Below are 57,671 nucleotides of genomic sequence, written 5' to 3'. Positions count from 1 at the left end.
CCGTATAGACGATTTATTGTTTAACTTAAGCAATAATATAAAAAGCATTACTCAAACTACCACTATCAATGATTTAAATAGCCATCAGCAAGATACCCTATTTCTACTAGATAACATCCAACCTAATTTCACCTATTTAGAGCAACAAGCGCTACCTTTTAATAATGCGTTTAATGCTAAAAATTTAACGGCTAAGTTTAATCAATTAAGAGAGTTACTTAACAACGATACAGGAATTTATGCCCAACAAAATAAAGTACTCAAAAGTGCTATTGCTGCGGCTCAAAATTTTGAACACTTTCAACAGCAATTTATAACAACAGAAGATCAGCTTATTGAACTTAATAAATTGGCTGATGAGCGCTTTAATTCCTTACAAACTAATGCAAAGGCCGCCATAAATACAGGGATTAGTTCTGTAGTAATTATTACGATTGTTTTAATTATATTGATTATCGCTATCTCTATTTTTACAACTCGCGCAATGCTAAAACCGCTTAAAAAAGTAAACCGCGATTTAGCCCGAATCGCCTCAGGTGATTTATCAAAGCGAAGCCACCCACGTAGTAAGGATGAATTTGGTACTTTGCTAAATAACATAAATAAACTCAGTGAAGACCTTACTAACCTAATTGGTGCGATTAGTAGTGACGCCCACGAGCTAGACCGCAGCGCTATTAAAACCAGTGAAAAAGGTCAGCAAATGACGGTTGTTGCACAACAGCAGTTAGAGCGAAGCGCGCAGGCAACATCGCTTGCACACAATATGCTAACCAACTCACAAGCGGTTTATGAGCAAGCAGATAAAACGTCAAGTGAAATAACAAACGCATCGCAATTTGCAAATGATGTAAACGAGATTGCTAATCAAAATAGTCTAAGTATAGAAACTTTATTGCAGCGTCTTGATAAAGCAGTAGGCAGCACAGAAGAGCTCGCACAGTACACTCAGCTTATTGAAGCCATTGTTGAAACAATTAGTAGCATTGCCGAGCAGACTAACTTACTTGCACTTAATGCTGCAATTGAAGCAGCGCGAGCGGGTGAAAACGGACGCGGGTTTGCTGTAGTTGCTGATGAGGTTCGATCATTAGCTGCACGTACACAAACCTCGACTAGCGAAATAAACACCATGATCCAAACATTGCAACAACACACTAAAACAACTCAAGAACACATTACTGATGGCCAACACCAAGCCAAGCAATGTGTTAAAAACAGCACTGAACTAAATAAAGCCGTAGAGCGTATTAAAAGCACATTGTTGTCTGTTAATCAGATGAGTGAGCAAATTGCTCATGCATCACATGAGCAATTGACTAACAGTGGCGACATTCAACAAATAATGGCAAAGGTGACAGAGCAAGCAACCTTGAATGCCCAAAACGCGACAACCCTAGCAAGCGAAAGTGAAGACGTAAACCAACTTGCACACTCTTTAACGAGTGCCGTAGAGCGCTTTAAGTTTTAAGTGCAAGTAATGACTTGCCTTGCATGAAATGGGTATAATACTTTAACTCTTTTGCTTAATAGCGGCCCACAATGAAATATAAAGATCTACGTGATTTTATCGATTTGCTTGAAAAAAAAGGCGAACTTAAACGTATCACCCAAGAAATCGACCCGTATCTTGAAATGACCGAAATATCTGATCGCACATTGCGTGCAAAAGGCCCTGCGTTATTATTTGAAAACCCAAAAGGCTACGATATGCCGGTACTTACCAACTTATTTGGTACACCAAAACGCGTAGCAATGGGCATGGGCCAAACAGATGTTAGCGAGCTTCGCGAAGTGGGTAAGCTACTCGCTTTTTTAAAAGAACCTGATCCACCAAAGGGTATTAAAGAAGCTCTAGGCGCTATACCTATTTTTAAGCAAGTGCTTAATATGCCTGCAAAAGAAGTAAAAAAAGCGCCTTGCCAACAAGTAGTTTTAGAAGGTGATGATGTAGATTTAACTAAATTACCTATTCAGCATTGCTGGCCAGGTGATGCAGCGCCATTAATCACATGGGGCCTTACCGTTACTAAAGGGCCTTATAAAAAGCGCCAAAATTTAGGTATTTATCGCCAGCAATTATTAGGCAAAAATAAAATAATTATGCGCTGGTTGTCACATCGTGGTGGCGCGCTTGATTTTCAAGAATGGTGCAAAGAAAACCCAGGGCAACCCTACCCTGTATCGGTAGCATTAGGTGCCGATCCTGCCACTATATTAGGTGCCGTAACGCCTGTACCTGACACTCTAAGCGAATATGCATTCGCTGGCTTATTACGTGGCAGCAGAACCGAAGTTGTAAAATCTATTTCAAATGACCTACAAGTCCCTGCCAGTGCAGAAATAGTACTTGAAGGTTACATAATGCCTGGTGAAATGGCGCCAGAAGGCCCTTATGGTGACCATACCGGTTACTATAATGAAGTCGATGACTTTCCAGTAATGACGGTCACTCATTTAACGCATCGTAAAGAACCTATTTATCACAGCACATTTACTGGCCGTCCGCCTGATGAGCCTGCTATTTTAGGTGTGGCACTTAATGAAGTGTTTGTGCCGATACTACAAAAGCAATTCCCTGAAATTGTCGACTTTTACCTTCCGCCTGAAGGGTGCTCATATCGTATGGCGATTGTAACAATGAAAAAACAATATCCAGGCCATGCAAAGCGCGTGATGATGGGAGTTTGGTCGTTCTTACGTCAGTTTATGTACACCAAATTTGTAATCGTCTGCGATGACGATGTTAACGCCCGCGATTGGGAAGATGTTATTTGGGCTATAACAACCCGAATGGATCCAGCGCGTGATACAACATTAATAGAAAACACACCTATTGATTATCTCGATTTTGCATCACCAGTCTCAGGTCTTGGTTCAAAAATGGGAATGGATGCTACCAATAAATGGCCTGGCGAAACCACCCGCGAATGGGGCGAGCCTATTGTTATGGATAAAGACACCAAAGACCGTGTAGATGATATTTGGGAAAGCCTTAATATTGTTTAAGTGTTTATATGTAAGTACATATCAGGCTATAAAATAACCCTGCAGATATGCTAGAATCGAGCTATTCGATTGCGTATCTGCTGTTACAAGCGCTGCTAAAAGGTAAAAAATGCAAACATTAAAAGCTGAAGTTGTAGCTATCAGCCCACTTACAGAATTTGTTCATAAAGTAATTTTAAAGCCACAACAACCTGTGACCTTTGAAGCTGGCCAATACATGCAACTCGTATTAGGCGAAAAAGACAAACGTGCTTTTTCTATAGCTAGTCGCCCTTCACAGTGCGATGCAATAGAACTGCATATTGGCGCCTCAGGTGCCGATTCGTATGCAATGCAATCGTTAGAGCATTTACGAAACGCCCATACCACAGGGCAGTTAGTAGACATTGAAGCTGGCTTGGGTATTTCACAGTTGCGCCTGCAATGTGAGCGCCCTATTATTTTACTCGCCGGTGGTACTGGTTTTTCATACGCAAAATCAATGGCTGATCATTTAGCTGAAATAAAATGCGACCGTCCTGTGTTGTTTTACTGGGGCGTAAAAGAAGAATCTGCTTTATACGCACACACAGAAATGCAAGCATGGGCAGATAGCCATGAGAACTTTAAGTTTATTCCTGTAGTAGAAAATCCATCTGCTAATTGGCAAGGACACACTGGCTACGTACACAAAGCAGTAATGCAAGATATTGTGTCACTAGAACCATACGATATTTATATGGCAGGTCGTTTTGACATGATAGGTATTGTCCGTGATGACTTTATTACTCATGGTGCAATTCGTGAAAACATGTACGCAGATGCATTCGCATTTATCAAATAATTGAAATTTACTTTCAGTTATAAATAAAGGCACCTAATCGGTGCCTTTATTTTTATAACAATAAATATTTAATAGTTAAAACCTATCAACTCCATCAATATAAACAATTTCCTAAATCCCTATCTATAAACCATACTTTGTATAGAACATCAGCGGGAGAGACCCAAATGCTAAATACAAAAGTAAAAGATTTTATGCAACGCAAGTTGCCAAATATCACACCAGATACAGAAATGACGACAGCCATAGCAGAACTACAAAAATTTAAACTACTTGGCGCACCAGTATTTGATAAAGATAAATGCTTAGTTGGATTTATATCAGAGCAAGAGCTGTTACAACCACTTACGCAAAGCAGTTATTTTTGTGATGGGATGGTTAAAGTATCGCAGCTTATGCAAACAGAGGTAGTGACCGTCAGCGGCGATACCAACATTATTGAGCTTGCACAGCAGATGCAGCCTGGTAAACCAAAAAACTACCCTGTTGTAGAGGGCATTAAAGTAATCGGTATGATCAGCCGAGCAGATGTACTTAAAGCACTTTACGATAATTACATAAGCTGCCAAACACACTAAATTGCAGATACAAAAATGCCGCTTATATAAAGCGGCATTTTTAATGCTCTTACATTAACGTGCGCTAACGAGTGCTAAAAGTTCTTTTTTATCGCCATCGCTTAAAAATGCTATTTCTAACGCATTTTTTTGGGCTTTTTCCATATCAGCTTGAGATAAGCCTGCTTTAGGTGCAGCAACGGTATATTCATACTCAATTTCAATACCTTCAACCGCAGGATCATCAGTATTAATACACGCTAAAATACCATGATCTAAAAACTGTTTAAGTGGGTGCTTAGTTAAATCGTTTACTGTACTGGTTTGAATATTACTTGTTAAGCATGACTCAATACCAATACGGTTATCGCGTAAATAATCCATTAGTTTTGGATCTTCAATTGCTTTAACGCCATGCCCTATTCTGCTCGCACCCAACTCATTAATTGCTTGCCAAATACTTGGAGCACCAAGTGCTTCTCCAGCATGAATAGTCGAAGCTAAATACGCATTTCGTACTTGTTTAAAGTGCTCTACAAACAACTCACCCGGGAAGCCAATTTCGTCACCGGCTAAATCAACAGCGACTAAATCATTTTTAAATGCGAGTAATGCATCAAGCTCTTTTTGACACGTTTTTACGCCATAAGTACGCGATAAAATACCAATCAAGTTAGCTTTTATATTTGCGCCCTTTGTTGCTGATTTAATACCATCAACAACTGCCTCTACAACGCCTTCTGGGTGTAAACCTTGGCTTTGTGCCATGTAGTAAGGGCTAAATCGAAGCTCCACATAATCAAGACCTTGTGCTTGTGCATCTTCAATGTTTTCAATTGCGATACGTCTACACGCATCGTAGTCGCCAAGCACAGTAACTCCCCAATCTAACTTTTGTAAAAAAGCCATGAGGTTTGGTTCAGGATCAATAACTTGAACATGAGGGATTAATGCTTCAACGTTATCTGCAGGTAGCTCTATATTAAACTGTCGACCAAGTTCTAATATGGTTTGCGCACGTACATTACCGTCTAAATGGCGGTGAATATCTAGCAAAGGTAATTTTCTATTGATCATAATAGCAACCCAGTTTAGTTAAATTTGCGCGCATGATACGCAGATACAGTTATTTTTCAAGTCTATATGATTTGCGGTAAGTTTTAGCGGTCATATGTCTGCTTTTTGTGCAAAAAAATGATATAGCCTATTTTCCTGATAAGTGATGCCAAAGAGTTTTAAAAAGCGTATTTGCATCAATAGGTTTGGTAATATAGCCATTCATTCCACAGGCTAGTGCCTTTTTAACGTCCTCGTCATGGGCGTTCGCCGATAGCCCTATTATGGGTAAATCAATTAACTCTAAATCACGACGAATTACTTTTGTTGCTTTGAGTCCATCCATTTTTGGCATTTGAATATCCATAAGAACAATGTCATAGCTATTTTCGGCTAGCTTTTCTATGGCTTCAAAACCATCGTTAGCAATGTCGGCAATACAGCCTTTCGTTTTTAAAATAGCATTAGCAACATGCTGATTAAGTGGATTATCTTCTACTAAAAGTAATTTATAGCCTGTAAATGATAATGTACTTACGTCTATTTCGTTGTATTGCTGCTGAATTTGCTCTGCCTTTGGTAAAGGCGATATTAGCGGCAAACTAAATGTAAATGTAGAGCCTTTACCTTCATAACTAACTAAATCAATTGCACCACCCATTAACTCAACCAGTTTTTTGCAAATACTTAACCCTAAGCCTGTACCACCATATTGGCGTGAGGTTGAGCTATCAGCTTGTGCAAACGGTTTAAACAATTGTTTTTGTGCTTCGCTACTAATACCAATACCCGTATCGTTAATACTAAAATAAGTCATTTTTTTCGATTGCCAAATTTTCAGAGTGATTTCACCTTCCCCTGTAAATTTAACCGCATTATTGAGCAGGTTCAGCAGCACTTGTTTTAAGCGGATTGGATCGGTATTAATGACCAAATTTGATGTTTTATCAAAATCGAGACTTAACTTTATTGATTTAATATCAGCCTCAAATTGAAGTAAATTAAGCATTTCATCAGCTAAACTCGCTACATTAATAGGCTCTTGCATTAAGTCTAGCTTGCCTGCTTCCATTTTTGAAAAGTCGAGCACATCGTTTAATACCCTCAGTAAAACACCAAGTGCCCCATCTGCTTGCTCTATGTAACTTCTAGCTTGTTGCCAATCGTTTTGCTGGAGCGCTAAATAATGCAGCCCTTTTATACCGTTAATAGGGGTGCGGACTTCGTGGCTCATGTTTGCTAAAAACTGCCCCTTTATATGACTCGCTTCATCTGCTTTTTGTTTTTCTTTGCGTAGTGTATGTGTTTGCTTGGCCACTTGTTCGCGAATTTGTATGTTTGTACCAGTAACTGAAATCAAAAATGTAATCAGTAACCACACAAACAACATACCTACTATTTGTGCAAGCCAATATACTAACCAAGACGTTCTAACTATTGGCTCATATAACTCAACCTGCCACATGCGTTTGCCAATCAACAATTGATATTCTTTAAATAGCGCTTGCGAATTAGCGGTATCTGCAATATAAATTGCCTGCTTTTTCCCTGATACCGTTGTATCAAAAAAACTAGCTGAAATTGAGTTGTTGTGATCAAATAATAGTGTTTGCGATAAGCGTTTCAGACTGACTATCGCTGCCACAAAGCCTTGAAAATCATCTTCGGTAGAGGACTCTCTAAAAACAGGATATAAAAAAAGCACACCGTGTTCGGCTGTATTTTGGACCAAGTTAATTGGCTCACTTAGTGCAAGTTCATTAAGCTCTTTCGCTTTGCTAAGCGCTGCACCTCTTACTTTACTAGAAGCTAAATCAAACCCTAAAACATCTTCATTACCTTTTAAGGGATATACGTACTTTACTGGAAAGTAATTACTACGCGTACCTGCTGGTTGCCAAGCTCCATCTAGTGACTTTTCTTTTATATATAGAGGTTTGCCTGTGGCTGGATTTTCATGTGTTTCAAAATCTGCGAGTTTATTTGCTGGTATATAAGGTATCCATTCAAAAGCCAGAATTTCTTGGCTGTAGCCCAACTGCTTTGAAGTAAATTGTTTAAACTCTTTAAAATCCACGTCACTACTACTAGCAAAATATGTAGCTAATAAGCCTAAATGAGCAGTAATACCATCGAGCTTTTGGCTTATAGCATTTTGCACAGAAAGTATTTTGGCTTCTTGCTTTTGAATATCTTTTTCTTTTTTAACACTAGCAGCGCCATAAAAACTAACGCTGATCAGTATGTAAATTAATAGCGAGGGTAAAATTACCAGCATACGGTGGCGTACTTGTGTGTAATTAAAAGCGGCGAGTACTAAAGGTGTAAATATAAGTACGCCAATACTGTCGCCAATCCACCATGCTATAAAGTTATCAAAAATAGCATTGGTCGGAATCACATTATTCAATGCTAATAAACTTGTTCCTACACCTGCAGCAATAACACAACATATTGGCCCCGCTACTATTAAGCTTTGAACACTGTGTTTTAAAGAAGATAAATCCAACGGCGCTTTTATAACATTCACTATAATTTGTCGGCCAATCCAAGCCTGTAAAACAGAGGCTAAAGTAATGCCTATAGCTTGTAAAAGCACAATAAAATGAAAAATATCTACGGTGCGTTCAAGGTGAATTAAGTTAGTACAAAAAGCCCCAATAATAAGGCCAATAAATGACTTACGTCCCCAAATTAAAAAGCTCGCTAAAGCAATTCCTGAGGGCGGCCAGGAGGCGACCGCATAGCCATCTACAGAAAGAAGTGAGTTGCTAAAGTATCCTGTAAAGAAGTAAGCACAAGCCAAGCTAAGGGTTAATATTAAAAACTTTCTCAAAGCTTGTGCTCCTGAACTACAAAAAATGCTAAGTAGTTATAGTGTAGTCATTTATTGATATAAAACGAGCGCCTTTTCTGCCTGTGCACTATTTTTATAACTCAACACAGCTTGTTCAGAGAACTGTTTTTTATTTTCACTATTCAGTGCTTTATCAAAAATTCTAGCTGCTAAGTCATAATCACCCTTAGCATTAGCAAGGCAAGCTAGCGCAAGTAATAGTGAATTATTTGAATCATCCTTCTTAAGCCGTTCTTGAATACTTATTTGCAACTTAGCTGCATCGGCTGCTGTTGCTTTACTTAATATATTGGCAAGCTCTAAGTGTTGCTCATTGTGCTTAACCATTTTAATTAAGTCACTTTCAATAACAGCCAATTGACCTGCTTGCGCCATTTGCATTAAATATGCGGTGTGGGCATGAGCTTGCAGCTTTTTAGGCAGCTGTTTATATTTTTCACTCAGCTTGTCTGCATCTAACGCACTAAAATAAGCACTAAATAACTGCGTCCACTGTGCATCAGTAAGTGCTTTTTTGCGCAGTAAACGCGGCAAAAAGTCTTCCAGCGCACTAAAGTGTTGTTGCTGTACTAATACTTCTGCATAAAGTTTTAACTCAAGTGCGGTGGCTTTTTTAGCTTCTGCGCTAATACGCATTTGTGATTCAATCGCGCTACTATCGCCACTTGCCAACCATAGCTTTGCTACTTTTAATTGATGCTCTGGGCTTATTTCAAATAAACGCTCAAGTGCTTTATCTGTTTGATTATTAGCAAGCGCTGCTTTTGCAAGTAATGCTAAGCGAATATCTTCAAACTTATCTGGTACGCTATTACCCGATAAAGCCTGTTCTACGTGCTCGTAATCATCATTAATAGCACTCCAAAGAGCCTGCTCAATAGCTGCTTGTTTGCGCTCTTGGCTACGTGCAAAAAAGCCATGCTTAGTATTATGATAAATCGATAATAAATAACGAATTAACTTATATGTTAAATATAAAACAACAGCGGTAATGACTGCCATTATACAAAACGATACTATCGTGCCTTCTATCGTCGTATTGTTAAATGAAATAAGTACATAACCTTTTTCATCTAGAACGAATGGAGTAACCGCTAGTACAACAACAATAGCTACAATTAAAATAATTAGCCCCATCATTGCGCCCACTCCTTAACCTTTTGTGTACTGTTTAAGGTTACTTTTGGATTAAAGTTAAGCTGCTCTTTTTCAAGTTTAGACAACGCTTTAAGTACCGTTTTAGTTGTATCATCGTCTTGCTTAAAGTACTCACCAACTAAACGTTTTGCTTCACTTAAGGCGCTAAAGAAAATACTCGCCTGCTTACTCATAAGTGCATCTTGTGCCTGAGTTATATTAAGCTTGATTCGTTGATTTATTAAATGGCGCTCTTGATCCGTCAGTAATGGCTCAATGGAAACACCCTCGTGCTGACGAATAGTAATAAAGCTATCCACAATTTTATTCCAGCTATTACTCAAGTTTTGCTGCCAATCACTCACGTCACCACTTAAAGCATTTTCATCTATTGTAGCCGCTTCTTCTGGTAAATTAACTGCATTAAAAACTAAGTCATCAATACTGCTTAGTACGCTGTTTAGCTGTAAATAAATAGCCTCTGTTGCAACAGGTTTAAGGCTATCAAGTGTTTGTATGTCTTGCATAATCGCTTGGCGAACTTCAACTGTTCCTGGATGCTCACTAAGTAATCCATCTAAGCGCTTTAAAACAGCACTAGTGCCTTGGTAGTCTTTTTCAGCCCATAGTTTAAACTCAGCCATACGCTGTAAGCTGGTTACTTCTTGCGGGTTTAACGATGAGCCTTGTTGCTGCGCCTTTTGCAAAGCCGCTTTTAGTTCTTGCTGATTTTGAACTGCACTTTCATTTAGGGCTGCGGCAACTTTTTCTTCACTATTAAACAGCGCTTGTTGCAAATTAGATTGCGCCGATTTAAGTGCTTGCAGCTCCTGGGTGAGTAACTTATTTTGCTCGCTTAACTCATTAACGGCTAGGTTTTGCGCCTTACCAGCATTTAATTTTTGATAAAACTCGTATCCAACACCAGAGGCCACAATTAACGAAATAAGAAGCGCAAGTACTGCAACCTTACTTATTTTTTGTTTACTTTTGTCTGCCGTATTTTTTGTAGCTGTAGGCTCTTGCTTAGTTGATTTAGCAGAGGTCGTGTTAGCTATTGTTGGTGTGGCTTTTTCTGCCGTTACTGGCTTTGACTGTTCGCTCATGTTGCTACCTTGCTGATTTATGCAGGTAAACATAGCATTATCGCTAGCCCCTGCTGCAATGTGTATATTAGCCGAACTTACCTGTTGCAGCTTTAAATAAGCGGCTATACGCTCGCTAGCAACATAAAATCGGCACTGTTGTAACCATTGTAGTTGGTGTGCAGTAAGGCTTTTAAATATAGCATCAACTGCTGCATTACTTGTTATGACTATACCGTGTACATTCTGGCTTTTCCAGTGGTCTGTCCAGTTAGGGGTGATACTCTCTGTCGGTTCACGTTTGTACACAACACAATTATTTAAAAAAGCACCGCGCTCTTTGAGCGTTTTAGCTAACTCAGGGCGGCCACCTTGGCCCTTAACTAATACTATATTACTGCCATCCACCTCGGCGAGTGATTTAAGGGCAAGTAACCCTTCTGAATCATACTGCTTTGGTACTGCTGCGCGCATACCAAATTGCTCATATATAACATCGGCTGTTTGTTGTCCAACCGCATAAAACTGCGCTTTGGTATTTATATCTGGTTTTAATTGCGAAAGTGCACTGACTGCATCTTGTGATATAAATATTATTTTATCTGCATTTAATAGCGGACTAAGCTCAGTGCTGGAGGGTGTTAAATGCGTTATTTTTAATACCGGAAATAAAGACGCCTGATAACCCGCTTGCTCAAGTTGCTGTGCAAGGGCTGCGCCTTTTCCTTCGGGCCGAGTTATCAGAATATGTGTCATTTATGCGTCTCTATAAACTTCAGCTAATATTTTGTCTGCACCTTGAGCTAGTAATTTTTTAGCAAGCTCAATACCTAGTTTTTCTGCGTCATTTACATGGCCTGTTACTTCGTCACGTAAAATTTCGCTGCCATCAACAGCACCAACTAAACCACGTAAATGCACTTGTTCGCCATCAACCAATGCATAAGCACCAATAGGAACTTGGCAACCACCTTCTAAATAGCGATTCATCGAACGCTCTGCATTTACGCGAATACGTGTTTGTGTATGCTCAAGTGGTGCAAGTAATGCTTTGGTTACTTCATCATCAATACGACATTCAATACCTACAGCGCCTTGACCATTTGCTGGTAATGACACTTCTGGCTCAATGTAGTCAGCAATACGCGACTCCATTTCTAAACGAATAAGCCCTGCAGCCGCTAAAATAATAGCATCATATTGGCCGTCATCTAATTTACCTAAACGCGTATTTACATTGCCGCGTAAATCACGAATATCTAAATCAGGGCGAAGTGCCTTAATTTGGCACTGGCGGCGTAGGCTCGAAGTACCAACAATAGCGCCTTGTGGTAGCTCACTTAAATTAGCAAAATTGTTTGATACAAACGCATCGCGTGGATCCTCACGCTCACAAATAGTATGCAGTGCTAGCCCTTGAGGAAACTCTACTGGCACATCTTTCATAGAATGTACGGCAATGTCAGCTCGGCCATCTAACATTGCTTGCTCTAGTTCTTTAACAAATAAGCCTTTACCGCCAATTTTAGCCAATGGCGTATCTAAAATTATATCCCCTTGCGTCGACATTGGGACTAATTCTACGCGCACATCTGCATGAAAACGCTCAAGCTCTGCTTTTACAAATTCGGCCTGCCAAAGTGCTAGAGCGCTTTTGCGCGTTGCGATGCGTACTAATTTTGTTTTTTCTGTCATAGGGGTATCCAATTAATTACTGCGTTTAGCCAGTTTTAGTCAGCTAAAATTCTAAATTCTTTTTGGGCAATTAAATTACCTTGCTCATCAACTACATCAACACGCCAATGACCTGTTTGTGTGTTCATTATATTTTTTGTTGAGTACGTTCTGTAACGAGGCGAAGTAACATTAAGTGTAATTTCAGCCATCGTTTCACCTTCAAACGACCAAACATGCTTAACTTGCTGGCCTTGAAGGTTTTTAATCTCGCTAAAAAACGATAACCCTTCCTCAAACTGGCTTAACCTAATATCAGCAGCAAACACATTAGTAGGCTCACGCTTACTTACTTTACGAGTAAGTACCGCACGACTAATTTTACCCGTGTCTATTTGCGCGCCCAATGCCACACTTGCCACATGTGCTGTAGAGGAAAAACCTTCAGTGCCACTCAATGCGCCATCATCACTTTCTAACTCTAAAAGTAAGTCACTTTGACTAGCAGGCTCAGTTACGTTTTGGGCTTCTGCGGTTTCTTCTTGCACATCATTATCAAGGTTTGAGTTTAACTCTGTATTAATACTTTCGCTTTGATCAGTAACAATATCGTTGTTAGCCAACAAAGCCGGGGGATTATTTACAAGGTCTACTTCGGCAGGTGTATTACTTGAAATGCTTAGTTGAGTCTCATTTTGCTCAGCTAACAAAGGTTCAATACTCGCTTGAGTTACCTCTGCAGACTCAGCTGGGGTATTGTTTACTGATGATTGAGGCTCAACATCCATTACCTCATAGCTTGTTTGGTTTTCAGCGTTACTGCTGAAACTTAAGAATTGCTCCTGCTCATTTGGGTGCTCACCTTGCTCTGCATTAACAGAGGTGGTTAAGCCATAAACAACTGCTGCAGAGGTCATTAATACCAACATAGCAATACTCACAATACGACGCCAATTCCACTCGTAGCTTACCGTTGGTACGCTCTGTTGTAATTCGCGTTTAACATTTGCTTTTATAACTATTTTTTGACTCATATTGACCTCAGCGGTTCCAAAATTAGCTTAAACGAGCAATTAACCATTGGCGAATAGCTTGCAATTCTTCTGCGCAAACTTGATGAGCCATTGGATATTCTTGCCAGCTTACATCCATGTTATGTGCTGTTAATACTTCAAACGCATTTCTACCCGCACTGTGCGGTACAACGTTATCTTGGCTACCATGAGCCATAAATACGTTTAAATCAGAATGCTTTGCTTCATCAGCAAATTTGTGTGGCACACACATATAAGTAGAAAGCGCCATAACACCCCCAAGCTTTTGCTCAAAGCGCGGCGCTAAATGCAAAGACACAACACCACCTTGAGAAAAACCAGCTAAAATTATTTTATTAGCAGGAATGCCATTAGCAATTTCTTTATTAATTAACTCTTCTACCTTTGCAGCAGAATCTCTTACGCCTTGTTCATCGGCACGCTTATCTAATTCTATAGACTTAATATCGTACCAAGAGCGCATTTCCATGCCACCATTTATGGTGACCGATTGCACTGGCGCATGCGGAAAAATAAACCGTATACCAAGCTCGCTTGGTAAATTTAGCTGTGGGGCTACTGGCGCAAAACCATCCCCAGAGTCACCTAAACCATGTAACCAAATAACCGTTGCTTTGTGTTCACTTTGGGCTGCATATTCTACAAATTCTAAACTCATAGTGATGATTGCCACTTAACTTCTTGGCCTGCTTGGCGAGTAGAGGCTTCATTTATAAACGCCCAAAATTCAGCGCCAGAGCGGTTATCAATCCATAACCCATCACGCATTTCAAAATGATGTCCGTTAAACTTAGTCGCAACCCATACTTGGTGAAGAGGTGCTTGCTTATTGATCACTATTTTACTTTTATCAGGAAAAATAATTTCTAAAATACCTTGTGCCGATTCATAATCTAAATCAGCTTCGCAATCATCAACCTGCTCTTCAATAGTGAACATAAGAGCTTCGGCTAATTGGTGATATTCGTGTTCAGTCATTGTTATTTCCTTTGCAGGCGAGCCGCCTAATATTGGGTACGTTTTAGCTTTAAATTAGCTTTAAAAATGTGCAGCTAGTGTAACAGGAATAAAATCATCCGCGAATAGCTGCATTTTTTAGATATTCTGTTACTCTGCGATTATAAAGCCAGCAACCGTATTAATCTAATGAAAGCGACACATACCTTACAATTAAAAAGACTATTAATAAGCACTGTACTGTTAAGCGCCTTAGCTGGCTGCGGACAAAGCGGTCCGTTATATTTACCAGAGCAACAAACAGAGCAAAACCAACCTCAAAATACAGCTAAACCAGCCACTACCGCTGAGCAAGCTAAAGCATCGCAAAGTCAGGAGCAATAAATGGATTATTTTAACTACAAAAACAACCAATTATTTGCCGAAGACGTCAGCGTAGCAAGCATAGCGCAGCAATACGGCACGCCGTGTTATGTATACTCGCGTGCTACATTTGAGCGCCATTACTTAGCATTTGCTAACGCCACTAAAAATCATAAAAGCTTGGTATGTTACGCTGTAAAAGCAAACTCAAATATTGCCGTACTTAATATATTAGCGCGCTTAGGATCGGGTTTCGATATTGTATCTAAAGGTGAACTAGCGCGTGTAATTAAAGCGGGAGGCGATGCTTCTAAAGTGGTTTTTTCAGGCGTGGCTAAAACGTCTGACGAAATAGCTTACGCATTAAAACTGGGCATTAAATGTTTTAATGTAGAGTCGGCGTCTGAGCTTGAGCGTATTTCTGAAGTGGCTTGCGAGCTTAACCTAGAAGCGCCTATTTCTATTCGCGTAAACCCAGACATAGATGCAAAGACACATCCGTATATTTCTACCGGTTTAAAAGAAAATAAATTTGGTATTGATATTCAAACAGCAGTGAGTGTTTATCAACAAGCAGCGGCTTTACCTGGTTTAAAAGTTATTGGTGTCGATTGCCATATTGGCTCTCAATTAACGCAAGTTAGACCTTTTTTAGAAGCCCTTGATAAATTAATGGCGCTTATTGATGAGCTAAAAACTAACGGTATTGAGCTAACTCATTTAGATATTGGCGGCGGTTTAGGTGTGCCATACGACAACGAGCAACCACCACACCCAAGTGAATATGCAGCGCAAGTTACCGAACGCTTAGCTAACTACAAACATCTTGAACTTATTTTTGAACCAGGGCGCGCTATTGCAGCTAACGCAGGTATTTTGGTTACTCAAGTTGAATTTATCAAACAAAACCAAGACAAGTTTTTTGCAATTGTAGATGCTGGTATGAACGATATGCTTCGCCCTGCGCTTTATCAAGCGTGGCAAAAAATTATTCCGGTATCCGTTCGCGACGACGAAACACCTACTCACAACTTTGATATTGTGGGTCCGGTGTGCGAAACCGGCGACTTCTTAGGAAAAGACCGCGAACTTGCACTCAAACAAGGCGATTTACTTGCACAACGAAGTGCGGGTGCATATGGCTTTACAATGAGCTCAAACTACAACTCGCGCCCGCGTGTTGCAGAAATAATGGTAGATAGTCAGCAGCATCACCTTATTCGCGAACGCGAAACTATTGAAAGCCTTTATCAAGGTGAGAAAGTTTTACCATAAACGTTTTTGTCTACTAGCTGCTCTGTGGCATGATTAGCACAGAGCAAAACCGAATTAGAGCGCTATGTTAGTTAATTTTTCCAAAATGCACGGCTTAGGTAACGACTTTGTTGTGATTGATAACATTACACAAAATGTTTTTTTGTCGCGAGACCAAATCAAAAAACTGGCAGATCGCCACTTTGGCATTGGCTTTGACCAATTGCTGATGGTTGAAGCACCATATTCACCTGATCTCGACTTTCATTATCGAATTTTTAATGCCGATGGTACCGAAGTAGAACAATGCGGTAACGGCGCACGCTGTTTTGCCCGATTTGTACGCATGAAAGGCCTTACTAACAAGCACAAAATTAGTGTATCGACTAAGTCGGGCAACTTAACGCTCTACATAGAAAAAGACGGTCAAGTAACTGTTAACATGGGCCATCCTAATTTTGAGCCAAGTAAAATTCCGTTAAAAGCCAGCAAACGCGAGCTTACTTATATTATTAGAACGCAAGAACACACTGTATTTAGTGGCGCGGTATCTATGGGTAACCCGCATTGCGTGCTAGAAGTTGACGACGTAACCACCGCGCAAGTTGATATATTGGGTCCATTACTTGAAAACCACGAACGCTTTCCGCAAAAAGCGAACATTGGCTTTATGCAGGTTGTATCGCAAGAACACATTAAGCTAAGAGTGTGGGAGCGTGGCGTTAACGAAACCCTAGCCTGTGGCACAGGTGCGTGTGCAGCAATGGTGATTGGTCATATGCAAAATAAATTATCAACAACCGTTCAAGTAGATTTGCCGGGCGGTACTTTGCAAGTGCGCTGGAGTGGTGAAGGTCACCCGGTACGCATGACTGGTCCCGCAGAGCATGTTTTCGACGGACAAGTAGCACTATGAGCGAGCTAAGTACAGAGCAGATTATTAATTACTTACAGCAACATCCTGACTTTTTAGTTCATCACCCCGAGCTACTCGCACAACTTGAGCTGCAACAGCAAGCTCAAGGTGCAACGTCACTAGTACATATTCAGCAACGTCAATTACGCGAGCACAACACGCTTTTAAAAAGCCAAATAGATGCTATGAGCAAGCATGCAACGCAAAACGAGCTCGTATATCGTTTGTTTAGCCAATGTCATCACCAGCTTTGGAATCATGACGATTTTGACACTCTTGCAAATAACCTACGCAATATAATCTGCTCAAGTGAAGATGTTAACGACTGCAAATTAGTAAAATACAATCCCGAGTACGACGAGCTTATTGCGCATCGCCTTACCCATTCTGGGCATTATTTAGGGCGAATTAATAAACAAGAGCGCGAACAATTATTTAGTGAAGATACACAATCCGTCGCTATTTATTTAATTGGCGACACCAAGCACCCTATCGCTATTTTGGCGTTTGGTAGCAATAACGTAAACCATTTTGAGCCCGCGCAAGATAACCTGTTTGTGCTCGACTTTATAAACGCATTACACCTGCGGTTACAAAAACTAGCATGAGTGACGATGCGCCTAATATTACCGCGCTAAGCGACCACTGGCGTTCACCCATAACGCTATTTAGCGATTATTTAAAGTTTGAAAAACAATATTCAGCGCACACAGTTAATCAATACGTAAGCCAACTTGGCTTTGCAGCCCTATATTTTAGCAAACTATGTGATGACTGGTTTGGCGTACAAGGCGAACATATTCGCCGCTACAGCATGGCACTGCGATCAAAGCAATTAAGTGGCCGTACAATTAGCTTAAAGCTCAGTTGTATTCGCAGCTTATATAAGTTTTTAAAAGCAAAAAATATTGCCGAGCAATCGCATTACCATAATCCGGCAATAGGTATAAAAGGCCCTAAGTTTGCAAAGCCCCTACCTAAGAATCTCGATGTAGATCAAATGGCACGCTTGCTCGAAATACCCGACGACGAACCTCTCGCAATTAGAGATAAAGCAATGATGGAGTTAATGTATTCATCAGGGCTGCGTATAAGCGAGTTAGTTGGCGCTAACATGCAAGATATTAGCGCTGCCAATGGTGAAATTTTAGTGCGTGGTAAAGGTAATAAAGAGCGATTAATTCCGGTGGGCAAAAAAGCGTTAGACGCATTAAAAAAATGGCTCACAATACGCCCTCAGTTTGCAAAGCCCGATGAAATAGCAGTATTTTTAAGTAGCCAAAAAAACCGTATTTCGATTCGCCAAGTGCGCCTACGCATGCAAGAGTGGGGAATAAAACAAGGTATTAGCTCGCAGGTTCATCCGCATAAGCTGCGCCACTCGTTTGCGTCACATATTTTAGAATCATCTGGTGATTTACGCGCTGTGCAAGAATTACTAGGGCACAGCAGTTTGTCGGCTACACAAGTGTATACGCATTTAGATTTTCAACATTTAGCCAAGGTGTACGACAACACTCACCCTCGTGCAAAAAAACGAACTGATTAGGTAAATAAATATGATCCGATTTAATCGTGCTATTAAGCCATTTTCTGTCATGAGCTTTGATTTAGACGACACTCTTTACAACAATCACACCATTATAAAAGCAGCGGTTAAAGCGCAGCAAGATTATTTAAACGCGCTCCCTAGCTACTTAGCCCAAGGCCAAAAATACTGGCAACAATGCCGCAATGAAGCCGTATTACAGTTACCTGAACTTGCTGATAACGTCACTAAATGGCGCCAACATACATTGCGCTTAGCCCTTGCTAAACTAGATTTGAACGAGCAAGAGGTAGAGTACCATGCCGATGCTGCCTACAACGCCTTTGCCGATGCGCGCAGTAAAATAGTGGTAACCGACGACGTACTAAAGCTGCTAGATAACTTAGCCCAGCACTTTACGCTGGTTGCTATAACTAATGGTAATGTTGAAATTGAACGCTTTAACTTACACAATAAATTTGAACTCGTGTTACAAGCCGGTATGCACGGTAAAGCAAAACCTCACAGCACCTTATTTGATAAAGCCGCCGAGCACTTAAACGTTGCTAAAAGTGAAATTTTACATATTGGCGATAGCCTAGATACCGACGTACAAGGCGCAAATAATGCCGGTTGCCAATCGGTATGGTTAAACGATCAAGGCGCCAATTATGCTTATAAAGGGCTGGCTGATATTGAAATAGCCAATATTCATGCCTTAACGCACTTTATTAAATAATACCAATTGCATTAAATAAGAGGTCACAATGAGCCACTATACCAAGCTAATTACCTTGCTATTAATTGGCTCACTTAGCCTTAACGCTTATTTATTGTGGCCGCAGCCCGCGCCAACCAAAGTACAAAAAACGCAAGGTGCTGAAAAAAGCATATCGCCTAAGCAACAAAATACGCTATTAAATACGGCAAAGCAGCAGTTTAAAAAACACCAATTTGAAGCCGCACTTAGTAGCTATCAACAACTCAAAAACAGCAATCCAGAAATCGCAAAAAACCTTTATTCATCGTGGCTAGTGCAGCTTAAAACATGGCTAAATAGCAATTTATTACTCAGCGAGACATTTCTCAATGCGCTATTAAATAACAGCCCTTATAACGTAGAGTTACTTAATTTACAGGTTGAGTATTTAATAAATAGCGAGCAAACACAAAATGCCATTATTGCTTTATTTGAGCTTAATTCATTACTGCCTGCTGATCAGCAAAGTAATGTAAATACACGTTTAAATACGCTCACTCAAAACGAATTACACACATTAACTGAGCAACAAAATTGGCAAGCTATTATTGAGCAAACACAAATTTGGCTTGATTATAAAAGCGATAACGCGCAGTTTTTATATCCGCTTGCGTATGCCTACTATCAGCAAGGCGATTTAATTAGCGCACAAGCAACCCTTGATCGAATGCCAAACCAGCACAATCTAAAAAGCCAAGTGCAAACACTGCAAGCGATGATCAATAAAGCACAATCGCAAGACGACTTTGTTGCTTTAACGCCTTACGGCGCGCATTACTTAATAAACACCGAAATAAATAACAATCTATCGACCGAACTAATGATTGATACAGGCGCAAGCGTAACCTCGCTACCTACAAGTATTATTAAGCAAATTTCGCCAAGACCTTTGTATTTAGGCGATGTAACGGTAAATACAGCGAATGGTCAAATTGTTGTAAAGCGTTATCAAATTGAATCGTTTAAAGTGGGCTCGCAAATTATTTATGGTTTTGAAGTGCTAAGCATTGAAAACACCCGTGGGCAAGGTTTGCTAGGAATGAACTTTTTATCGCGATTTAAATTCAATATAAATCAGCAAACAGATGAGCTAGAGTTGAGCGCTAAATAATTAAAAACCCAAAGGTAACACATGACACTAAATAACTATTTAAAAGCACTTGCTGAAAACCCAAAAAGCATTCAATTTACCGATACAATGGCCGTGATAGAAGCAAATTACGACTTTACTGCATGTGGCTTTAATAACCATGGATTACTTAGCGCTGCGAGTGAGAACAACGGCTCGTGTAAAATTTTTGCATTTGCTAAATTAAACGATTTAAGTAAACAAAATACGTTGGATTGTTTTGGTAAGTTTTACCGAGAAGACGTGCTGCAAAACCCTAAAGGGGATGATCATATGAACATTCGCACGTTTATGTTAGCACCAGAGGCAACACCTTTTTTAGGTATTACCTTTGAAGGCGAGCCACTAAAAGCAAAATAGCCAGCAAAAATTAAAGTGGTTTTTCCATAAAGTAACGCGTACCTGAGCGTGGGTAATTATTAAGTTGATACTTAACACTATAACCGCGCTTTTCATAAAAGGGTTTTGCTTGAAAATCAAGTGTATCAAGCTGAGCAGTTGTAGCACCTAGCTCAATAGCTGCTTGTTCAAGTGCCGTTAGCAGTTTATCTGCAAGCCCTTTACCTCGCGCACTATCGCTACACCAAAGCCAACTAATCATCAGCCAGTTTCCAAACACACACCCACTAATACCGGCAATAAGCTCGCCCTGCTCATCAGTAAATTTATAGCCTAATGGCACTCTTTGCGCATCAAAATGCTCGGCGTTAAATTCAACCATTTGTGCGCGAAGCGCTGAGTTTAACGCATCGGTATTATCTACTTTTAATTGATACATTTATCGCCCTTAAAAAGCAGATACTAGCAAATTAGCTCAATCAATAAAGATTATTTTTACCATAAGGTACTTCAAGCATATTGCTGCTGGTTTTATCCGGCTGGCCGCACATTTCGTCGTAAGCGCTTGTTTGCCTTAACATCATCTGTGCGTACGCTATTTTTTCAAAACGTTTTTGTACATGCAGTGGGCTGAGTGCTCTTAAAAACTCACCGCTGTCTTCTGTTACATAATATTCAACGTTATTAATCATCACTGATACTTGATAAAGCACCATATCTAACGAGTGAACAATAACTTTTTGTAGCGGTTCGTGCTTTTTTAACTGTGAAAATTTAATACCCATCATGTTTACCTTTTTATATTTAGCATTATCGATACGCAGCTTTGCTATAATCGCGATCAAATTTTTATTAGCCGCTGGCGTCACACGTTATGATCACAAAAATTCGACTCGCTAAATATATTGCCCATGCAGGTATTTGCTCTCGTAAACAGGCATCGCGTTTAATTGATGAAGGTGTTGTGACTGTAAATAATCGCCCAGCAAATCATATAGATCACGTTGACGAGCAAGATATTGTAATAGTGAACGAAAAAGAAATTAAAGGTGCTGCCGATTTAGTTTATTTTGCGTACCACAAACCAGTAGGTATTGACTGCAAATTAAATATTGATGACCCTGCCAGCCTTATTCACCATTTGCCTACACTTACCCGTGTTTACCCTATTGGTCGATTAGATAAAGACTCTCGTGGTTTGCTTATTTTAACCAACGATGGGGATTTTTGTAATCAACTAATACATCCTGACTTCCACCAGCCTAAACATTATTTAGTCACCGTAAATAAGCCTTTAGACGATGCTTTTTGTAAAAAAATGGCTGCAGGCGTACCCGTTGATAAACACATAACCCTGCCTTGTGAGGTAAATAAAATAGCCAGTAATCAGTTTAGTATTGTTTTAAAACAAGGGCTAAACAGACAAATACGTAAAATGGCACATTACTGCGGATACAAAGTAATTGACTTATTTAGAGTGCAATTTAGTGACCTCACCCTTTCAAAGCTAAACCTACCTGAAAACCAATATATACAAATTAATAAAAACGATATTTCAAAAATCTAATACCAAGTCACTTAACTATATCTCAAAAAGTTAAAAATAAACTTGCAAAAATAGATTACAGGTGTAGTCTTAAATTAAAGATTACACTTGTAGGCGATAAAATGATTGAATTATCAAAAGCAGAGTTTGACGTGCTCGACGCACTTTGGATTAACTACCCCGCCACCGCGAGCCAAATAATTGAGCGCTTAAGCGACGATAAGCAATGGCACGAAAAAACCATTAAAACCCTGCTAGGTCGACTAGTAAAAAAAGGCGCACTTACATTTGAAAAAGAAGGTCGCCAATATATTTATACTCCCTGTATGGAGCGCGCCGACTACACCCTAAAAGAAAGCCAAAACTTTATTGAGCGATTTTTTAGTGGGCGTATTGCGCCACTTGTGAGTGGCTTTGCTAAATCGGAGCAGCTTTCTCAACAAGATATAAACGAGCTTAAAAAAGTTATAGATGACTGGGAAAAAAACCAAAAGTAAGGGATTAACATGGTTATTCAAACTGGTTTTAATTGGTTAATTGAGCAGCAATTACTATTAAGCATTTTGTTTTGTGGTTTTATTTTACTCGAGCGATTTGCTTTAAAAGCCCTTGGCTCGCGGTTTGTATATAAATTAGCATGGCTATTACCTGCGGCATTGGTGATTGCTAATTTACCAAATGCGATTAAACCACTGCAAAACAGTAATATTAGTCACTACTTAATCACCCCCAACCAATCTTTTACAAACGAGGTAGGTATTAGCTGGGCGCTCATGTATGTACTTATTACCGCAGGGTTATTAATAGCTAGCTTTATTACGCACACCCGCTTTGTTAAAAGCCTGCAATTAACTGAGTTAACCCAATTTGAAAGCACTCTTACCGCTGATGTTAAAACTTATACCAGCCAACATGTAGCCACGCCAATGGTGGTCGGTATTTTAAACAGCAAGCTGGTGTTACCGAGTAACTACAATACCCAGTTTGATAAAGCCACATTAGCGCTTATTTTAGAGCACGAAAACGTACACATAAAACGCAAAGACAACCTAACAAACGCACTTATATTACTACCTACTATTTTACTTTGGTTTAACCCACTAGCTTGGTTTTGCTACGCAAGCATGCGCCGACTACAAGAGTTGACTTGTGATGAACGGGTACTTGCCAATAAAACCACACAACAACATATTTTATATAGCAAAGCCTTAATAAACTGCGCGGCAAATGCGCCCACAGGACTTATGGCTTATTCACACTACGGAGATAAAAAAACCATGTTACAACGACTAATTAATATAAAACACAGCGGGGAGCGTTCAAAGTTTGCTAAAGGTGGCTTATTACTTGTAGCCGCAAGCATGCTAAGCGGCTTAGCAATTGCAAAGCAACCAGAAGCAATGACTAAAGAGGATTACATTTCACCGACAATACGTATTGAACCTGCTTACCCAATACAAGCAGCTCAACAAGGGATCAGCGGCTCTGTTGTATTAAAATACGATATTGCAGCAAACGGTAAAACAAAAAACATTAGTGTTATTCAATCTAAACCTAAAGATATTTTTGATAAATCAGCGAAAGAGGCGCTAGCAAAATGGAAATATAAAGCATCAGATTCAGGTTTTGAAGATGTACTTGTGCAACTAGATTTTGCGATTAATAGTGAAGTGGCGCCTACCGATTTAATTGAGCGTATTAAAGTGTCGCATTAACGCCACGAGTTGTTCAAGACTACAAAGCAAGCGCCCTTTTAGGCTGCTTGCTTTGTGGTTTTAAAATATAAACCTACAAACTCACCACAATCATAGCAATGGCTGTACCCAAACCAATAAACCACACTAATGAACGAATTATATCTAGGTTCATATAGTAAAATACGCAATACAAAATACGCGACACAATATGCGTAACAGCTAGCATTTCGGTCACTGCACCTACGGAGTTAGTGCCCAGTACAACTGCAATAGCGACAGCAAAAACAGCAAGCGATTCAAAACAGTTTTGGTGAGCAGCGAGCGCCCGTGCACCAAAGCCGGTTAATTTTGTTTGTTGCGCCCTTGGGTGTTTATTGTCGTATCGACCTAATTTTGCCATTGCTATAGCAACCGGCACTTTTGCAAAGTAAGGCATTAATACCGCAAGTAATGCACATACAACTAATGTTGCCATAATTTATCCTTTTGATGTTTCGGATAATTTAGCATAAGCGTAATAAAAAAGCCGCCAGATACGTTTTATGACAAACTCTGGCGGCTAACAATAACATCAGACCTACTATAGCTAAATTTATCCTAAAACCCATGCGACATAATGTCGCAGATGATGAATATTCAACATCATAGTTAATGCATCGCTTTACTTCACAAAGCTTGTTAACTTTACTGCCTTACATTTTAACGATGACGACCATGACCTGGATATTTTTCACTTTTTTAGCCGCCTTCATGCAAGCATGGCGTAATGCCCTGCAAAGTAAATTAAGTAACGATGTGAGTGTGGCTGGCGTAACACTCTCTCGCTTTATTATCGCAGGCCCTATTGCTGGCGTGTATTTATATGGTTTGTATCAATATCAAGATACAGCCATGCCTGCGTTTAATAATGCCTTTTGGGGATTTATTGTAGGCGCAAGTGTGATGCAAATACTTGCCACTGGTTTAATGGTTAAGTTATTTAAAATGAATAATTACGCCGTAGGTGCTGGTCTTGCCAAAAGCGAGGCGTTAGTAGCAGCCATTTTAGGTGTATTATTTTTTGGCTCGGCACTTTCTTTGCTCGGTTGGCTTGGTGTGTTTTTTGGCGCTATTGCCGTATTGCTACTCAGTGGCATCACAAGCGTTAAACACTTTAATGCTAAAACAGCATTACTAGGACTGGCTTGTGGTACTTGCTTTGCACTTACATCGCTGTGGGTACGAGAAGCGAGCTTAAATTCAGGATTATTATTTCCTCACTCAGCAGCTTGGGTTTTGCTGTTTGTAATTAGCTTACAAACACTAATACTACTGGGCTATTTATTCTTAAAAGAGCCGCAAACACTTAGTAAACTGTGGCAATACAAAGGTACTACAGCCGCAATTAGTGTTTTTAGTTGTGTCGGTTCTATTGGCTGGTTTAGTGCAATGAGCTTACAGCACGTTGCTTACGTTAAAACACTTGGACAGGTTGAAGTGTTTTTTACCATGCTAATTGCCGTTCTTTGGTTAAAGCAGCCACTTAAGAAACAAGATACTGCTGGCTTAATACTCATAGCCATTGCCGCTGTTTTGGTTATGTTGCCGAATTAAGGGCATAAAAAAGCGCAGGCTTTTATACCTGCGCTGTTATAATTTTTATAGCTTTAAGAACTGGTTCTAAGAGCTGATTTTTAGTGTTATCACACCACTAATAATCATTAATACTCCCGCAATACGACCAAATGTAGCGGCATCGTTATAAAACAATATACCCACTAAAAACGTACCGGCGGCGCCAATACCTGTCCATACGGCGTATGAGGTACCCATTGATATTTGCCTTTGTGCAAGCCACAACATAAAACCACTAGCGACTAAAAATACCACCGCTATTGCTATACCTTGCCAGCGAGTATCAGCGTTTTGCGAAATTTTTAAGCCAATCGGCCAGCCAATTTCAAGTAACCCAGCAATAATTAAGTACACCCACGCCATTAAACGTCTCTCTTTTTAACAATCACTTCGTACAAATCTTCACGGCGATCTTTTAAGTTACGCACTGTGCCTTCGCTGTGAAGAATTTTAAGTTTATCCATATCAAGATCACTAAATAGCAGCATTTCGGTGTTTGGTGTGGCTTCGTTAAGTGTTGCATCGTGCGGGAACGAAAAGTCCGATGGCGTTAGTACAGCTGATTGCGAATACTGCACATCAAGGCTTTCTACCTCTGGTAAATTACCCACCGAACCTGCAATAACCACATAACATTCGTTTTCTATTGCACGCGCTTGTGCACAGTGGCGCACACGTAAATAACTGTTTTTAGTATCAGTCCAAAATGGCACAAACAGAATATCTAACCCTTGTTTGGCCAATATGCGTGAAAGCTCTGGAAACTCTACATCGTAACAAATTTGAATACCCACACGACCGGCATCGGTATCAAACACGGCAATTTTATCGCCGCCTTGAATAACCCAATCGTTTTGCTCATGCGGGGTTATGTGTATTTTACGTTGCTCGTCTATCTTACCGCTACGATGGCATAGGTAACTTACGTTATAAATTTTATCATCTTCGGCAAGTGGCATAGAGCCGGTAATAATATTAGCGTTGTATTCTATTGCCATACGCGACATCGCGTTTTTAAACGTTTCAGTGTATTCCGCTAAATAGCGAATCGCTTCTGTTTGATTACTTTGATTCCCTAGCCCCATTAGTGGCGCATTAAAAAACTCAGGGAATAGTATAAAGTCACTTTTGTAGTCAGATACGGTATCTACAAAGTATTCAACCTGCTTTAGCATTTCTTCAACCGATTCAACACAACGCATTTGCCATTGCACAGCACCTACTCGCACTATTGATTTAGTTGACTCAAGTACCGTGTCGGTTGGCTCATACATAATGTTATTCCACTCAAGCAGAGTGGCGTAACCAACGGACTCTTGATCTTCCGGTAAATACTTTTTAAGTAATCGTTTTACCTGAAAATCGTTAGATAACTGAAAACTTAAAATAGGATCGTATAATTCTTTTTGATCTACTTTTGCAATGTATTCCATTGGCGTCATTTCACTGCTGTGATTGTAATAACGCGGAATACGCCCACCTGCTAAAATAGCGCGTAAGTTATATTGGCGGCACAATTCTTTACGGGCATCATAAAGGCGACGACCTAAACGCATGCCTCTGTGACTTTCGCTAATAGCAACATCTAAGCCGTATAGCGCATCGCCGTCGGTATCGCTAAATACACGGTCGTGACCGTCTGCAATATCTTCGTATGTATGCGGGTTTGAAAAACGCGTGTAATCAACCTGCACGCTTAATGCTAAGCCCACCAGCACGCCGTCATCCACAATACCTATTTGCCCTTCAGGAAACTGGTCTATTAATCTAAAAATGGTATGACTTGGCCACGCACCGCCTAAGTCGGGATACGCTTGATCCATCAAGGTTTTAATTTGCGGATATTGCTCTCTGGTTAAGTTACAAATTTCAAGATGGGTTTTTTCTGCCGACATACACAACTCCTTTGGGCATAAGAAAATAAAAGCCGAATGTACGTTAAAGTACACTCAGCTTTGTATCATGTTTTTTACGTTACGCGTACTACTTTAAGCTACGATAAAAAAGTGTGGTTACTTTCTCTTTTGGTAACCAGCCTGCGTATTCAAGATTCAGCTCAGCCAATGGATCGGCTTTAAGTACTTGCTCTAAGCTTGCATTATTTTGCATTGCTTTTAGCATTACGTCTTTCGCGTTTTGAACTAGCTTACCATACGCTATCAGTCCTGAACGGTCACTTACCTTGCCGTGTCCTGGTATTACTTTAGTGTTGTCGTCAATTTGATTAACTACATCGTTTACTGCCGCTAAAATACCATCAACGCTGCCGCCGCTATCTACATCAACAAACGGTAAGCTGCCAAAATTAAAGTAAATGTCGCCCATGTGCACTATGTTGTCGTTACTAAAAAAGATAACCGAATCGCCATCGGTGTGTGCATGTTCGTAATGCACTACATGGGCGTGTTCGTTATTAAAATGTAGTTTTAAGTCATGACCAAAACTAATGCGCGGTAAAAAGTCTGACCCCTCCCCGTGCTGCTCTTCTAAACGTTTGTGTACATTGTCGTGCGCTATAACATGCGCACCCGCTTTAGCAAAGTTCTCGTTGCCACCGGTATGATCGCCATGATGGTGAGTATTAATGACAAACTCTGCACTGCCTGGTTTTAAATCGCTAATGGTTTTTTTAATATCATCTGAGAGCTTGGCAAACTGATCATCAATAATATAAATGCCATCATCACCTACACTTGCTGCAATATTACCGCCTTGCCCAAATAGTACATATACATGCTCACTTAGCTTTTGTGCTGTTACTGGGCCATCATCTGCTTGCGCTGTAGTGCTTAGTAATAAACCTGTTATTAATGCGGGTAGTATTTTTTTCATTTTAGTTCTCTGTTGTTTTATTGGTAATTATATAGAACGTGTTTAGCTATACTTTAGTTCATCGTGTCGGCTTTATTACTATTTGATGTATTAATTCTTGAGGCAATAAAGGTGTATGCTTACCTTCAACGTAATCACTAAACCCCGCTCTGTAAAATTCAGAAAGAGGGTGCCCCGATTGCCCACCCGGAATAGCCATAATTGCATGTTCTAAATGCCCAGGTTGAGCAATAAAACGCTGCGATGCGCCAAAACTACGCCCTTGTACGGCGGGCATATAACTATCACCAAAACCCGCTGCTGTGGGCATATTTAATAACTTAGCAAGTAACGGCATTTGCTTTGCAAACGGATGCTCTATCACTAACTCATTTACCTTGCCCCACTGCCAGTTTTGTACGTTATTACCAAATTGTTCTGTAAGCTTAGTAATAGTTTGGCTAAATGCTCCTTGTAACTGCTCATCCCAGCTTTTAAATTGTGGGTTTATCCATGTGTCGGGCCTGTTGTTTATAAGCTGCCAAACAGCGGGCTCTAAATCTCGTTTTACGTATTTAAGTGTGCCTTGTTGTTTATTTAATTCATCTTCCATACTGCTAAATAAAATATTAATCACTTCATCGCGGTAGCGCTTAACTAAGGTATACCCTATGGAGGTTGAACACGCACATTGCTGCCAGTTTTCAAGCGCTGTTATATATTGCTGATTTTTAGTTGTATCGGCTTTTAATTGCTTTAATAGCAGAGCATGCCAAGGCATTAAAAAGCGAGCTTGGTTATCAAGTTGTAATGCGTAAAAGTCGCTCTCAGCAAATGCTTGTTTTTCAAATAATCTATCGCGAATTTGACTCGAACGTGCGCCGAGTGCATAGCCACCATTACCAAAACGCGCGTCATCCTCAGCCGATACCACGCGAGAATTACCAGTCCATAATCGACCGTTTTGCGGGTTTTTAATAAAAGGGCGTTGTAATTCATTTTGCTGCCAAAGCGCTGAGTAGTCATCGGCATTTACGCCAAGCTCACTTGGCGCTTTACGAGCCGGTATACCGCCCATGTTTTTCCACGCTGCGCTACCTTGGCTGTCTACCACCATAAGATTTTGTACCGGAATACCTACATCGCTTGCTACAGCAAGTGCATCATCTACCGTTTTGGCTTGCTCTAATTTTAATAACTCCATATTAACGGCATAAGGCTGATGGGCAGCCCAGCTCAACGCATAAGGTTTTTCGTTAATATATTTTACAGGGCCGTATTCACTGAGTATTAATGAATAGTTTTCAACCTCCCCATCGGGTAATGCAATAGGTTCATCTACTTGCCATGTTTTACTATCATCGTTTAATACAACCCAATCGGCTGTATCTAAATAACCGTTAGTAAATCCCCATGCAACATTGTTGTTAGTGCCAACAACAATGGCAGGTGCGCCGGGCAGCGATACACCGGTTACCTGAGTCTGCTCACCACTGTGCATGTAATTTAATTGTGCCCTGTACCAAATTACAGGTACTGCCATCGATAAATGCATATCATCCGACACCATACCAGCCCCTGTTTTAGTCAGCGCTCCTGTAACAGCCCCTGTTTTAGTCAGCGCTCCTGTAACAGCCCAGTTATTACTGCCGCGCTCTTGGTTGGCTTCAATGCTTTTAACTATATGCTCTGTTTGATTGGGAAAAGTAGGTATGCCGCCGCTATAAAGCGCTAATTTACTGCCATCAAGCGCGGCTTGGTACTTACTTGGTTGCGTTAAAAAATCAACCATTTGCTTTGTGTACGCTTGCTCAATTTGAATAAGTGCTTGGTCACGCTCAAATGTGGCGCTTTGTAAATCAAGGTACATGCTAAATATCACAAGTAGGCTGTCTTCACTTTGCCATGGCTTTTGCGCTGCACCGGTTAGTAAATATTCAAAGCTTGAATACCCTACTTGCGCTAAACCTTCGTTTACACCTTGAGCGTAACTTTTAAGTAATTGCTTATCTGCTTCAGGCAGGGTTTGTAAAATAATTTGGCTGCGTTTACGTAATTGATGAAAACGCATTTTTTTATCGAGCCCCAACGCTGCTTGGCCAAATAATTCACTTAACTCACCTGCGGCATTACGCCTTAGTAAATCCATTTGAAAAAATCGGTCTTGCCCATGCGCATAACCTAAACCATAGGCAGCGTCGTTTCGGCTATTGGCGTTTATTACTGCTTGCCCTAGTGCATCGCGCGAAATTTTTACAGGCTCTACTACCGCGTTACTGCGTCCGTTTCCATCAAGAGCGGGTAAACTTAAACTAAGTACCCCATAAACAACAGCGGTACTTGCCAGCCCTAATATCACAATTAATAACAACAAGCGTTTGATTACTTTAAACATCACCGTTTCCTTTGCACGTTTTGACCAAGCGTTAAGCACATATAATAACCACAGTTTTATTAAATAATAATGTTCTTGCTCGCAAAGGGTGAAATAAACATCAAAATCCACGATAATGTCAGCTCCACACATCGTGCAGAACTAGTTGAGATCAATATGACTGAAAAAACATTTATCAAAGGTAAAGACCGCGACCTAGAATCGTCAATCTCTACCATGCAAAACAAGCTTAAAGCCCTAAACATTAATGTTGAAGAAGCGCTTTGGCTTAACCCTGTAGCTAACTGTTATTCGGTTCATATAAAAGACAGCGACTGCGGTGTTATGTTTACCAATGGTAAAGGCGCAACCGACAAAGCCTCTATTGCCTCAGCACTCGGTGAATACTTTGAACGTTTAAGCTGTAACTACTTTTTTGCAGACTTTTATCTAGGTGAAGAATTTGCTAATGGCGAGTTTACTCATTACCCAAGCGAAAAATGGTTTAAAGTTGAAGGCGATGAAGTGCCAGAGGGCATTATGGATGAAAGCTTATGGGATTACTTTGACCCAGAGCGCGAACTAAACGCATCACACCTTTTTGATTTTAACTCAGGCAATATCGATCGTGGTATTTGTACCCTGCCATACACACGCCAACGCGATAACCAAGACGTATACATTCCGGTAAACGTTATCGGTAATATTTTTGTATCTAACGGTATGAGCGCAGGTAACACCAAGTTTGAAGCTCGCGTACAAGGTTTATCAGAAGTATTTGAACGTGCTATTAAAAACCGTATCATCGCCGAAGGTATTTGTTTACCAATCGTGCCTGAAGATGTTGTTAAGCAATACCCTAAAATTCACGAAGCGTGTGAAGAGCTTCGCAGCCATGGCTTTCATTTACGTATTGCCGATGCGTCACTTGGGGGTAAATACCCTGTAATGAGCGTAACGCTTATTAACCCAACAGATGGTTCTGTATTTGCTTCTTTTGGTGCTCACCCATCATTTGAAGTTGCGCTTGAACGTACCGTGACTGAGTTACTACAAGGTCGTCGTCTTGATCAGCTAGATGTATTCCAACCTGCTACCTTTGATAACGACGAAGTAGCAACACCAGAGAACATTGAACTGCACTTTATTGATTCAAGCGGTTTGATTTCGCATGATTTTTTCCGTGCAAAACCTGATTTTGAATTTGTACACTGGGACTTTAGCGGAACAACTGAAGAAGAATATAACTTCTGTACTGACCTAATTCATAGCATGGATCATGATATCTACATCATGGATTACACGCACCTAAACGTATACGCGTGTCGTATTTTAGTACCTGGCATGTCTGACATTTACCCTGTTGATGAGCTTATTTGGCGTAACAACAACGAAGGCGCAAAATTTCGCGAAACATTCCTATCGCTTGATCAGTACGATGCAGAGCAATGGATGGAAATTTACGACAGCCTAGAAGAAGCAGGCCACAGCGATATTATCCGCGCCGCAGAATTTATTGGCCTTGCAACCGATGCCGACACACCATGGCACACACTGCGTATAGGTGAGCTTAAAGCACACCTATGTTTAGCTGCAGGCAGCGAAGAAGCCATTGATTGGGTTGACTGGATACTTCATACAGGCCAAGTAAACGAAGAGGCAATGCGCCACTTCCGCTGTTTAAAAGCAGTTCTTGAAATTAAATACGATGACGAGCGCGAATACGCAGATTACCAAGATGCACTAGGCTTAATGTTTGGTGCTAATAATGTAGCGCTGGCTATAGAAATTGCCGAAGGTAAAAAGCAGTTTAACGGTTTAACTTTCCCTGGTTTATCGCTTGAAGGCTTTAAAAAGCATGCGGCGCTACTTGATGGTTACCGCAAGCTACATGTAGCAAAGCAAAATCACTGGGCGCGTGAAGTTAGCGACTCGTAACTCGCTAAACTACTAATTATAAAAAATAAACGGCGCATTTGTTAATGCGCCGTTTTCATTTGTGTAATAAATTAGCTATAGTTAATTTGCCTAAATTAACGCCACGATGTAGCAAATGCCACCATCTACTAACAATAAAAAAACGAACGTTCATAACTTTAAGTTGACCTTTTGGTTATCGCTTACGCTAACTGTACTAGTTGGTATCGTACTTGATCGTATTAACTACAATCGTGTTAAAGATGCCCATCGCCTACAAATTCTTTCTGAAGTAAGTACATATCGAGCTCAATTAGAATCTATTTTAGTTTCTAATATCCAACTAGTTCGAGGCTTAGGTGTTGCCGTAGCAGCGCAGCCTGATTTACAGCAAACACAGTTTGAACAAATTGCCCAACCACTATTTAAAACCTCAAATGAGCTTCGCAATATTGGTGGCGCACCCGATATGGTAATTCGTATGACTTACCCCTTAAAAGGTAATGAAAAAGCACTCGGTTTAAACTTTTTAGAAGAAAAAAACCAACGCGCTGATGCTATTAGAGCTCGTGATACAAATACCATTGTAATGGCTGGCCCATTAAAATTAATCCAAGGTGACATAGCACTTATAGCCCGCGTTCCTGTTTACATACCGCCAGAAAATCGCTTTTGGGGATTACTTTCAGTTGTTCTCAACATTGACAAAGTCTATGAAAATTCAGGTATTTATGAGCTAGAAAAAGAATACAACGTCGCTTTACAAGGCAGGCATGGACTTGGCAGCAAAGGGGAGTTTTTTTACGGTAATCAAAACATAATAGAGCAAGACCCCCTTGAGTTTACGTTAAGCTTTCAAGGTGGCAATTGGCAACTTTACGTAGCACCTAAAATAGGTTGGAGCCCACCAAATTCAGCTGTATGGCCACTTAGGCTATCAATTATTATTATTTGCGGATTATTAATTTGGGCCTTTTTATTCTTTTTGAAAATGCTTAATCGCCAGCAACAAAACGAAAAAATGCTTGAAGCAATGAGTGATCTAGCCCAAATAGGCGCATGGTCATTTAACTTAGAAACGAAACAAGTATATTGGTCTGATATGACCAAAAAACTATTTAAATACCCATTAAATAACCAACCAGAATGGCCTACAGATTTAAATTACTTTAAACAAGGCACTAGCAGAGAAACAATTAAACCTTTAATTGAACGAGCCATAAAATATGGTGAAAGCTACGAAGTTGAATTAGAAGTAATGGATGAAGAAGGTGAATCTGTTTGGGTACTTGTACATGGTGAAGCAGAACGAAAAAATGGACGATGCACACGTATCTTTGGCTCATTACAGAATATTGATACCCGTAAAAAAATTGAATTAGAAAATAATAAAACCGCATTACACAACGAAATTTTAGCCTCCCTGACCGTTAATAAATTAATATTAAATGGGCAACTTAGCCAATCAAAAGACATTATTACTAAAGCAATCTGCCAAGCATTTGATATTAAACGTGCCAGTATTTGGTTTTTTAATGAAGACAAATCCCAACTAAGCCCTTTTGCCATACATAGTAAACATTCGTCTAGTGATAAAATTGACTCTATTTGGCTAAGAAAAAATCTTCCCGGCTTTTTTAATGCAATAGATCACCAGCCTGTATTTAATGTGCCTGACGCCCAAGAACACCCAATACTCGAGCCAATTAAAGAACAGTATTTAATGACTCTCGAGATTAAATCAATGCTGTGCGTAATAATCCCTGCAGGAAGTGGCGCTATAGGAGTCGTCTGCGCAGAGCAATGTCAATCAAAACGCCACTGGTCTAAAAACGAAGAAAGCTTTTTAATTGCCGTTGCAGCGTTAATAGGCAGCTTGCACTCAAGCCAACAGCGAATTGAAACCGAACAAAAACTAGTTTCTGCCAAAGAAACCGCCGAACAAGCTGTTAAAGCTAAAAGTGAATTTTTAGCGAGTATGAGCCACGAAATTCGCACCCCAATGAACGGTGTTTTAGGTATGCTTAACATAATTAAGCAAACTCAATTGGACCTACAGCAAAAACATCATATTGAACTTGCTCAATCATCAGCTCAATCTTTGCTTAATATAATTAATGACATATTAGACTTTTCTAAAATTGAAGCCGGTAAGCTCGATATTGAAAACGTGCAATTTAATTTACCTCGGTTATTAGGCGAAGTGGTGGAATCCTTTGCTTTAAAGGTAGAACAAAACAATACAAAACTTATTCTAGATGCTACTCAAATAACTGTTAGCGAGATAATTAGTGACCCTAACCGCTTGCGCCAAATTTTAAATAACTTAATTGGCAACGCGGTTAAATTTACTATTGATGGCGAAGTAGTCATTACTGCCAGAATAGATGAAACAACGGATGGCTCGTTCCTTCAATGTTCGATTATTGATACTGGTATTGGTATTGACCCTAAAAAACAAGCGTCGTTATTTGACTCATTCACACAAGCCGATGCTTCAACAACACGCCAATTTGGGGGCACAGGGCTTGGCCTTGCCATAGTAAAACAATTGTGCGAACTGATGAACGGTGAAGTGAGTGTAAACAGTATGCAAGGTGAAGGAAGTACATTTTCTTTCACAGTACAAATACAACCGCGCTTAAGTAAAGAACAAGATTTACCGAGTCATTTAATTAAAAACAAACATATTTTAATTATTGATGAGTGCTCGTTAAATGCTAACACCGCTAATAAGCAGCTCACTGTTTGGGGTGCAAAAGTTAATTGTATACATAACTATCTTGAGGTTGATGATTACTTAAGTAATATAACCACCCACCCTGGTGCTATTTTAGTTGATTACTACTTTTTTGAAAAAGCCCCACAAACGCATATCACCGCGCTTAAAAACTTTATAAATATGCATAGTTGCAAGTTAGTTATTATGGCGCCAATGAGTTATTCGTCTGAGGAGTCTAAAGTAGGTATGGAAGTCGACTGTATGATTTTCAAACCTCTCACACCGTCTGATTTGTTTGACTCACTCACAAACGATAAATACATTGAACAACAGCAGCAACAAGCACAGCTTCAAAACAAGCTAACTAAAGCGCCAGTACTGGATTCATCAGAACCACAACTATTGCTTGTTGAAGACAATAAAATAAACCAAGTGGTTGCCTCTGCGCTATTAAAGCAGGCGGGTGTTACTTTTGATATTGCCGAAAATGGCCTTGAGGCAATTGTAAAGCTCAATGCAAAACAAGGTAAACCATATAAGCTAGTTTTAATGGATTGCCAAATGCCCGAAATGGATGGCTACCAAGCCACTAAAGCCATTAGAGAAGGTGATGCAGGTAAAGATAATGAAAATATTACTATTATTGCGCTAACAGCCAATGCCATGCAGGGCGATAAAGAAAAATGTCTAGCCGCAGGCATGAACGACTATTTAAGTAAGCCTCTCGATTTAGCTGCATTACAACCAAAGCTTCAACAATGGCTTGGCATTCAATAAAGGTGTAAGCTAATAAAATACGCTTACTAATTTGAGATTATTTATGCAGTTATCAACAAATCAACAACGTATTCTTGGTTGCCTATTAGAAAAACAAAGCACGACGCCAGAGCATTATCCGCTATCGTTAAACGCTCTCGTGAACGCAAGTAACCAAAAGTCTAATCGCGATCCTGTGTTAAGTCTTACAGTTGAAGACGTGCAAAACGCACTTGATGAACTAATAGAAATGCGTTTGGTTACAATAGATGAAGGTCTTTCGGGTCGCGTAAATAAATACGATCACCGCTTTTGCAACACTGAATTTAGTAATCTGCAATTTTCTGCTCAGCAGCGTGCCATTGTTTGTTTATTACTTTTGCGTGGTGCTCAAACCCCTGGTGAATTAAGAACCCGCAGTGCTAGACTTGCTGATTTTAATAACGTAAATGAAGTAGAGACAGCGCTCAATAAACTGATTGAAAGCGAGTACGTCACAAAGCTAGAGCGTGAAGCTGGAAAACGTGACAGCCGATATATTCATTTATTTGGCGAACAACAAAATAATCCCGCCGATGCCTTTGTTGCTCTACCAAGCGAAGTAATTAAAGACAAAGAATTAAGCGATTTACTTGAAGAAGTAGAAAAATTAAAAGCAGAGCTTCGCCAAATAAAAGCTCATTTAAAACTTTAATTAACTAAAACTAAATCACATAATAAGTTTATTGCGTATCACATATTAAATTTTATAAGGAGCTGGCAATGCGCGCCGAAATTATGGCTGAAATGAAGGTTCAGCCAACGATTGATGTAAATGCTGAGATAACTCGCCGAGTTAATTTTATTAAAACACGTTTGGTAGCAGCTCATTCACGCTCGTTAGTACTGGGTATTAGCGGTGGTGTTGACTCATCAACCTGCGGCCGCTTATGTCAACTTGCTGTAAACGAGCTAAATAAAGAACACGATACTGACAAGTATCAGTTTATTGCAGTGCGCCTACCTTATGGTGTACAAGCTGACGAAGATGAAGCACAAATGGCGGTTGATTTTATTCAGCCAAGTAAACGTATGACCGTAAACGTACAACCTGCGGCTGATGCATTGCATGAGCAAGCGATAGCTGCCGTAGTTGGCTGTGGTGAAGCACTGCCTGAGCAAGCTCAAATAGATTTTATTAAAGGTAATGTTAAAGCGCGTCAACGTATGGTTGCTCAGTACGAAATTGCAGGTTTTTGCCAAGGCTTAGTAGTGGGTACCGATCATAGTGCTGAAAACATTACTGGTTTTTATACTAAATTTGGTGACGGCGCGTGCGATTTAGCCCCTCTGTTTGGTTTATCAAAACGCCAAGTTCGTGCACTTGCTACTGCACTAGGTGCGCCAGCTTTATTGGTAGATAAAGCACCTACAGCTGATTTAGAAAGTGACCGCCCAGGTTTAACAGACGAAGAAGCACTTGGTTTGAGCTATGAGCAAATTGATGACTTTTTAGAAGGTAAACCTGTGTCTAATGATGTTGAACAAAAGCTTGTAAGCATTTACACGCGTACACAACATAAGCGTCAACCAATTCCGACAATTTACGATTAAGGTTTAGTAGCTAAAATAAAGCAATTAATGCCTTTGAGGATTAATTGCTTTTTTGATCGACAGATTAAGAAGCTGCGTATATTTTAATAAATTAACGCTTTGAATTTTATAATACCAATTGCATTAAATTAGTGAGCTATTATAGCCCTATGAAATAGCGATAAAATGATGATATTTTTAATTATATTGGTATAACTACCCGCCAAAGAGAACACTGCCTTATATGACATCGCCCATTTTAATTACCGGCGCAGGCCAACGTATTGGTTTAGCACTCGCTCAGCATTATATAGCCCAAGGGCAGAGTATTATTATCACGTATCGTACTCGTCACGCCGCTGTTGATAAATTAGAGCAACAAGGCGCTGTATGTATTTATGCCGATTTTAGTACCGATGAAGGTATTAGTACATTTATAAATACGCTTAAAGAGCATACAACATCGCTGCGCGCTATTGTTCATAACGCATCAAGCTGGGACTGCGAAGCTAACAACCCTGACTTTGCAGCACTGTTTGATAATATGATGCGAGTACATGCCAAAACACCGTATTTAATTAATTTAATGTGCGCAGAGCTGCTTTTAAACTATCAGCAAAATGAAAAAGTACCTGCCGATATAATACATCTTACTGATTATGTAGTTGAAACAGGCAGCCCTAAACACTTAGCTTATGCAGCAAGTAAAGCAGCACTCGACAACCTAACCAAATCGTTTAGCGCTAAATATGCGCCAAATATAAAAGTGAACTCGGTTGCTCCATCGCTCATTATTTTTAATGAACATGACGATGAACAATATCGAGCTAAGACCCTTAAAAAATCATTAATGGGCATTGAACCCGGATGCCAAGAAATTATCAATAGCATTGATTTACTATTACAAAGCCACTACATCACAGGGCGCTCTTTGCCTATTGATGGCGGTCGTCATTTAAAGTAAATATAAATAAACTGAGATATTTATGCACAATGAATTAAAAGAAAGTTATGAAAAAATCATCACCGCTGTAGGTGAAGATGCTAACCGCGAAGGCTTACTTGATACGCCAAAACGTGCTGCAAAAGCAATGGAATATTTAACGCAAGGGTATCGTCAAACGCTTGATGAAATAACTAATAAAGCAGTATTTACATCTGACGCTGACGACATGGTGTTAGTACAAGACATAGAGCTCTACTCTATGTGTGAGCATCATTTACTGCCTTTTATTGGCCGTTGCCATATTGCTTATATACCAAACGGTAAAGTATTAGGCTTATCTAAATTTGCACGTATTGTTGATATGTTTTCACGCCGTTTTCAAATTCAAGAACAGTTAACGCATCAAATCGCTAAAGCAGTTGAAGAAGTTACTGGCGCTAAGGGCGTAGGCGTTATTGTTGAGGCAAAACACATGTGTATGATGATGCGTGGTGTAGAAAAGCAAAATTCAAGCATGCGTACATCAGTAATGTTAGGTAACTTTAGAAGCGATCCTAAAACACGTAACGAATTTTTGCAGCTTATAAAAGGTTAACCCTATGGCTAATGCAATTATTAACGTTACTAATTTACGCCTGCGTACGTTTATTGGCTTTAACCCCGATGAGCGTGAAAAAAAGCAAGATGTAGTGATCAATCTAGAGATTCACTACCCTGCTGATGATGCGTGTAAAACGGATGAAGTTGACCAAGCACTTAATTATAAAGTGATCACCAAAGAAGTTATTAGCTTAGTAGAGCAAGGGCACTTTTTACTGCTAGAAAAATTAGTTGCTGAAATTCTTGCCGTTTGTCACGCACACCCAAGCGTTCATTACGCTAAAGCACGTGTTGATAAACCACATGCACTGCGTTTTGCCGACTCAGTGTCGTTAACGCTTGATTGGGCTAAATAAGCACTTAAAAACTTATTTAAAAAAGCTTTTCGAATCCTACGGCAAGGGCGATAACCGCTAAATAGCGAGCGCCTTTGCCTAGTGTTACTAACAATAAAAAGGTACTAAATCGTACTTTAAATATGCCTCCAATCACCGTTAATGGGTCCCCCACAACCGGCAACCAAGCAAATAACAAACTATACACTCCATATTTGTTAAATTGCTTTTGTGCGCTATCAAGCCCTTTTTGCGATACAGGAAACCATTTTTTATCTTTAAAACGCAGTACCTGCGTGCCTAACCAGTAATTAACACAGCTCCCTAACACATTTCCAAGTGTTGCTACGCACCACATAAGCCATAAATTAACTTTATCTTGAGTAATCATTCCCACCATTATCACCTCAGAAGAGCTAGGCAGTAATGTCGCAGATATAAATGCGCTAATAAATAACGTGAGATAAAGCATAATGCCCTTATGGCTAAACGTAAAAACCCAGCCTATAGCTGGGTTTATAATACCAATTTTATTAAAAACATGATCATTCTAGCGTATTAAATAACTCACTAACTACGTTAAAAATTATTTATATAGAACAACTATGTATCATAATTTTAGCCTTGTTATTGAGCTATTTTCTTATCGCTATAATAGGTCACTAATTTAATGCAATTGGTATAAAAATAAACTGTGTGTTTATTTTATCAAATTTAAACTAAACGGGTAATTAAACTCTTTACCTTCATTAGCTTTAATACTTGCCATTACAACCATTACAAACCCAAAAATTGCCACTATAGGTAGTAATATTAAGCCGACTGCTACAAACATCAGCACAAAACAAACTACATATGCAATTGCCATCGTTATTTGAAAGTTAAGCGCCTTTTTACCATGCACATCAACAATTGGCATTTCATCTCTTTTAATTAACCACACAATTAATGGCCCAATTATTGAGCCAAACGGCACAACAAACCCAGCAAGCGCACTTAAATGGCATAACATAGCCCACGTACGGTCATCTTTATTAACTGGTTCAACCTGCTGATTTTCTTCCATAACACTCTCCTTTTTGTTTTATGTATGTTGCCTCTTAACTAAACAAATGTCTACAAATCAACCAACGTATTTATGTTTAAAAATCACAGCGTGAAATCTTGTGATAAAAAAGTGATAAGTTTGTGAGAGTTTCTGGAGACGATTATTCAATACTCAACTCGAATCATCACTTACAGGAAATAATAATGAAAACTTCTACATTAACAATCGCAATTCTTTTAGCGGCAGCTAGCCAATCGACTATGGCCGCAGAATTAGACCTAAAAGTAACTAACCTAACCAAAGGTATTCACTTTACTCCACTGTTAATTACAGCACACAACAGCGAAGACACACTGTTTGAAGTAGCAACGCAAGCATCTACAGCACTACAAACAATGGCTGAAGGCGGCAATATTGAAGAGTTAGTTGCACAAGCAACTGCTGCGGGTAGTGATATGGCTGCAAACCCAGCTGAAGGTTTACTTGCACCAGCCGCATCTACAACGGCAACACTGAGCACGACTGACGGTAATGAGTACCTATCTTTAACTGCAATGATGCTACCAACTAATGATGGCTTTGTAGGCTTAAACAGCTGGAAAATCCCAACAGAAGCGGGTACTTACACAATTAATTTAAATGCTTACGATGCAGGCACAGAACAAAACAATGAGCTTGTAGTTGAAGGCTCTGGCGCACCAGGTACTCCGGGTATTCCTGCTGCTCCAGGTGGCGACGCTGGCACTGGCGGTACAGGTGTATTAAGTGGTGATACAAACACTAACATTCATATTCACCCGGGTAGCTTAGGTGATGACGATTTAGAAGCGGGTAATAGCGATTTAAGTAATACAGTACACAGATGGTTAAACCCAGTAGCACAATTAACCGTTACAGTTAAGTAGGAGCATGATTATGTCATCTGCTAACAACCTTAAAAAAAGTCTACTAGTGCTTGCACTTGCAACCACACTTGCAGCGTGTAGCGATAATGATAACGACCCAGTTGTTGAAGAGCCGGTCGTTGTTGAGCCAATTGTTGTAGAACCTGTGATCAGTGAGTTTACTATTACTTTTAGTAACTTAACTGCAGGACAGCCTTTGTCACCACTCTCTGTCATTGCTTTTGAAGATGAAGCACCTTGGACCTTCGGTACAACAGCTTCTGTTGGCTTAGAAATGCTTGCAGAAAGCGGTGCAAATGAAGAATACCTCAGCTACGAAAGTGCACTTGCTGCAGTTTCGGCTGAAGGCGCTATTGGCCCTGGTGAAACCACCACAGTAATCATTACTGTTGAAGAGCAAGAAACGCTTAATTTGTCATTTGCTGCCATGCTTGGGAATACAAATGATGCTTTTACCGGTCTTAGTTCTTTAGATGTATCAACATTAGAAGTTGGCGGTTCGTTATCACGCACTACGACTGCTTATGATGCGGGTACGGAAGCAAATACAGAAACAGCTGAAACTGTGCCAGGTCCTGCCGCTAGCGGTGAAGGGTTTAACGAAATACGTGACGATACAGCCGATATAATAACGATGCATCCAGGCATTGTTTCAAATCAAGATGGATTATCTACATCAGCACTTGGTGTTGAACATAAGTTTGATAACCCAGTATCGAAAATAGTAATTACGCGCACGCAGTAACGTTCCAGCTTGTAATGGGGAAGTAAGGGAGCACGGATGCCCCCCTTTTTACGAGGTAATACATGCGTCACGAAAAAATATTAGTAGTAGAAGATGACAGAGAAATAGGTAAGTTAATTACCACGCAGCTAACGTCGCTTAACTTACATGTTGATCATGTTGTAAGCGCAGAACTTGCCTTAAAAAAAATAGCTAAGCATCCCTACGGACTTATTTTACTCGATATAAACTTACCCCAAATGGATGGTTTGAGCTTATGCCGAAAAATAAAAGAGCATTACCCAACTACCTCCGTAATTTTACTCACCGCGCTTAGTAGCGATATGGACAGAGTTATTGGCCTTGAAATGGGCGCCGATGATTATATTTGTAAACCCTTTTTTGCACGCGAATTACAAGCCAGAGTAAAAACCCAATTACGCCACAGAGCACAACTACTCGCTAGCCAAAATAACGACAACTCCCCCGTTGATAGCGAACAAATACTAAATGTAGGCTCACTCAATATAGAATTTAGTTCGCACCAAGTGTATTTAGGCAAGCAAGCCCTTAACCTTACCGCCACCGAATTTGATTTACTCGTTTACTTTGCACGCCATCCTAATCATGTTTTTAGCCGCCAGCAGTTACTCGATAAAGTATGGGGTTACCAACACAGTGGTTACGAGCACACGGTTAATTCACATATAAACCGCTTACGTGCCAAGCTAGAAGAACACCAACAAGCGCCTATCATCGAAACAGTTTGGGGTGTTGGTTACAAACTAAACCCTAGCCAACTCAATTAAGACACCTATTATGAAATTATCTTTGTATCAAAAATTAGCTATATCGCTAGTTGTCATTTTTTGTTTTATTTGCGCCCTAGTTTACGGCTGGAGCAAGCAACTGGAACTCACCTCAAAACATCATGCTGAGCAAAATTTACATTTGGCGCTTGCCGAGCATTTAGTACAGGATAACCCATTAATAAAAGAAGGTGTTTACGACTATAAAGCGCTTGAAAACCTCTTTCATACCTTGATGCTATTAGGCCCTGCGTTTGAATTTTATTTTGTAGACGAAACCGGAAAAATTCTTACTTACTCAGCAAAGCCGGGGAAAGTTAAACGCACGCATATTAGTTTAACGCCTTTAAAAAGGCTGATTAACGACCCAAGCGCTGCCCCTATTTATGGTGATAATCCTCGTAATAAAGAGCAACAAAAAATATTTTCAGCCGCGCCAGTATTTAATCAAGATAAGTTACAAGGCTATTTATATGTAATTATTGGTGGTGAGGCTTACGACACCTCACTAAGTACTGTAAAAAATAATGATAAGTTATGGCTAGCCGCTTTATGGCTTGGCTCTGCACTCGCATTTTTATTTATTGCGATGCTAATTTTGCTACGCTTTTTTACCAACCCAATTCAGCGCTTAGCCCGCGATGTTAGTAATATTGAAGCAGCTAACTACAGCCTTACCGACACCAAGCTAAGTAATTACTCAACGCAAAAAAGTAACGAAGTTCATAGTTTAGGGCGAAGTATTCAAGCCATGCTAACGCGTATTAACGAGCAGTTTAAAGCACTTGAACAAGGCGATAAACAACGCAAAGAGTTACTAACTCACTTATCGCACGACCTACGTACACCACTTGCTTCACTGCAGGGGTTTTTAGAAGTATTAAATCAGTCAGGCGAGCAGCTAAGTAAAAAAGAGCAGCAAGAATACTTGCAGGTATCGCTTAATAATTGTGGGCAATTAAAGCTACTCATAGAGCAAATATTTGAGCTTGCTCACTTAGAAAATGGCGAAATAAGTATAAATAAAGAAACCTTTAATTTAGGTGAGCTTATTTACGATTGCATGGCAAAATTTAGTTTAGCCGTTGATAAAAAAGGCATTAGTTTGTCGGTAGAACCTGCGATTTGTGATTTTCCTGTGGTTGCCGATATAGCTAAATTAGAGCGCGTGTTAAGTAACTTAATTGATAATGCAATTAGGCATACCCCTCGCGGCGGCAGCATTGCAGTACATGTAAAACGCAGTGACGATAATCAACTATTTGTGCATGTATCAGACACGGGCGTAGGCATAAAAGAAGATGAGCTGAATGCTATTTTTGACCCGCACTACCAAGCAAGTAATTCTAATAAAGAAGGGCGCCAGCAAGGTGGTTTAGGATTGGCCATTTGCAGAGGTTTATTAAAACTGATGGATAGTGAAATTTACGTACAAAGTGAAATTGGTAAAGGCACTATGTTTAGCTTTAATTTACCACAAAATAAGGTGCTTTCTTAAAAAGCACCTTATTGAGTTAAATCTATTTAAATATATAAATTAATTACTTTTTAATACCCGCTAAATCAAGCATAAATGCATAGTTTAGCGCGGTATCTTCTAAGCGTTTAAAGCGACCTGATGCACCACCGTGCCCTGCTTCCATATCTATTTTAAACAATAACTTATTGTCATCAGTTTTATAGTCACGCAGCTTAGCAACCCATTTTGCAGGCTCAAAGTATTGAACTTGTGAATCGTGCAAGCCAGTCGTCACTAGCATATTAGGATATGCTTGCTTAGATACTTGGTCGTATGGCGAATAAGACAGCATATAATCGTAGTACGCTTTTTCGTTCGGATTACCCCACTCGCCGTATTCATTTGTTGTAAGCGGAATACTCGCATCAAGCATCGTGGTTACTACATCTACAAACGGTACCGCTGCAACCATGCCTTTATAAAGTTCAGGCGCTTGGTTTGCTACTGCGCCCATTAATAAGCCACCAGCACTGCCACCTAACGCAAATATTTCATCTTTTGCGCCATACTTTTGAGAAACCAATGCTTTAGTTACATCAACAAAGTCATTAAACGTATTCTTTTTAGTGAGTAGCTTGCCGTCTTCGTACCAAGGACGACCTAGCATTTGCGAGCCACGTACATGGGCAATTGCAAATACAAAGCCACGGTCAAGTAAACTCAAGCGCGTGCTTGAAAAAGTAGGATCCATGGTTGCGCCATAAGAGCCGTAACCATATTGCAGTAGCGGGTTAGTACCATCTTTTTTAAACGCATCTTTACGGTAAACTAAGCTTACCGGTACTTTTATGCCATCACGTGCTGTTACAAAAATACGCTCTGAGGCGTAATTATCAGCATCAAAATCACCTAATACAGCTTGCTGTTTAAGTAGTTTTTTATCGCCAGTCGCTAAATCTACATCGTACGATGAACCAGGTGTAGTCATGCTTGTGTAGTAAACTCGTAACGTGCTGCTATCTATATCGTTATTACCATAAGTACCAATTGTATAAGCGCTATCGTTAAAGCTCAGTGGTAACTCTTTACCTGTTTTTAAATCACGCGCAATCAACTTTGATTGGCCCATTTCACGCTCTTGGTAAACTAAGTAGTCATTAAATAAATCAATGCCTTCGAGTTTAATATCATCGCGCGCTGGGATCACACTTTGCCAATTTGCTTTGTCACCAGCTTTATCAATATCCACTTTCATCAGCTGAAAATTTACAGCATCTAAGTTAGTTACAATGTAGTAAGTATTCCCTAGTTTAGATATTTCATATTCAAGCCCTGCTTCGCGCTCAATTAAGCGTTTAGGCATTGCCTTAGCATCATCAGCACTTAGTACCGATACGCCTGATGCAGCTGTGCTGCTGTGCCAAATATAAATTTCTGACTCATCTTTGCTTTTACTGATACCCATGTAATAACTGGTATCAGTTTCTTCGTAAATTAGCTCATCATCAGCTTGTGGTGTACCTAATGTATGACGATAAACCTGATAACCTAATAAAGTTTGTAAATCTTTTTTAATGTAATAAACCGTTTTATTATCGTTTGCCCAAACTATACCGCCGTTGGTGCCCTCAAGTGCATCTTCGAGTAATTTACCGGTTGTTAAATCTTTTATTTTTATACTATAAATACGACGGCTAACAGTATCTTCGCCATAAGCCATTAAATTGCCATTCGGGCTTACATTTAAGCCACTTACTGCATAATAATCATGGCCTTTCGCAAGCTCATTTACATCTAAAATAACTTGCTGACCCGTACCTGCAAAATCGCTGCTGCGTAAGTAAGTAGTGTACTCGTTATCGCCACGTGTTTGCGTTGAGTAAAAATAATCACCGTTTTTAACTGGGACTGAATCATCGTCTTTTTGGATACGCCCTTTTAGCTCTTCAAACAATTCACTTTGCAGCGTTTTGGTATGTGCAAGCATTGCATCTGTGTATGTATTTTCAGCTTCTAAATAGTTAATCACCTCTGGCGCTTTACGTTCGTCATCACGTAACCAATAGTAATTATCTACACGTGTGTCACCATGAATAGTCATCTCATGAGGCACTTTTTTAGCAACTGGGGCAATAGCTTGGGCTACTTGAACCGTTTTAACTTGTGTATTATTTTTTTTGGTTTCTTCAGGGGCTTGATTACAGCCACTTAAAATAGCTAGCGATAATGCAGCAAGTGCGAATGGAGTACGTTTCATCAGTCAAAGTCCTTGTTGGTTTTTATTTTTTATTTTTTATTAAGTAATTAAATATACCTAAAAATAACCTGTGTTGTGATTTACTTTGTGAAGCTATGTAAAGTAAATCAACGTAATTCCTCTTTTCTTAATAAGCCTACATCAGGTACTCTGTAGATATATAAGTCATTTTCAAGCTCAACTGATTAAGGGTAGGAATGAATAACGAAGTAATAAATATTTTAACTATGGCTAAAGTAATTCAAACAGCTGTTGCCCCAGTATTCTTGATCACGGGTATTGCCGCTACTTTAGGTGTTTTATCTAATCGTTTGGCACGTATTACCGATAGGGCACGTCAGTTAGAACGCAGATTAAAAGTAAGTACTGACGAGGACTTTAATAAATCACTCGCTACAGAGCTGCGCGCTCTTTTAAAGCGTTCTCGATGTATTCATATTGCTTTTAGTTTAAGTGTATTAAGCGCATTACTTGTATGCGCTGTGGTTATGTTGTTATTTTTATCGCACATTCAATCTATAAACTTAGGCGTGACTATTGCTTGTTGTTTTGTAGCAGCAATGGCATTACTCATATGTGCATTTATGTCGTTACTTGGTGAGGTATTCTTAGCAACTAGAAGCATGCGTCGCGGGATGATATTTGCAGATATTGATATAAACGATTAAGTTTTAGTTAAATCTATCGTATTCACTTGAATAAATACGATGTTAGATACAAGATACCGAATTAAGAATTACAATTTTCAACAGGGGCAAACATGAAATTAAAAAAAGTATTAGCAACAATAGCACTGGCAACGTGTGCATTTAGCGTATCGGCAAATTCTGCATTTAAAGAGCCAAGTGACGCGATTGAATACCGCCAAGCAGCGTTTTCAATGATCTCAGTACAAATTGGTGACATGGGCGCAATGCTAAAAGGTAAAGTACCTTTTGACGCAGAGCAATTTAAAAAGCGTGCTAACAACGCAGCTGCACTTTCAAAAATGCCATGGGAAGCGTTTTACGAAGGAACAGATAAAGGCGACACAGCTGCACTTGCTGCTGTTTGGTCTGAAAACGATACTTTTATGAAAAAAGCAACTGCATTCCAACAATACGCAGATGAACTAGCAGTAGCGGCTCAATCAGGCGATAAGGCCGTAATTGGTAAAGCTTTTGGCGCATGGGCTAAAGGCTGTAAAGATTGCCATAAGCAATTTAAAGATTAATTATTGTTGTTTTAATACTTAATGTAGTAACAACAAATGATAAAAAGCACTGAATGGTTAATCATTCAGTGCTTTTTGTACCCGGCATTTAAGCCCGTATGTTATTTATTGAGCTAAACCTTCTGCGGGCGACGTTTAAATACAGTCCTAATCCCACCCAAAATGCGTGTAAACACCTTACCAATATCACTTAATATAATGTACAAGCATGGCACTAATATAAGTGTTATTAATGTTGCAAACATCACTGCAAAACCAAGCGCTACCGCCATAGGTATTACAAACTTAGCCTGCAGGCTTGTTTCAAACATAATGGGCAATACACCTGCAAATGTAGTAATTGAAGTAAGTAATATAGGTCTGAATCGAGCACAACCGGCATCTATTACAGCATTTTTAATACTAACACCTGTTTTACGGGCTTGATTCACATAATCGGTCATAACGAGTGAGTCGTTTATAACCACCCCTGCTGCTGCAATAATACCAAAGCCAGACATTAAAGTTATATCCAAACCAAACCAGTAATGCCCCCATATTGCTCCCGTTAAGCTAAATGGAATCACCGACATAACAATAAGTGGTTGCGCATAACTCTTAAGGGGTACGGCTAATAAAATATACACCAAAATCATACCGCCGAAGAAAAACATCTTCTGCTGATTAGCCTGATCTTGTTGCTCTTCAATGGCGCCACCTAGTTCTGACTTAACACTTGGATACTCTTCTTTAAGTTGTGGTAGTAGCTTTTCTTTAATTTGATCTACAACTTCGTTTGGCTCAATTTGCTCTTCATCAATATTGCCATAAACATACACGGTACGGTAGCCACCTTCGCGGCGTATATAGCTAATACCTGGCGTTTCTGTTAGCTCTACTACATCACCAAGAAGTACTTCACGGCCCTGCGGGGTAGTAACAACCGCATGCTTAAGTGACGAAAATGCCTCTCGAGTCAGTTTAGGGTAACGCACCATTACACGTACTTCCTCGCCTCGGCGAATAACACGTTGAGCCTCACCACCGTAAAAGCTTGCCCCAACTTGATTTGCAATAGAAGCTAAGTCTAAATCTAAATCGTAAGCGACCGGTTTTAGGCTCATTTGCACTTCTTTACTTGCAGGATCTATTGTTGAGCTAATATCAAACAAACCTTCTTGCTGTTGCAGCAACTCTATAAAACGACGTCCTGCATTATTTAATGTATCAATATCAGAGCCATATAATAAATAACCAAATTCGCCGTCACTGCTCCCTCCATTTACATCATCATAAATGGTTAATGATTTAACACCGGCAATATCGGGCATCGCCTCGCGCCAACGTCGTGATAATTCAAACGCGTTATAAGGCCTTATACTTTCATCAACAAGGGGAACAAGCACTTGTGCTTCAGTTCGCCCTTGGTTAAATACTAAAATATCTCTTATGAGTTTTTGACCATATTTGCGTTCGGTATCTTCATCAATCGCAATCACCATCGCTTCTATTTCACGAATAGCATTTATTGTTTGTATGTCTGATATATTGTCATTCATTTCTAGATTTATTTGCGGGTAGTCATGCGGGATCTTTGGCATAAACCCGGTACGAACTTGATTTGATGAGATTAAAGCAAAGGTTACGATTAATAGAGCAATAAATGAAAATAGCACTGACCAACGCCATTCAACACAACGTATAACAAAGCGTTTATATGGGCCATTTACAAAACCAAAAAATCGCGTATTAAACCGATCTCGCCAGCCCCCCTCTTTTATTGGTGAAAAATGAGTGTGAGCAATATGGGCAGGCAATATCAACTTTGATTCAATCAAACTAAATACCAAGCACAGCATTACCACCACAGCTATACCATAAAAGAAGGCACTTTCTGGGCCTGTAGATAACGTAAATGGAGCAAATACTGCAATGGTAGTTAGTACACCAAAAGTTGCAGGGGTTGCTACGCGTTTTGCGCCATTAACCACATTAACAACACCGCCGCCTTTTTTCTCTATTTCGGTGTAGGCACTTTCGCCTATGACAATGGCATCGTCCACCACAATCCCTAGCACCATAATAAAAGCAAAAAGTGATAAAATATTAATGGTTACACCAAACAGTGGCATCATCATCATTGCGCCCAAAAAGCACACTGGTAAACCAATCATTACCCATAATGCCAACTTAAAGCGTAAAAAGATTGATAGCATAATTGCAACCAAAATAGCGCCCTGAATGAGGTTTGTAACCATCATGTCTAAGCGGGCATTTAGGTAATACGTAAAATCCATTAGTGGCTCTAAACGAACCCCCAGTGGTAGCTCTTTGTTTTTTAATTCTATAAATGCTTTTACTGAATCAGCAACTGGGATAATACTTTGCTCTTCAGTCGCTTTTACCGATATATAAACTGCATTTTCACCATTGAATTTAAAGTAACGCTCACCTTCAGTGAACTGATCTTTAATCACGGCAATATCTTGCAGTAACACTTTAGCGCCATTAGCCCCTATTTTTACCGGTATTTGCCTAAATTCTTCACCAGAGTAAAACTGATTTTCGACGCGAACAGAAATAACACCTGCGTCTGTTTTTAGCTGCCCCGCCGAAAAGTTAGCTGAGTAACGACGCACTGCATTCATTACATCACTAAGGGTTAGGTTATACTGACGCAGCGTATCGGGTTCGATTTCAATTGCTATTTCATCAAGAGGAACATCGTTTACCACTAACGACACGTTAGATAGCTGTAGTAACTCATCTTCTATTTGGTTTGCTATAGGCTTAAGCTCAGTTAGCGGTAAGTCAGCAACGAGTGTCATACCTATAACATCTTGCCTAAACTCAACTTGACTTATGGTGACCGGTTCCATACCGGCAGGGAACGTTGCGATACCATCAACCCGTAATTTAACTTTATCGAGTATATCGGTCAGCTCTACATCAGTATTAATTTCAAGACTTGCTCTACCGCCATTTCTAAATGCCCTGTACACACCTTTTTTAATTTCGGTCACATCTTTTAGCGACTCTTCAATTTTTATAAGTATGCTTTCTTCTATTTCTTGTGGTGAAGCGCCGGGGTAGTTAGCTTCAATATTAATGTAGTTAATTTCTACATTAGGGAACATTTGGCGTTGGATATTTAGAAAGCTAATAATTCCCATCACCACAATAAAAATCATCATTAGGTTGGCAGCAACGGAGTTATTAGCGAAGTAAGCAATAATACCGGTTTGTTTTTCAGCGTAAGGCGCTGTATTTGGTAGTTCAGTGTTACTCATAACTCAGCCTACCTTTATAATTTTTCAGTGGAAGCATTTTCAAGTGCCTCTGTATTTTTAGTATTTTGAAGGCCCGCAATTTTTACAGCCATGCCTTTTTGCGGATATTCTGGCAAAGTAATCACCAACTTATCATCTGTTTGCAAACCATCACTGATGTAAAAGTACTCACCCTCTTCACGAATAACTGTGACTTTGCGCGGCTCAAGTTGCTGCTCTTCATTAACGATCCATACGGTTTTGTTATTAACTAACTCTTGCGGTAAGCGGTAAATATTATTAAGCATTGCACCTGCAAAATTTACCTGTACGTAGCTACCAAACTTAATGGCTGGTTGTATATTCTTAAGACCGTATGGGTCTTCTATACGCACTACTAAACTGCTCATACGCGTAGCGTTATCAACAATCCCTAGGTCGCGGTCAATTACACCTTCACGGGTGAAGCTGTTTAGGCCTTTTTGAATAATCGTTGCGGTAATACCTTTAATACGCTCTGGCAAAAAAACGCTATCGAACCCTGCTATAGGAATAATCACTTCAGCGGTCTCAATATTATTGAGTTCAGCAACTTGCGAACCCATAGTGACAAACTGTCCAACACCTATATTTCGGCTAATCACCAATGCGTCGTAAGGGGCTGTAACATCACAATTATCCAAATCACGTTGCGCGCGCTTTAATGCTGCTTGCGCCGACTTTACAGATGCCTGCGCACTGAGCACTTGAGGTTTACGTAAAAATAAATCTGTGCGCGCTTTACTTGGAAAGCGCTTGGCTTCGTCTTCGGCTACTTGAGCTTGAGCTTGTTCCTCTATTAAACCCGCTTGTGCGCGAGCAAGCTCGGCCTCTGCAACAAGTACTGCTGCTTCATAGTTGTCTTTTTCGATAGTGAATAAGGTTTCACCGCGAGCAACTATGCCACCGGCTACAAAATTAGGATGCCAACTTAACACCTCGCCCGACACCTGCGCCGAGAGCAGTGTATTTTCAAGAGGCTTTACTTCACCGTAGCTATTAATAATAACTTGGTGATCGTTTGCAATCACTGGCTCAACTTGCACTGTTGGACGAGTATCAATTACTTCTTTTTTTTCTGGATCTTTTGCAATGGCATTGATTCCCATAAAGCCAACAACACCAACAATGAGCGCCACAAATGGAAAAAACCATCTAAGTGAATTTGTTTGCATATCCTATTATCCCCAAAATTCTATTAACGCCATAATACCAGAGCCATATGAAACATTAAGGTGACATTTGTAAGCAACTGTTGCAAATACATATAAACCGCTGCTATTTAGGGCTATAGAATATAACTTCACATGCAGCTCACCTCATTCGTTATATTTTGTTACAAACTTTTATTCATTAATATCAGTTTATTAGCGTTAAACACTTAAATTTCATCGCGAAGATGTGCGAAATTAAATTAATTTACGTACAGTCCAATTAAATTAACAAATATTAAAAGTCTCAAAATGAAATTAACGACCATCACCCTTGCGCTTAGCTTAGCGTTTGGCAGCCATGCATTTGCAGCCGATAAAAAAGACGAAAAAGAGTCAAAAACACTTAGCGAAATGATCAAAGGACAAACCGAATTTGCCGGTATATTTAGCCTTTATCAAGACGAAAAAACCGGTAAGCACCTTATGGTGATTAACGAATCCCAACTCAATACGCCGTTTGTGTATTTTGCGCACACTGTCGATGGCGTTACAGATGCAGGCCATTATCGTGGTTCGTACCGCGAAACTAAGTTAATTGAATTTAGAAAATACTTTGACCGTATCGATATTATTAGCAAAACACCTCGCTACAAATTTGACGAAAGCAGTGCAATTTCAAAAGCGAGTGATGCCAATATTAGTGAAGCGGTACTTGCGAGCATTAAAATAGAAAAAGAAGAAGACGGTAAAATAGCATTTAATGTAAATAAGTTATTTTTAAGCGAAGCACTTCACAAAGTATCACCTACGCCAAATCCAGCAGATAAAAACGCTAAAAAACGCTTTAAAGTAGGTAAACTAGACGATAAAAAATCACGAATTATTAAACAGCGTCCATATCCTAATAACTTAGACGTAGTTGTTGATTACGTATTTACTAACCCAAGCCCAACGGTACGTGGCTCAAATGCAGTAAGCGACCCGCGTAGCGTATCGGTAAAAGTTCAGCACTCGTTTGTCGCTCTACCTAGCAATAACTACGCACCACGTATGGATGATGCGCGCATTGGTTATTTTACAAATCAATTTGATCAAATGACATCTACCGATTGGGCACCTTATCAAGATGTTATAAAACGCTGGGACTTACAAAAGAAAGACCCAAGTGCAGCGCTTTCAGAGCCAGTAAAACCAATTACTTGGTGGATAGAAAACACCACACCCATTGAATGGCGCGATACTATTCGTGACGCTGTTTTAACGTGGAATACCTCTTTTGAAAAAGCCGGCTTTAAAAATGCCTTAGAGGTAAAAGTACAACCAGACGATGCAGACTGGGATGCGGGCGATATCAATTACAACGTACTGCGTTGGACTTCGTCACCTAAGCCTCCATTTGGCGGATACGGGCCAGCACTTGCTAACCCATTAACAGGCGAAATACTGGGCTCAGACATTATGCTTGAGTTTGTATTTATGAAAAACCGCTGGATTTACGACACGCTTTTCACACAAGGAACAATGAGCCACGGTGAAACAACAAATACCGGCGAGCTAAATTGCTCTCTTGGGCATGAGATTCAACAAAATCTAATGCTTGCCAAAGGCCTTGCTAGCGGCGACAAAATTGAAGATAAAGAAATGCTTCGCCAAGGTCTAACGCAATTGGTACTTCACGAAGTTGGCCATACTTTAGGTCTTAACCATAATATGAAATCATCAATTTTGTGGGATGAAAAAGAAGTACACGATAAAAACAAAACCCAAGGCATAGTAACCGGTTCTGTTATGGATTATGCACCCGCTAACATTGCCCCTATTGGTATGCAGCAAGGTGATATTTTTCAAACAAAACCTGGTCCTTACGATGATTGGGCAATTAACTATGGCTACAGCGTAGCGCTTGCAGATGAAGCTGCTGAGCAAGCTCGACTTGAAAAAATACTTGCTCGTTCAAGTGAACATGCCCTTGCCTTTGGTAACGATGCAGACGATATGCGCGCACCAGGTCGCCATATCGATCCACGTGTAATGATTGGTGATTTGTCGTCAAACCCTGCTGCCTATGGCGCAGATCGTATGGCACTAATTAATAAACTATTTACTGAGCTAAAAGATAAAGCAACGGTTAAAGGTGAGTCTTACCAACAGCTTGTTACCTCTGCTAATAGCTTATTTGGTCAGTACCGAGCTCAAGCAGGTGTGGTTTCTCGCCAGATTGGTGGCGTATACGTTGAGCGCGCTGTAGTGGGTGATACAAATGCAGATAAACCATTTACACCGGTATCGCTTGAGCGTCAAACACAAGCAATGGATATACTAGCCAAGTTTGTATTTGCGCCAGACGTACTACAAAACATGCAACCTCTTTATAGCTACTTACAGCTGCAACGTCGTGGCTTTAATCACTACGGCAAAAATGAAGACCCTAAAGCACACCAAATGATTTTAGGAATGCAAAAGTCTGTACTTGCACAGCTATTACACCCAGCGGTATTACTGCGTATTTCTGACACAGCTCTGTACGGTAACGAATATAGCCTAACTCAGTTTATGGAAGATTTAACCGCCAGCATTTTCGTGAAAAGCAAAGACGCCAACTCTATTAGCCACAACTTACAAATTGAGTATGTTAACCAGTTAATTGCAATTGCTGGTCTTGGCAAAGCAAGCAAATACGATAACTTAGCTAAAACAGCAGCGTTATATCAGCTAACTCAAATAGCCGATACCAGTGTTGCTTGGGGTGCAGATACAGCAACTAAAGCGCATAAAAAATATATTGATCGCTTAATTGCAAAAGCGCTAGAAGCATAAAATACCTCTACTAATTGAGTAAACCAAGGCCACGATTTACGTGGCCTTTTTTATAACTTAATTCACAGCTCAAATATAAATAGTGCCTTTTAAATACCTTACAGCATGCCCGGTCAAAGTGACGGTTGTATCATTCACTTTGCAAATTAAATGCCCGCCTCTGCTTGAAGCCTGATAAGCACTTAACGTAGTTTTACCAAATTGCTGCGCCCAGTAAGGTGCCAAGCCAGTATGAATTGAGCCCGTTACATAATCTTCGTCGCCACCGCTTGCAGGCCAAAAATAGCGAGATATAAAATCATATTCAGCACTTGGAGCAGTGGCCACTACATCAAGTGGATAAAGCGTTTTTAAAAGCTCAGAGTTAGTTTTTAATTCAAGTATTTGATCGGCGTTTTCATAAATAGCAAAGTAAGCTTGGCGATTTTTAAGCACTTTACTCGGTTGTATAGACAAGCCATCAAGCAATTGCTGCGGTACATTTTGTACCTCAATCGGAGCTTGTTTAGGAAAGGACATTGCAAAGCTGCCATCAGCGTTTTTATTAACGATTAGCTCGCCCACCGCATCAGCAACAAAGCGAATTTTCGATATATTATGCTCTTCACATAAAACATAGGCAGCCGCAAGTGTGGCGTGACCACAAAAGTCGATTTCCATCAAAGGTGAAAACCAGCGAATAACAAAACTTCCATCGTCTTGAAGGCAGGTAAAAGCAGTTTCAGATACGTTATTCTCAGCGCCAATCTTTAGCATTAAATCGTCACTTAACCACGATTCTAGTGGGATCACTGCCGCATAGTTACCTTTAAATAACTCATTCGTAAACGCATCAATTTGATGAATAGCTAATTGCATTGTTTAAACTTTGTAATGATTAATAGCTTAAAACTGCCATACCTAAACTAAATTAGCACTTTTATTTTTGCTTTAAGCCATTACAGGTCGCATTCTATAGTATTGCATACAACCAAATTGCACAGCATTGGTAAGCAATAGCATAATAAACATAAGTAAGTGCGCCGTGCTTGGAGCAACTGTCGTAAGCTCAACAACTAAGCCGCAAATACCAGCAATAAACTGCAAGCTAAAGTAGCGCGCGCTTAAATTACTCACATTACCCGTACGCAATGTTTTATAAGTTTGCGGCATAACACGTACCGAACTCATCACAAGACCAACATACGTTAAAGCGCTTAATACCGTTGCAGTATCAAGGCTTGAATTTAAAAGCAGTGAAAAAGGCAGTAACGAAAAACCTAGCATAGTAACCAGCTGTACACGTTCTCGTTTAGCTGCATTGAAACGTGCAAAAAAATATAAAATAAGCCCGCTTAACGCACCGGTTACAATAAATGGTAACGCAATATAATAGCGCTCAAAGAAAATATTGTAGGTTATAAAATAAAGGCTTTGTGCTAATCCAAATGCCATCATTAATAGTGACAAACCAGAGACACTACGATTTTTTCGAATTTTGTTTAGTAATGGTAAAAAACTAAAAACCAAAATAAAAGAAGACAATATAGGCAAATAATGCACCAAAGCAACCTCGCTCGTTACATAAATGTTAATTAAAAACAGAAATAAAAACATTTAATAAACATCTGTTTTTAAAAGGCTTTTACTATGAGCGCGGCATTGTAGAGCCGCGTAAATTTAACTCAACTAAATAAGACATTCTTATTTTAGGTACTGGCAAGCTAGGTATACAAAAACCGTAGAATTAAGTTCACGGTTTACTTATTTAATAGGAAACCTACTCACAAGCTATCAAATGAAAATGATAGTTGTTATCATACGCAAGTCATTAACTGCAATATATAAAACTATCTATGAGAAAAACTCTTTTTAAAATTCACAGTTGGATCGCTCTTATAGCTCTCATTCCCTTGATTGTTATTAGTATTACAGGGAGCGTATTAGTTTTTAAAAGTGAAATAGATGGCTTACTTATGCCAAGCAGTCACTATGTTGTAAAAGCACTGCCAGAGCGCATGCCAATCGACAAATTAATCGCAAAAACAGAGCTTGCTTACCCTGAGTATGTAGTAGGTAGTTGGGAGATATTTAACGATGATACTGCTGATCGGGTTTACTTAGTTAAACGCGGGACAGAGCAATGGTATAAGTTTCATTTAAACCAGTATACGGGTGACATTTTGTCAGAGCCTGTTGGTACCAGCCATTATTTTACTGATTGGTTTTTAGAACTGCATTACACCTTTTTACTTAACGACTTTAAAAACCTGCCAGGTCAAACAGGCACAGTACTAGGCTTCTTTTTTGCTCTGTTTTTATTGGTATTAGGTATTACAGGACTTATTATTTATCGTAAATTTTGGCAGCGCCTATTTAGTGTGCGCTGGCGTGCAACACTGCAAATTGTACTTAGCGACATTCATAAAATGACGGGGGTGATAGGGTCGCCCATCATTATTATTTTAGCTATCACAGGTGGCTACTTTAACTGGGCGGTGTGGTATCACGAAGTTATTGAACACGCTGAGGAAGAGCACTTTGTACTAACCAAAAACTTGCACAGTAGCGATATTTCGTTTCAACACATACTCGATGACAGTAAAAAGCAAATACCCACTTTTAATGGT

53 protein-coding genes (2 of these 53 cut by a window edge) are annotated in these 57,671 nt (G+C 39.8%); 31 read left to right on the top strand and 22 right to left on the bottom strand.

Translation table 11 applies throughout. The features are described 5' to 3' along the window. The 4 genes from H5089_RS14875 to H5089_RS14860 all read left to right on the top strand — a co-directional run. Window positions 1-1,471, top strand: partial view of a methyl-accepting chemotaxis protein gene (locus H5089_RS14875; protein ID WP_182712541.1) — the 3' portion only. It extends 560 nt beyond the left edge of the window; 1,471 of the gene's 2,031 nt are visible here — the last part of the coding sequence; the start codon falls outside the window, past its left edge; its stop codon occupies window positions 1,469-1,471. A gap of 71 nt (window positions 1,472-1,542) precedes the next feature. Next, window positions 1,543-3,009: a 4-hydroxy-3-polyprenylbenzoate decarboxylase gene (gene ubiD, locus H5089_RS14870; RefSeq protein WP_182712540.1), complete on the top strand. Its 1,467-nt coding sequence runs from the start codon at window positions 1,543-1,545 to the stop codon at window positions 3,007-3,009. A 109-nt stretch (window positions 3,010-3,118) separates the two neighbouring features. Then, window positions 3,119-3,832 carry an NAD(P)H-flavin reductase gene (fre, locus tag H5089_RS14865; protein WP_149594663.1) on the top strand — a complete coding sequence of 238 codons (714 nt, stop codon included), beginning with the start codon at window positions 3,119-3,121 and terminating at the stop codon, window positions 3,830-3,832. Between the two features lie 167 nt (window positions 3,833-3,999). Further along, the gene (locus H5089_RS14860; protein WP_138489806.1) at window positions 4,000-4,410 is read left to right on the top strand and encodes a CBS domain-containing protein; all 411 of its coding nucleotides are present in this window, start codon (window positions 4,000-4,002) and stop codon (window positions 4,408-4,410) included. Between the two features lie 54 nt (window positions 4,411-4,464). Here H5089_RS14860 and add read toward each other — a convergent pair whose 3' ends face one another. The 8 genes from add to cyaY form a co-directional block, all read right to left on the bottom strand. After that, window positions 4,465-5,466 carry an adenosine deaminase gene (add, locus tag H5089_RS14855; RefSeq protein WP_002960964.1) on the bottom strand — a complete coding sequence of 334 codons (1,002 nt, stop codon included), beginning with the start codon at window positions 5,464-5,466 and terminating at the stop codon, window positions 4,465-4,467. Window positions 5,467-5,593: 127 nt separating this feature from the next. Next, entirely contained in the window at window positions 5,594-8,281 is a 2,688-nt protein-coding gene (locus H5089_RS14850; RefSeq protein ID WP_182712539.1) for a CHASE domain-containing protein, read from the bottom strand. Window positions 8,282-8,332: 51 nt separating this feature from the next. Continuing rightward, on the bottom strand, window positions 8,333-9,442 hold the full coding sequence (locus tag H5089_RS14845; RefSeq protein WP_182712538.1) for a heme biosynthesis HemY N-terminal domain-containing protein: 1,110 nt from the start codon (window positions 9,440-9,442) through the stop codon (window positions 8,333-8,335). Then, the gene (locus H5089_RS14840; RefSeq protein ID WP_182712537.1) at window positions 9,439-11,280 is read right to left on the bottom strand and encodes a uroporphyrinogen-III synthase; all 1,842 of its coding nucleotides are present in this window, start codon (window positions 11,278-11,280) and stop codon (window positions 9,439-9,441) included. Before H5089_RS14840 ends, H5089_RS14845 begins: the two co-directional genes overlap by 4 nt. After that, a complete protein-coding gene (gene hemC, locus H5089_RS14835; protein ID WP_024594617.1) occupies window positions 11,281-12,219 on the bottom strand; it encodes a hydroxymethylbilane synthase in 939 nt (312 codons plus the stop codon). Between the two features lie 35 nt (window positions 12,220-12,254). Continuing rightward, window positions 12,255-13,232: a DUF2914 domain-containing protein gene (locus H5089_RS14830; RefSeq protein ID WP_182712536.1), complete on the bottom strand. Its 978-nt coding sequence runs from the start codon at window positions 13,230-13,232 to the stop codon at window positions 12,255-12,257. A 22-nt stretch (window positions 13,233-13,254) separates the two neighbouring features. Continuing rightward, window positions 13,255-13,911 carry an alpha/beta hydrolase gene (locus H5089_RS14825; protein WP_182712535.1) on the bottom strand — a complete coding sequence of 219 codons (657 nt, stop codon included), beginning with the start codon at window positions 13,909-13,911 and terminating at the stop codon, window positions 13,255-13,257. Next, window positions 13,908-14,231: an iron donor protein CyaY gene (gene cyaY / locus H5089_RS14820; RefSeq protein ID WP_002960979.1), complete on the bottom strand. Its 324-nt coding sequence runs from the start codon at window positions 14,229-14,231 to the stop codon at window positions 13,908-13,910. The genes H5089_RS14825 and cyaY overlap by 4 nt, the downstream gene beginning before the upstream one ends. Window positions 14,232-14,399: 168 nt before the next feature. Between cyaY and H5089_RS14815 the strand changes: the two genes are divergently transcribed. From H5089_RS14815 to H5089_RS14780, 8 genes are all read left to right on the top strand, one after another. Then, window positions 14,400-14,594 carry an LPS translocon maturation chaperone LptM gene (locus tag H5089_RS14815; RefSeq protein WP_024594615.1) on the top strand — a complete coding sequence of 65 codons (195 nt, stop codon included), beginning with the start codon at window positions 14,400-14,402 and terminating at the stop codon, window positions 14,592-14,594. Next, entirely contained in the window at window positions 14,595-15,848 is a 1,254-nt protein-coding gene (gene lysA / locus H5089_RS14810) for a diaminopimelate decarboxylase (protein ID WP_182712534.1), read from the top strand. It begins immediately after the preceding gene. A 64-nt stretch (window positions 15,849-15,912) separates the two neighbouring features. Continuing rightward, on the top strand, window positions 15,913-16,743 hold the full coding sequence (gene dapF, locus H5089_RS14805; RefSeq protein ID WP_002960987.1) for a diaminopimelate epimerase: 831 nt from the start codon (window positions 15,913-15,915) through the stop codon (window positions 16,741-16,743). Next, the gene (locus H5089_RS14800) at window positions 16,740-17,351 is read left to right on the top strand and encodes a DUF484 family protein (protein WP_182692768.1); all 612 of its coding nucleotides are present in this window, start codon (window positions 16,740-16,742) and stop codon (window positions 17,349-17,351) included. Before dapF ends, H5089_RS14800 begins: the two co-directional genes overlap by 4 nt. Continuing rightward, complete coding sequence (locus H5089_RS14795; protein WP_182712533.1) at window positions 17,348-18,292, top strand: tyrosine recombinase XerC; 945 nt, start codon at window positions 17,348-17,350, stop codon at window positions 18,290-18,292. The genes H5089_RS14800 and H5089_RS14795 overlap by 4 nt, the downstream gene beginning before the upstream one ends. Window positions 18,293-18,302: 10 nt before the next feature. Continuing rightward, window positions 18,303-19,010: an HAD-IA family hydrolase gene (locus tag H5089_RS14790; protein WP_182712532.1), complete on the top strand. Its 708-nt coding sequence runs from the start codon at window positions 18,303-18,305 to the stop codon at window positions 19,008-19,010. Between the two features lie 28 nt (window positions 19,011-19,038). Then, window positions 19,039-20,142, top strand: coding sequence for a retroviral-like aspartic protease family protein (locus H5089_RS14785; RefSeq protein WP_182712531.1), 1,104 nt, complete (start codon window positions 19,039-19,041; stop codon window positions 20,140-20,142). A 21-nt stretch (window positions 20,143-20,163) separates the two neighbouring features. Further along, complete coding sequence (locus H5089_RS14780) at window positions 20,164-20,520, top strand: HopJ type III effector protein (RefSeq protein WP_002960998.1); 357 nt, start codon at window positions 20,164-20,166, stop codon at window positions 20,518-20,520. Between the two features lie 10 nt (window positions 20,521-20,530). On the opposite strand, the gene H5089_RS14775 is transcribed toward H5089_RS14780, so the two are convergent. After that, the gene (locus H5089_RS14775) at window positions 20,531-20,938 is read right to left on the bottom strand and encodes a GNAT family N-acetyltransferase (RefSeq protein ID WP_182712530.1); all 408 of its coding nucleotides are present in this window, start codon (window positions 20,936-20,938) and stop codon (window positions 20,531-20,533) included. A gap of 40 nt (window positions 20,939-20,978) precedes the next feature. After that, a complete protein-coding gene (locus tag H5089_RS14770) occupies window positions 20,979-21,284 on the bottom strand; it encodes a DUF6482 family protein (protein WP_182712552.1) in 306 nt (101 codons plus the stop codon). 89 nt (window positions 21,285-21,373) lie between these two features. Between H5089_RS14770 and H5089_RS14765 the strand changes: the two genes are divergently transcribed. The 3 genes from H5089_RS14765 (at window position 21,374) to H5089_RS14755 (ending at window position 23,760) form a co-directional block, all read left to right on the top strand. Then, window positions 21,374-22,066, top strand: a complete 693-nt coding sequence (locus H5089_RS14765; protein ID WP_182712529.1) for a pseudouridine synthase — start codon at window positions 21,374-21,376, stop codon at window positions 22,064-22,066. A gap of 101 nt (window positions 22,067-22,167) precedes the next feature. Beyond that, window positions 22,168-22,542, top strand: coding sequence for a BlaI/MecI/CopY family transcriptional regulator (locus H5089_RS14760; protein ID WP_007377323.1), 375 nt, complete (start codon window positions 22,168-22,170; stop codon window positions 22,540-22,542). Window positions 22,543-22,551: 9 nt separating this feature from the next. Next, a complete protein-coding gene (locus tag H5089_RS14755; RefSeq protein WP_182712528.1) occupies window positions 22,552-23,760 on the top strand; it encodes a TonB family protein in 1,209 nt (402 codons plus the stop codon). A 73-nt stretch (window positions 23,761-23,833) separates the two neighbouring features. Here H5089_RS14755 and H5089_RS14750 read toward each other — a convergent pair whose 3' ends face one another. Further along, window positions 23,834-24,217 carry an MAPEG family protein gene (locus H5089_RS14750; protein WP_182712527.1) on the bottom strand — a complete coding sequence of 128 codons (384 nt, stop codon included), beginning with the start codon at window positions 24,215-24,217 and terminating at the stop codon, window positions 23,834-23,836. A 239-nt stretch (window positions 24,218-24,456) separates the two neighbouring features. On the opposite strand from H5089_RS14750, the gene H5089_RS14745 reads away from it, so the two are divergent. Next, window positions 24,457-25,335: an EamA family transporter gene (locus H5089_RS14745; RefSeq protein ID WP_404936386.1), complete on the top strand. Its 879-nt coding sequence runs from the start codon at window positions 24,457-24,459 to the stop codon at window positions 25,333-25,335. Between the two features lie 66 nt (window positions 25,336-25,401). Here the strand turns inward: H5089_RS14745 and H5089_RS14740 are convergent, their stop codons facing one another. The 4 genes from H5089_RS14740 to H5089_RS14725 all read right to left on the bottom strand — a co-directional run bounded on the left by H5089_RS14740 (window position 25,402) and on the right by H5089_RS14725 (window position 30,562). After that, window positions 25,402-25,719: a multidrug efflux SMR transporter gene (locus H5089_RS14740; protein ID WP_002962354.1), complete on the bottom strand. Its 318-nt coding sequence runs from the start codon at window positions 25,717-25,719 to the stop codon at window positions 25,402-25,404. Then, entirely contained in the window at window positions 25,719-27,251 is a 1,533-nt protein-coding gene (locus H5089_RS14735; protein ID WP_024595458.1) for a bifunctional GNAT family N-acetyltransferase/carbon-nitrogen hydrolase family protein, read from the bottom strand. The genes H5089_RS14740 and H5089_RS14735 overlap by 1 nt, the downstream gene beginning before the upstream one ends. Window positions 27,252-27,339: 88 nt before the next feature. After that, a complete protein-coding gene (locus H5089_RS14730) occupies window positions 27,340-28,188 on the bottom strand; it encodes an MBL fold metallo-hydrolase (protein ID WP_039486908.1) in 849 nt (282 codons plus the stop codon). A 58-nt stretch (window positions 28,189-28,246) separates the two neighbouring features. Then, a complete protein-coding gene (locus H5089_RS14725) occupies window positions 28,247-30,562 on the bottom strand; it encodes a penicillin acylase family protein (RefSeq protein ID WP_182712526.1) in 2,316 nt (771 codons plus the stop codon). Window positions 30,563-30,718: 156 nt separating this feature from the next. Here H5089_RS14725 and ycaO point away from each other — a divergent pair, with 156 nt between their 5' ends. From ycaO to folX, 7 genes are all read left to right on the top strand, one after another. After that, window positions 30,719-32,479 carry a 30S ribosomal protein S12 methylthiotransferase accessory factor YcaO gene (ycaO, locus tag H5089_RS14720; RefSeq protein ID WP_024595461.1) on the top strand — a complete coding sequence of 587 codons (1,761 nt, stop codon included), beginning with the start codon at window positions 30,719-30,721 and terminating at the stop codon, window positions 32,477-32,479. 115 nt (window positions 32,480-32,594) lie between these two features. Next, window positions 32,595-35,957 carry an ATP-binding protein gene (locus H5089_RS14715; protein WP_182712525.1) on the top strand — a complete coding sequence of 1,121 codons (3,363 nt, stop codon included), beginning with the start codon at window positions 32,595-32,597 and terminating at the stop codon, window positions 35,955-35,957. Between the two features lie 43 nt (window positions 35,958-36,000). Then, on the top strand, window positions 36,001-36,630 hold the full coding sequence (locus H5089_RS14710; RefSeq protein WP_182712524.1) for a YceH family protein: 630 nt from the start codon (window positions 36,001-36,003) through the stop codon (window positions 36,628-36,630). A 68-nt stretch (window positions 36,631-36,698) separates the two neighbouring features. Then, window positions 36,699-37,529: an ammonia-dependent NAD(+) synthetase gene (nadE, locus tag H5089_RS14705; RefSeq protein ID WP_024589633.1), complete on the top strand. Its 831-nt coding sequence runs from the start codon at window positions 36,699-36,701 to the stop codon at window positions 37,527-37,529. Between the two features lie 223 nt (window positions 37,530-37,752). Continuing rightward, entirely contained in the window at window positions 37,753-38,472 is a 720-nt protein-coding gene (gene folM / locus H5089_RS14700) for a dihydromonapterin reductase (RefSeq protein WP_024595773.1), read from the top strand. 22 nt (window positions 38,473-38,494) lie between these two features. Next, complete coding sequence (gene folE, locus H5089_RS14695) at window positions 38,495-39,049, top strand: GTP cyclohydrolase I FolE (RefSeq protein ID WP_002962341.1); 555 nt, start codon at window positions 38,495-38,497, stop codon at window positions 39,047-39,049. Window positions 39,050-39,053: 4 nt separating this feature from the next. Then, window positions 39,054-39,410 carry a dihydroneopterin triphosphate 2'-epimerase gene (gene folX, locus H5089_RS14690; RefSeq protein ID WP_002962340.1) on the top strand — a complete coding sequence of 119 codons (357 nt, stop codon included), beginning with the start codon at window positions 39,054-39,056 and terminating at the stop codon, window positions 39,408-39,410. A 16-nt stretch (window positions 39,411-39,426) separates the two neighbouring features. On the opposite strand, the gene H5089_RS14685 is transcribed toward folX, so the two are convergent. Continuing rightward, the gene (locus tag H5089_RS14685) at window positions 39,427-39,861 is read right to left on the bottom strand and encodes a YqaA family protein (protein ID WP_182195417.1); all 435 of its coding nucleotides are present in this window, start codon (window positions 39,859-39,861) and stop codon (window positions 39,427-39,429) included. A gap of 228 nt (window positions 39,862-40,089) precedes the next feature. Then, entirely contained in the window at window positions 40,090-40,455 is a 366-nt protein-coding gene (locus H5089_RS14680; protein ID WP_024595771.1) for a DUF4870 domain-containing protein, read from the bottom strand. Window positions 40,456-40,640: 185 nt separating this feature from the next. Here H5089_RS14680 and H5089_RS14675 point away from each other — a divergent pair, with 185 nt between their 5' ends. The 4 genes from H5089_RS14675 to H5089_RS14660 all read left to right on the top strand — a co-directional run bounded on the left by H5089_RS14675 (window position 40,641) and on the right by H5089_RS14660 (window position 44,373). Beyond that, window positions 40,641-41,342, top strand: a complete 702-nt coding sequence (locus H5089_RS14675) for a spondin domain-containing protein (RefSeq protein ID WP_154903805.1) — start codon at window positions 40,641-40,643, stop codon at window positions 41,340-41,342. Between the two features lie 10 nt (window positions 41,343-41,352). After that, complete coding sequence (locus H5089_RS14670) at window positions 41,353-42,087, top strand: spondin domain-containing protein (protein WP_024607274.1); 735 nt, start codon at window positions 41,353-41,355, stop codon at window positions 42,085-42,087. 62 nt (window positions 42,088-42,149) lie between these two features. Next, window positions 42,150-42,875 (top strand): response regulator transcription factor, encoded by a 726-nt coding sequence (locus H5089_RS14665; RefSeq protein ID WP_182712523.1) that lies wholly within the window; start codon window positions 42,150-42,152, stop codon window positions 42,873-42,875. A gap of 10 nt (window positions 42,876-42,885) precedes the next feature. Beyond that, window positions 42,886-44,373, top strand: a complete 1,488-nt coding sequence (locus H5089_RS14660) for a cell wall metabolism sensor histidine kinase WalK (RefSeq protein WP_182712522.1) — start codon at window positions 42,886-42,888, stop codon at window positions 44,371-44,373. A gap of 43 nt (window positions 44,374-44,416) precedes the next feature. Here H5089_RS14660 and H5089_RS14655 read toward each other — a convergent pair whose 3' ends face one another. After that, window positions 44,417-46,591, bottom strand: a complete 2,175-nt coding sequence (locus H5089_RS14655; protein WP_182712521.1) for a S9 family peptidase — start codon at window positions 46,589-46,591, stop codon at window positions 44,417-44,419. Window positions 46,592-46,788: 197 nt separating this feature from the next. On the opposite strand from H5089_RS14655, the gene H5089_RS14650 reads away from it, so the two are divergent. Continuing rightward, window positions 46,789-47,259, top strand: coding sequence for a DUF2721 domain-containing protein (locus H5089_RS14650; RefSeq protein ID WP_007377300.1), 471 nt, complete (start codon window positions 46,789-46,791; stop codon window positions 47,257-47,259). A gap of 92 nt (window positions 47,260-47,351) precedes the next feature. Further along, the gene (locus tag H5089_RS14645) at window positions 47,352-47,804 is read left to right on the top strand and encodes a cytochrome c (protein WP_024595584.1); all 453 of its coding nucleotides are present in this window, start codon (window positions 47,352-47,354) and stop codon (window positions 47,802-47,804) included. Window positions 47,805-47,917: 113 nt separating this feature from the next. Here the strand turns inward: H5089_RS14645 and H5089_RS14640 are convergent, their stop codons facing one another. After that, complete coding sequence (locus H5089_RS14640; RefSeq protein ID WP_182712520.1) at window positions 47,918-51,073, bottom strand: efflux RND transporter permease subunit; 3,156 nt, start codon at window positions 51,071-51,073, stop codon at window positions 47,918-47,920. Between the two features lie 14 nt (window positions 51,074-51,087). After that, complete coding sequence (locus tag H5089_RS14635) at window positions 51,088-52,266, bottom strand: efflux RND transporter periplasmic adaptor subunit (protein ID WP_182712519.1); 1,179 nt, start codon at window positions 52,264-52,266, stop codon at window positions 51,088-51,090. A 288-nt stretch (window positions 52,267-52,554) separates the two neighbouring features. On the opposite strand from H5089_RS14635, the gene H5089_RS14630 reads away from it, so the two are divergent. Beyond that, complete coding sequence (locus H5089_RS14630) at window positions 52,555-55,062, top strand: zinc-dependent metalloprotease (protein ID WP_182712518.1); 2,508 nt, start codon at window positions 52,555-52,557, stop codon at window positions 55,060-55,062. A 69-nt stretch (window positions 55,063-55,131) separates the two neighbouring features. On the opposite strand, the gene H5089_RS14625 is transcribed toward H5089_RS14630, so the two are convergent. Together H5089_RS14625 and H5089_RS14620 are read right to left on the bottom strand one after the other, a co-directional pair. Then, window positions 55,132-55,920 carry a PhzF family phenazine biosynthesis protein gene (locus H5089_RS14625; protein WP_182712517.1) on the bottom strand — a complete coding sequence of 263 codons (789 nt, stop codon included), beginning with the start codon at window positions 55,918-55,920 and terminating at the stop codon, window positions 55,132-55,134. 72 nt (window positions 55,921-55,992) lie between these two features. Next, a complete protein-coding gene (locus H5089_RS14620) occupies window positions 55,993-56,607 on the bottom strand; it encodes a PQ-loop repeat-containing protein (RefSeq protein WP_182712550.1) in 615 nt (204 codons plus the stop codon). A gap of 290 nt (window positions 56,608-56,897) precedes the next feature. Between H5089_RS14620 and H5089_RS14615 the strand changes: the two genes are divergently transcribed. Beyond that, window positions 56,898-57,671, top strand: the 5' portion of a protein-coding gene (locus tag H5089_RS14615) for a PepSY domain-containing protein (protein WP_182712516.1). Its footprint extends 360 nt past the window's final position; the window shows 774 of its 1,134 coding nt (coding positions 1-774); the start codon lies at window positions 56,898-56,900; the stop codon falls past the right edge of the window.

The sequence above is a fragment of the Pseudoalteromonas sp. SR45-1 genome (assembly GCF_014163655.1).
Classification (GTDB): Bacteria; Pseudomonadota; Gammaproteobacteria; order Enterobacterales; family Alteromonadaceae; genus Pseudoalteromonas; species Pseudoalteromonas distincta.
Note: the sequence above shows the minus strand (reverse complement) of the source record. Positions and strands in the feature narration are given on the sequence as shown.

What these genes read in the sequence shown, in the direction of transcription:
- H5089_RS14625 (WP_182712517.1), bottom strand. Translation starts at nt 55,920, where the DNA reads ATGCAATTAGCTATTCATCAAATTGATGCGTTTACGAATGAGTTATTT.
- H5089_RS14790 (WP_182712532.1), top strand. Translation starts at nt 18,303, where the DNA reads ATGATCCGATTTAATCGTGCTATTAAGCCATTTTCTGTCATGAGCTTT.
- H5089_RS14745 (WP_404936386.1), top strand. Translation starts at nt 24,457, where the DNA reads ATGACCTGGATATTTTTCACTTTTTTAGCCGCCTTCATGCAAGCATGG.
- H5089_RS14765 (WP_182712529.1), top strand. Translation starts at nt 21,374, where the DNA reads ATGATCACAAAAATTCGACTCGCTAAATATATTGCCCATGCAGGTATT.
- H5089_RS14750 (WP_182712527.1), bottom strand. Translation starts at nt 24,217, where the DNA reads ATGGCAACATTAGTTGTATGTGCATTACTTGCGGTATTAATGCCTTAC.
- H5089_RS14760 (WP_007377323.1), top strand. Translation starts at nt 22,168, where the DNA reads ATGATTGAATTATCAAAAGCAGAGTTTGACGTGCTCGACGCACTTTGG.
- H5089_RS14655 (WP_182712521.1), bottom strand. Translation starts at nt 46,591, where the DNA reads ATGAAACGTACTCCATTCGCACTTGCTGCATTATCGCTAGCTATTTTA.
- add (WP_002960964.1), bottom strand. Translation starts at nt 5,466, where the DNA reads ATGATCAATAGAAAATTACCTTTGCTAGATATTCACCGCCATTTAGAC.
- ycaO (WP_024595461.1), top strand. Translation starts at nt 30,719, where the DNA reads ATGACTGAAAAAACATTTATCAAAGGTAAAGACCGCGACCTAGAATCG.
- H5089_RS14775 (WP_182712530.1), bottom strand. Translation starts at nt 20,938, where the DNA reads ATGTATCAATTAAAAGTAGATAATACCGATGCGTTAAACTCAGCGCTT.
- H5089_RS14680 (WP_024595771.1), bottom strand. Translation starts at nt 40,455, where the DNA reads ATGGAAGAAAATCAGCAGGTTGAACCAGTTAATAAAGATGACCGTACG.
- H5089_RS14785 (WP_182712531.1), top strand. Translation starts at nt 19,039, where the DNA reads ATGAGCCACTATACCAAGCTAATTACCTTGCTATTAATTGGCTCACTT.
- dapF (WP_002960987.1), top strand. Translation starts at nt 15,913, where the DNA reads ATGTTAGTTAATTTTTCCAAAATGCACGGCTTAGGTAACGACTTTGTT.
- H5089_RS14675 (WP_154903805.1), top strand. Translation starts at nt 40,641, where the DNA reads ATGAAAACTTCTACATTAACAATCGCAATTCTTTTAGCGGCAGCTAGC.
- H5089_RS14825 (WP_182712535.1), bottom strand. Translation starts at nt 13,911, where the DNA reads ATGAGTTTAGAATTTGTAGAATATGCAGCCCAAAGTGAACACAAAGCA.
- H5089_RS14830 (WP_182712536.1), bottom strand. Translation starts at nt 13,232, where the DNA reads ATGAGTCAAAAAATAGTTATAAAAGCAAATGTTAAACGCGAATTACAA.
- H5089_RS14650 (WP_007377300.1), top strand. Translation starts at nt 46,789, where the DNA reads ATGAATAACGAAGTAATAAATATTTTAACTATGGCTAAAGTAATTCAA.
- H5089_RS14630 (WP_182712518.1), top strand. Translation starts at nt 52,555, where the DNA reads ATGAAATTAACGACCATCACCCTTGCGCTTAGCTTAGCGTTTGGCAGC.
- H5089_RS14635 (WP_182712519.1), bottom strand. Translation starts at nt 52,266, where the DNA reads ATGCAAACAAATTCACTTAGATGGTTTTTTCCATTTGTGGCGCTCATT.
- folE (WP_002962341.1), top strand. Translation starts at nt 38,495, where the DNA reads ATGCACAATGAATTAAAAGAAAGTTATGAAAAAATCATCACCGCTGTA.
- H5089_RS14755 (WP_182712528.1), top strand. Translation starts at nt 22,552, where the DNA reads ATGGTTATTCAAACTGGTTTTAATTGGTTAATTGAGCAGCAATTACTA.
- H5089_RS14710 (WP_182712524.1), top strand. Translation starts at nt 36,001, where the DNA reads ATGCAGTTATCAACAAATCAACAACGTATTCTTGGTTGCCTATTAGAA.
- lysA (WP_182712534.1), top strand. Translation starts at nt 14,595, where the DNA reads ATGGATTATTTTAACTACAAAAACAACCAATTATTTGCCGAAGACGTC.
- H5089_RS14660 (WP_182712522.1), top strand. Translation starts at nt 42,886, where the DNA reads ATGAAATTATCTTTGTATCAAAAATTAGCTATATCGCTAGTTGTCATT.
- H5089_RS14715 (WP_182712525.1), top strand. Translation starts at nt 32,595, where the DNA reads ATGCCACCATCTACTAACAATAAAAAAACGAACGTTCATAACTTTAAG.
- fre (WP_149594663.1), top strand. Translation starts at nt 3,119, where the DNA reads ATGCAAACATTAAAAGCTGAAGTTGTAGCTATCAGCCCACTTACAGAA.
- H5089_RS14735 (WP_024595458.1), bottom strand. Translation starts at nt 27,251, where the DNA reads ATGTCGGCAGAAAAAACCCATCTTGAAATTTGTAACTTAACCAGAGAG.
- cyaY (WP_002960979.1), bottom strand. Translation starts at nt 14,231, where the DNA reads ATGACTGAACACGAATATCACCAATTAGCCGAAGCTCTTATGTTCACT.
- H5089_RS14770 (WP_182712552.1), bottom strand. Translation starts at nt 21,284, where the DNA reads ATGGGTATTAAATTTTCACAGTTAAAAAAGCACGAACCGCTACAAAAA.
- nadE (WP_024589633.1), top strand. Translation starts at nt 36,699, where the DNA reads ATGCGCGCCGAAATTATGGCTGAAATGAAGGTTCAGCCAACGATTGAT.
- H5089_RS14780 (WP_002960998.1), top strand. Translation starts at nt 20,164, where the DNA reads ATGACACTAAATAACTATTTAAAAGCACTTGCTGAAAACCCAAAAAGC.
- H5089_RS14860 (WP_138489806.1), top strand. Translation starts at nt 4,000, where the DNA reads ATGCTAAATACAAAAGTAAAAGATTTTATGCAACGCAAGTTGCCAAAT.
- hemC (WP_024594617.1), bottom strand. Translation starts at nt 12,219, where the DNA reads ATGACAGAAAAAACAAAATTAGTACGCATCGCAACGCGCAAAAGCGCT.
- folM (WP_024595773.1), top strand. Translation starts at nt 37,753, where the DNA reads ATGACATCGCCCATTTTAATTACCGGCGCAGGCCAACGTATTGGTTTA.
- H5089_RS14840 (WP_182712537.1), bottom strand. Translation starts at nt 11,280, where the DNA reads ATGACACATATTCTGATAACTCGGCCCGAAGGAAAAGGCGCAGCCCTT.
- H5089_RS14645 (WP_024595584.1), top strand. Translation starts at nt 47,352, where the DNA reads ATGAAATTAAAAAAAGTATTAGCAACAATAGCACTGGCAACGTGTGCA.
- H5089_RS14640 (WP_182712520.1), bottom strand. Translation starts at nt 51,073, where the DNA reads ATGAGTAACACTGAACTACCAAATACAGCGCCTTACGCTGAAAAACAA.
- H5089_RS14800 (WP_182692768.1), top strand. Translation starts at nt 16,740, where the DNA reads ATGAGCGAGCTAAGTACAGAGCAGATTATTAATTACTTACAGCAACAT.
- H5089_RS14730 (WP_039486908.1), bottom strand. Translation starts at nt 28,188, where the DNA reads ATGAAAAAAATACTACCCGCATTAATAACAGGTTTATTACTAAGCACT.
- H5089_RS14665 (WP_182712523.1), top strand. Translation starts at nt 42,150, where the DNA reads ATGCGTCACGAAAAAATATTAGTAGTAGAAGATGACAGAGAAATAGGT.
- H5089_RS14725 (WP_182712526.1), bottom strand. Translation starts at nt 30,562, where the DNA reads ATGTTTAAAGTAATCAAACGCTTGTTGTTATTAATTGTGATATTAGGG.
- H5089_RS14740 (WP_002962354.1), bottom strand. Translation starts at nt 25,719, where the DNA reads ATGGCGTGGGTGTACTTAATTATTGCTGGGTTACTTGAAATTGGCTGG.
- H5089_RS14815 (WP_024594615.1), top strand. Translation starts at nt 14,400, where the DNA reads ATGAAAGCGACACATACCTTACAATTAAAAAGACTATTAATAAGCACT.
- H5089_RS14795 (WP_182712533.1), top strand. Translation starts at nt 17,348, where the DNA reads ATGAGTGACGATGCGCCTAATATTACCGCGCTAAGCGACCACTGGCGT.
- H5089_RS14685 (WP_182195417.1), bottom strand. Translation starts at nt 39,861, where the DNA reads ATGCTTTATCTCACGTTATTTATTAGCGCATTTATATCTGCGACATTA.
- H5089_RS14670 (WP_024607274.1), top strand. Translation starts at nt 41,353, where the DNA reads ATGTCATCTGCTAACAACCTTAAAAAAAGTCTACTAGTGCTTGCACTT.
- folX (WP_002962340.1), top strand. Translation starts at nt 39,054, where the DNA reads ATGGCTAATGCAATTATTAACGTTACTAATTTACGCCTGCGTACGTTT.
- ubiD (WP_182712540.1), top strand. Translation starts at nt 1,543, where the DNA reads ATGAAATATAAAGATCTACGTGATTTTATCGATTTGCTTGAAAAAAAA.
- H5089_RS14845 (WP_182712538.1), bottom strand. Translation starts at nt 9,442, where the DNA reads ATGATGGGGCTAATTATTTTAATTGTAGCTATTGTTGTTGTACTAGCG.